Below are 55023 nucleotides of genomic sequence, written 5' to 3'. Positions count from 1 at the left end.
GCCCGTGGTCGGTGGTGGCGAGCATGCCGAAATCCGAAATTCGCGAGGTGACCTGGGCCGTTGGTATTCGCCTGGTGATTGGCAGCGTGTTGGCAATGTTGTTCGCGGTGGGCGCGGCGGTCTGGCTGTTGCGCAGTAAGTTGCAACCCTTGAGTGACCTCGTGCGTCAAGCCGAAGCCCTCGGCGCGGGTGACTTGAGTGCGCGCCTCAATGTGTCCAGTAACGACGAAATCGGCCAATTGGCGCGCAGCTTCAACCAGATGGGTGAAGCGCTGTCGACCATGGTCTCGCATATCCGCAAGGCCGCCGAAGAGGTCAACAGCCGTGCCCAGGCATTGTCCGGTTTGTCGGGTGGCGCCTATGAAGGCATGGAGCAGCAGTCCGGCGAAATCACCAGCATGGCCGGCGCGGTAGAAGAGTTCAGTGCTACCTCGCTGAACATCGCCGACAACATGGGCAACACCGAGCGGTTGGCCCAGGAAAACGCCCAGCAAACGCGCATCGGCCGCACCTCGATGCAGGAGGCATCGTCGTCGCTGGAACATATCGCCACCGCGCTGAACAGTACGGCCACGGTGATCAATACCTTGGGCCAGCGCTCCCAGGAAATCGGCGGGATCGTGGGCGTGATCACCTCGATTGCCGAACAGACCAACCTGCTGGCGCTCAACGCGGCCATCGAAGCCGCCCGCGCCGGTGAGCAAGGCCGTGGTTTTGCCGTGGTCGCCGACGAGGTGCGCAACCTGGCCTCGCGCACCCGCCAGGCTACTGATGAAATCTCCGGGATGATCCAGAGCATTCAGCAGGAAACCGGTAATGCCATCAGCACCATGGAACACGGCAATGCGTTGATGCAGGAAGGCCTGTCGCGCAACGCCGACGTGGCTTCAGCCCTGGCGCGTATCGACGAGCAAAGCCGCTCGGCCGGTCAGCAATTTGCGGCAATTACCACGGCAACCCAAGAGCAGAGCAGCACCGCGACCTTGCTCAGCAGCAACCTGCAAAGCATTGCGCTGGCCAACAGCGAGCAGCGTGAAGTGGTATCGAACCTGGCCGTTACCGCCAAGGAGCTGGAAACCCTGGCGGCGGGTTTGCGGCATGAGGTTGATCGGTTTCGTTGAGGCTTAGCGCTCGCCCAGGCCCGGGTCCACGCGTTTGCCGATGTCTTTGAGGCGCGCCAGTTGATCGACCATACCGGGCGCCTCGTCCAGGCTGCTGACGAAGGTCCACAGGTAGGTCATCACTGCGTACACGTGGCCGGCCTTTACCGCCGGCGACAACGCCAACTGGCTGATGGCGACCACAAACAGCAGGGCTGCCAGCGTGCCGATAAACAGGAACGCGGCGGCCTCGCGGTCTGACAGCCAGATGCGCAGGCGCGACAGCACTTGATAGTGGCGCTGCAAGGTGTGCGCACCGACCTTTTCCACCAGGCCGATTTCCTTCTCCAGGCGGTCATTCAGGCGCTCATGCAACTGCTGATTGCGCCGCGCAAAACGTGGCAGCAAGGTGGTGCACAACAGCAATGCACTCAGGCACGCCAGGCCGATCCACGGCTCGATCACCAGCAACATCACCGCCGCGCCGACGATCGAAACCAGCGCGGTGGAGATGATCGGCACGTGTTTTTCGAAGAAGTCCACAAAGTCCCGCGCCAATACCACCCGCGCCGCCGCGCGCGAGGTGCTGTGGTTTTGCAGGCGCTGGTTGAGAATCACCGGTACCGCGAGGTCGGCGTAGATTCGCGTGAAGGTGCGCGTGTCCAGCGCACGGCGTGCCGCCCCGACCACCCAGAATGCCAAAACCACCGCGGCGTAAAACAGCGCGCTGGCGGCATCGCCACGGATGATCGAATCCACCGCGAACCCGGCAAACAGCGGGTAGGCCAGCAGCAGCGCATTTTCCAACGCGACCAGTGACAGTGTGCAAAAGAGCTTGCCGGGATATGCGCGGGCGATTGCCTTGAGCGTCTGGCTGGCGGACTGTTGGCCGATTTTCTTGCTTTCTTCAATCAGGATTTGTGGGGTGACGGATGACATGGGTGCACCAAAGGAGTGATAGACGCTATTATTGAGCGACTGCTCAAGTATCCTTGAGCGACCGCTCAAAAAGCAAGCGCCACTCATCTTCCGACGCCTGAGGGAAATGCCGAATGTCGCGTATCGACCGTAAAGACCAGATCATCGCCGCCGCCCTGGAGCTGTTTCGCAACAAAGGGTTTGCCGATGTGTCCACCCGCGACCTGGCCGAACATGCCGGCCTGTCGCGCAGCCACGTTTACCACTACTTCAGCGATTGGAATGAACTGCGCCGGGAAGCCTTTGTGCGCTTTGCCAATGAACAGTTGGAGCAAGTGCGTGCGCCGCTGGTGGGCGTGGCACCGCTTGAGGCGCTGGTGGGTTTCTTGCGCGACTGCCTGCCGTGCACGGCCGACGCGGGCTGGGCGCTGTGGCTGGATGCCTGGGACGAAGCGATGCACGACCCGCAGATGGCCCAGGCGTACTTGGTGATCAACGCGCAGTGGCAGGGCATGCTTGCCGAGGTGATCGAGCGCGGCGTCGCTGCCAACGTTTTCCGCTGTGATGCGCCCCAACGCGCAGCCCGGCAGATCTTCGCCATGGCGATGGGGTATGCCGATGACCTGATGCTGAATCCTTCTACCGCGTCGGCAGAAGCGGTGCTGGATGAAGTCATGGAAGTGGCGAAGCTGTTGCTGGATTTCACCGCTTAGGCCTCCGCGCACTTTTGGCGGCCACCACATTCCTGCGTGGCGAGCGGGCGTGTCCCGCGTTGGAGTGCGAAGCGGTCCCAGTCCGGCTGCCATGTTTCAGCTGTTAGACCGCGTCGCCAATTTCTGGGGCTGCTGCGCAGCCCAACGCTGGGCAAGCCAGCTCGCTACAAGAAGCCCGTTCACTGCTAGGGCTGATGCTGGCCTCAGGCTAACCGACCGCCGCAGGCCGATATTGCAGTGCCTCGGCCAAGTGATGCCGAGCGATATTCTCAACCCGCTCAAGGTCTGCCAGCGTGCGCGCCACCTTGAGCAAGCGATGTGCCGCGCGCAGCGACAGCGTCAGCCGCTCGCAGGCGCTTTCCAGCCAGCCTTCATCGGCTTTCGCCAATTGGCAGTGTTTGCGTAACCCTGGCAAATCCAGAAAGGCATTGGCGCAACCCTGGCGCTTGAGTTGGCGCTCGCGGGCGTCGGCCACCTGTGCCGAGGCCTTCGCCGTGTTATCGCCAGGCGGCTGGGTCGGGTTTAGTGCTGTGGTTTCCCGGGCGACGGTAAGGTGCAAGTCGATCCGGTCCAGCAGGGGGCCGGAAAGTTTGTTGCGATAGCGCTGAATCTGCTCCGGCGTACACCGACAGCGCCCACTCGGTTCGCCCATATACCCGCAAGGGCAGGGGTTCATGGCCGCCACCAGTTGAAAGCGTGCCGGGAAACTCACTCGGTCGCGCGCACGGGAAATGACGATGTGTCCCGATTCAAGCGGTTCGCGCAGCACCTCCAGGACCTTGCGATCGAACTCCGGCAACTCATCCAGAAACAATACGCCGTGGTGGGCGAGGGTGATTTCCCCCGGTTGCGGTTTTGACCCGCCGCCCACCAGCGCCGGCCCCGAGGCCGAGTGGTGTGGCTGGCGGAACGGCCGGTGCGGCCAATGGCTCAGTGGTGCGAGGCTGACCACCGACTGGATCGCCGCCACTTCCAGCGCTTCCTGCTCGCTCAACGGCGGCAGCAACCCCGGCAGCCGGCTGGCCAGCAAGGTCTTGCCGGTGCCGGGCGGCCCGCTGAACAGCAGGTTATGCGCGCCTGCCGCAGCGATCAGCAGCGCGCGCTTGGCCGCCAGTTGGCCTTGTACTTCGCTCAGGTCTGGATAGGGTTTGTTCAAGTACTGCAAGCCATCGGACTTATAGGGCTCGATCGGCACCTGCCCATTCAGGTGCGCCACCACTTGCAGCAAGTGATCCACCGCAATCACTTTCAACCCCGAGGCCAGGCACGCCTCCTCGGCATTCGCCCGCGGCACTATCACGGTGCGTCCGGCCTTGCGGGCTGCCAGCGCTGCCGGCAACACGCCTTTGACTGCGCGTACTTCGCCGGACAGTGCCAATTCGCCCAGGCATTCCACGTCATCCAGCATCAACGACGGCACCTGCAGGCTTGCAGCCAGGATGCCCAAGGCAATCGCCAAGTCAAAACGCCCGCCGTCCTTGGGCAGGTCGGCGGGCGCGAGGTTGAGGGTGATGCGCCGGGCTGGGTATTGCAGCGCGCAGTTCAGGATGGCGCTGCGCACGCGGTCCTTGCTTTCCTTGACGGCGGTTTCCGGCAGACCCACCAGTGTCAGGGATGGCAGACCATTGGCCATGTGCACTTCAACCGTGACGGCAGGGGCTTCGACGCCAATCTGGGCGCGGCTGTGGACGATGGCGAGGGACATGCTCGTTCCTTGAGTGGAGGGCCGCTTCCTGCGGGTTTTTCAAGGGTAGACGAGGTGGCGAAGAGCGAGGCGGGGGAGGTTTTACAGAACGTATCCAGAGCGCAACGTAGACCAAATGTGGGAGCTGGCTTGCCTGCGATGGCATCGACTCGGTGTAACTGATACACCAAGGCGCCCGCATCGCAGGTAAGCCAGCTCCCACACTGAGCGTGTTTATTCAGCAGCAGGTGGCGTCAGCCGCGCTTCCAACTCCGCGACTTTCGCCTCGAGGCTCTCCAGCCGTGCACGCGTGCGGGCCAGCACCACCATTTGGCTGTCAAATTCTTCACGGCTCACCAGGTCGAGCTTGCTGAAGCCGCTTTGCAGCAGCGCCTTGAACTGGCTTTCGATTTCGTTGCGAGGCAGTGGGGTTTCGCCGCTGAACAGGCGAGAGGCGTGGCCGCTCAGGGCGTCGAGGAGATCTTTGGGCGCGAGCATGGGAAACATTCCGGAAAAACGGTTGGCGGGCAGTGTATCACGCAGCGTCTATAGTCTTTTTCACCGCCTGGCGCGCACGCTTTTCGCGCAGTGCTCCGGGCGGTCGCGCACTGTTTTTGTGCGCATTGGCGTCGCCAAAACGCCCCGCAGGTGGGCATAAGTGGGCAAAGGACTGATTTCAGTGATTTTTACGGAGCTGGCAAGCTTTCTGCTTAGACGATCATGACCCATGCACTGATGCAGTCGCTGTGACGAATGCAGTGCGCCGACGGATCAGGGGTACAGGTTTCGTCACCAGTGGTTCGCTGGCGTCGCAACGGTAAATGCCGAGGCGACGACGCGTTACAAAGCCAGGCACTGCGCTTAGACTTGAGACGGGTTTGTTTTCCTGGGGCAAGTCCACCAATTCGGGAGAGAGTTTTCATGAAGCTAGTCACTGCCATCATCAAGCCGTTCAAGTTGGACGATGTACGCGAGTCGCTGTCCGAGATCGGCGTGCAGGGCATTACCGTTACTGAGGTCAAAGGCTTCGGTCGGCAGAAGGGTCACACCGAGCTGTATCGCGGCGCGGAATACGTGGTCGATTTTCTGCCAAAGGTGAAGATTGATGTCGCCATTGACGACAAGGATCTTGACCGGGTTATCGAGGCGATAACCAAGGCGGCCAACACCGGCAAGATCGGTGACGGCAAGATCTTCGTGGTCAATCTGGAACAGGCTATTCGCATCCGTACCGGCGAAACCGATACCGACGCAATCTAAGCCGCCAAACCCCCAACGCCCCAGGAGAAAACAATATGACTCTGCGTAAATTCGCAGGGCTAGGAGCCCTGTTGTCCCTCGTAATGCCGGCCCTGGCATTGGCGGCGGACCCAGCCCCCGCTCCAGTCCTCAATTCCGGCGACACGGCGTGGATGCTCACATCCACCGCGCTGGTGCTGTTCATGACCATTCCAGGCCTGGCGCTGTTCTATGGCGGCATGGTTCGCTCCAAAAACATTCTTTCCGTGATGATGCAGTGCTTCGCCATCACCGGCTTGATCACCATTTTGTGGTTCGTTTACGGCTACAGCATGGCGTTCGACACTACCGGTATGGAAGCAGGCGTCGTCAACCTCAACTCGTTCGTGGGCGGCCTGTCCAAACTGTTCCTGTCGGGTGTCACCCCGGCGAGCATCACCGGCCCTGCGGCGCTGTTCCCTGAGGCGGTGTTCGTCACTTTCCAGATGACGTTCGCCATCATTACGCCTGCGCTGATCGTCGGTGCCTTCGCCGAGCGTATGAAGTTCTCCGCGATGCTGATCTTCATGGGCGTCTGGTTCACCCTGGTCTACGCACCGATTGCGCATATGGTGTGGGGCGGTCCGGGTTCGTTGCTGGGCGATTGGGGCGTGCTGGACTTCGCCGGCGGCACCGTGGTGCACATCAACGCCGGTGTGGCTGGCCTGGTGGCGTGCCTGGTACTCGGCAAGCGTAAAGGCTTCCCAACCACGCCGATGGCGCCTCACAACCTGGGTTACACCCTGGTCGGTGCTGCCATGCTGTGGGTCGGTTGGTTTGGCTTCAACGCCGGTTCTGCGGCTGCGGCCAACGGCACTGCCGGTATGGCGATGCTGGTCACTCAGATTGCGACCGCTGCTGCCGCGCTGGGCTGGATGTTTGCCGAGTGGGTCACTCACGGTAAGCCAAGCGCACTGGGCATCGCTTCGGGTGTGGTGGCAGGTTTGGTTGCAATCACCCCGGCTGCGGGCACCGTGGGCCCAATGGGCGCCCTGGTGATTGGTCTGGCGGCGGGCGTGGTGTGCTTCTTCTGCGCCACTACCCTGAAACGCAAACTGGGCTACGACGACTCCCTGGACGCCTTCGGCGTGCACGGTATCGGCGGTATCCTCGGCGCGATCCTCACCGGCGTGTTCGCGGCTCCGTCTCTGGGCGGCTTCAACGCGGCGACCACTGACATCGCAGCGCAAGTCTGGATCCAGTGCAAAGGCGTCGGCTTCACCGTGATCTACACGGCTATCGTGACCTTCATCATCCTCAAGGTGCTGGACATGGTCATGGGCCTGCGGGTTACCGACGAAGAAGAGGCCGTGGGCCTCGATCTGGCACAACACAACGAGCGCGGCTACAACTTGTAAGTACGCGAAAAAAAGATGCCCGGCTTGCCGGGCATTTTTTTGTCTGGGGTTTGTCTGTGGCTAAAGGTGTACGGGTTTATGCCGACTTTGTGATGGGAACCACACGGCACTTTTAAGGGTGTGAATGTCTTACAGGCATGTAGGTGTATTCGGTACTTTGTTTTTTTCCAGAGCGCGCTAGAATGCGCGCCGATAGGCGGAGAACTGTATGTGGCAACAGACCCTGATAACCCTGCGGGCCAAGCCCCGGGGCTTTCACTTGGTGACGGATGAGTTGCTCGCCGGCCTGCCTGAATTGAAAGCGTGCCGTGTGGGCCTGTTGCATTTGTGGTTGCAGCACACCTCGGCTTCGTTGACGGTCAACGAAAATGCCGACCCGGCGGTTCGCCGTGACTTCGAGCGTTTTTTCAACTCGCTGGTGCCGCAAGGGCGTGCAGGGTTCGAACACAACGACGAAGGTCCGGATGATCTGCCGGCGCACTTCAAGGCCAGTCTCCTGGGCTGCCAGCTGAGTTTGCCGGTCAAGGCCGGCCGCTTGGCGATGGGGACCTGGCAAGGTGTTTATCTGGGCGAGCACCGTGATCATGGCGGTGCTCGTAAAGTCCTCGCCACCTTGCACGGTGATGGGGCATAAGCCACTGGTAATCCAGTGGATGTTGATTTTTTTCCGGCGACCTCGACAGAGGGTGAAGCTGGGCTATAACTAATCTGCTTTTCGCAAGTCATGAGGTAGAACATGAGCGACGATGATCTGGAAAACGACGAACTCGAAGTCGGTGACGACGACGAGGCCGAAGAAGGTCTTGAGGCGGCAGCTGAGGACGTTGCTGACGACGACGGTGGCGACGATGCACCTGTCCCGGCAGCCAAAGGCAAAGCCAAGGCCGCTGTTTCGGTAGATGAACTGCCAAGCGTTGAAGCCAAGAACAAAGAGCGCGATGCGCTGGCCCGTGCGATGGAAGAATTCCTCGCCAAAGGCGGCAAAGTGCAGGAAGTCGAGGCCAACGTGGTAGCAGATCCGCCGAAGAAGCCGGATAACAAGTACGGTAGCCGTCCTATCTGAGGTCAGCCGCTCGCTTGCATGAAAAAGCCCGCCGTCGCTGCGGGCTTTTTCATGGATGTAATAAATCCTAAGGGTCACCACCCATCAAATGTAGGAGCGGGCGTGCTCGCGAAAGCGCTTTGTCAGTTGCTGATGTGCTGACTGATACACCGCCTTCGCGAGCAAGCCCGCTCCCACATTTTGGTTTTTAGTGTTGCCGCGATAGCGTTACTGCCAACTGCGAAGCAACGGCGGCAGTTCTTTCAAGCTGCGAATTTCCGCATCCGGGCGTTTATCCGCTTCCCATGCTTTGCCCGTCGGGTTGAACCACACCGCCCGCAGCCCCGCCTGCTGCGCCCCGGCGATGTCATCGCCGGGGTGGTCGCCAATATGCACGGCCTGACTGGCGTCCACGCCGGCGCGTTGCAGCGCTTCCTGAAACAGTCGCGCATCCGGCTTGGCGATGCCGATATCTTCGGCGCGCAGCGCAAAGTGGAAATAATCTGCCAGGCCCACGCGCTGCACGTCGGCGTTGCCGTTGGTGATCACGCCCAGGAGGAAATGCTGGCGCAATGCTTGAAGCATCGGCTCGGCTTCGGGAAATGGCGTGAGCTGGTGCCGGGCATGAATAAACGCCTCATAGCACACGTCTGCCATTTGCGTGGCTTCGGGCTGTGGATAACCCGCCTCTTCAAACGCGTGCATCAGCACGCGGTGGCGCAGGAGGCTGATGCGGTACTTGAGCTCGGGATGGCGCTCCAGCACCTGCTGGCGAAGGCTGGCGAAATGCTCAAGAGGCAAATCGCCGACCTTGGAGGCATGGGTCGCCAGCCATTCGCGCATCGACGCTTCGGCGCCGATGATGACGGGTACGTTGTCCCAGAGTGTGTCGTCCAGGTCGAAGGTGATCAGCTTGATACTCATGAGTCGCCGCCCTTGATGCGTTTGGCCCGTGGATGGGCGCTGTCGTACACCGTAGCCAGGTGCTGGAAGTCGAGGTGGGTGTAGATCTGCGTGGTCTTGATGTCGGCGTGGCCGAGCAGCTCCTGCACCGCGCGCAGGTCCTGGGACGATTCCAGCAGATGGCTGGCAAAAGAATGTCGCAGCATGTGCGGGTGCAGGTTCTGCCCCAGCTCGCGTTCACCGGCGAGCTTGACCCGAACCTGGATCGCCCGTGGCCCCAGGCGTCGGCCTTGCTGGCTGACAAACACCGCGTCGTCCGCGGGGTTGGTCAACAGACGCAGCGGCAACCATAGCTGCAAGGCTTCCCGAGCCTTGCGGCCGACCGGCAGCACGCGGGTCTTGCTGCCTTTGCCGAGCACTTGCACCAGGCCGTCCGCCAGGTCCAGTTGATCGAGGTTCAGGCCGGTCAGCTCTGACAAACGCAGGCCCGAGGAATAGAACAGCTCAAGGATGGCCTGGTCGCGGTGGGCGAGGAAGTCGTCTTCGACGGCACCGTCCAGCAATTGCAGGGCACGATCAGTGTCGAGGGTCTTGGGCAGGCGCCGTTCGCCCTTGGGCGGGGCCAGGCCATTGGCCGGGTCGTGATCGCACAGGCCTTCACGGTTGAGGTAGTGATACAGGCCGCGCACCGCCGAAAGCAGGCGCGACAGGCTGCGTGAAGACTGGCCTTGCTGGTGCAGACGCGCGATGAGGCTGCGCAGGCTCTGGATATCCAGGGCTTTCCAGCTGGCGATCTGTTGTTTTTCGCAGTACGCCAGAACCTTGTTCAAGTCCCGTCGATAGGCTTCCAGGGTATGGGGCGACACCTGGCGCTCGTTGCGCAGGTGAGCGCAATAAGCGTCCAGTTGCCGTTCCATGACTAGCGCACCGCGCGCAGGGCGGTGGTGAAGCGCGGCAGTACCCGGCCCAGCACTTCAGCGATGTAGGTCAAAAACAGCGTGCCTACAGAGCTTTTGTAATGCTGCGGGTCACGGCTGGCGATCGCCAGTACGCCGTGCAGGCCTTGATGGCTGAGGGCGACCACGGCGGTGGAGCCGATCTGTTTGCGCTGTTCGGCGCCAAACAGAAAATCCAGCTCATGCTCACGCAAGGTGCCGCTGATGGTCTTGCCTTCAGAGAGCAAGCCGCCAATCGCGGTTTGCGCTTCACCACCGCTGACCCAGCGACCCACCGGCATCGGGTTGTCGCTGAACAGGATCAGGCTCACAAACGGCACCTGGAAGTCCTGGCGCAGGCTGTCTTCCACGGCAATCACCGTTTCTTCCAGGCTGGTGGCGTCCATCAGGGTAAGAATCAGGCGACGGGTCTTGTCGAAAAGGCGGTCGTTGTCGCGGGCCACGTCCATCAACTGCGAGAGCCGATGGCGCATTTCGATATTGCGCTCGCGCAGGATCTTCATCTGCCGCTCTACCAGCGACACGGTATCGCCGCGCTGGTGGGGGATGCGCAGGGCGGGCAACAGCTCTTCGTGTTCGACGAAGAAGTCCGGATTAGCCTCAAGGTACGCCGCGACAGCAGCGGCCTCCAGACTTTCGCTCGGGGATGCTTGGGCGGGTACTTGAGGCGTGTCGGTCATTAGCTTTGCTCACTCATAGGCGGACCTGTCCTTCGTATACGCGCGAGGCCGGCCCGGTCATCATCACCGGGTGGCCAGGGCCTGCCCATTCGATGGACAAACGTCCGCCGGGCAGGTCGATCAACAGCGGCGAATCCATCCACCCCTGGGTGATCGCGGCCACGGCCGCAGCGCAAGCGCCGGTGCCGCAGGCCTGGGTTTCGCCGGCGCCGCGTTCCCACACACGCAATTGTGCGCGGGAACGGTCGATCACCTGCAGGAAGCCCACATTGACCCGTGCCGGAAAGCGCGGGTGATGTTCGATTTTCGGCCCCAATTCATGCACCGGGGCGTTATTGATGTCGTTGACCCGCAGCACGGCGTGCGGATTGCCCATCGACACTGCGGCGATATCCACGTGCTTGCCATCAACGTCGAGCGCATAGCTGGTCGCCTGCTCGGTGGCCTGAAACGGGATATCCGCCGGCACCAGGCGTGGCGCGCCCATGTTGACGCTGATCTGGCCGTCGCTGCGAACATCCAGTTCGATCACGCCGCTTTTAGTTTCGACGCGAATCTGGCGCTTGGCGGTCAAGCGCTTGTCCAGCACAAAACGCGCAAAGCAACGCGCACCGTTGCCGCACTGTTCCACTTCGGAACCGTCGGAGTTGAAGATCCGGTAACGGAAATCCACTTCCGGGTTGCTCGGCGCCTCGACGATCAGCAATTGATCAAAGCCAATGCCGGTGTGACGGTCGCCCCATTGTTTAGCGTGCTTGGGCAGGATGTGCGCGTGCTGGCTGACCAGGTCGAGGACCATGAAGTCGTTGCCCAGCCCGTGCATCTTGGTAAAACGCAGCAGCATGGCTTACTCCGGCAGCAGGCTTTCGCCAGCATACAACTCGGCTACCGTCTCGCGGCGACGCACTTCAAACGCTTGATCACCGTCCACCAGCACCTCGGCGGCACGGCCGCGCGTGTTGTAGTTGGAACTCATGACAAACCCATAGGCACCGGCCGAATGCACGGCCAGCAGATCGCCTTCTTCCAGGGCCAGCTGACGCTCCTTGGCCAGGAAGTCACCGGTCTCGCAGATCGGGCCGACGATGTCGTAGCTGCGGCCAACGCCTGCGCGTGGCTTGACGGCTGTCACATTCATCCAGGCCTGGTACAGCGCCGGGCGGATCAGGTCGTTCATCGCCGCGTCGACGATGGCGAAATCCTTGTGCTCGGTGTGCTTGAGGTACTCGACTTGCGTCAGCAGCAGGCCGGCGTTGGCGACGATGTAGCGGCCCGGCTCGAACATCAGGGTCAGGCCGCGGCCTTCAGTGCGCTCGCGCACAGCCTGGATGTAGTCGGCGATCTGCGGCGGCTCTTCATCGCGATAACGCACACCCACGCCACCACCCAGATCGATGTGTTGCAGGTAAATGCCGCACTCGCCCAGGCGATCGATCAACGCCAGCAGGCGGTCGAGCGCATCCAGAAACGGTGGCAGGCTGGTCAGTTGCGAGCCGATATGGCAGTCGACACCCAGCACTTCCAGGTTCGGCAACTGCGCGGCGCGGATGTACACGTCCTCGGCGTCGGCAATGGCGATGCCGAACTTGTTCTCTTTAAGACCGGTGGAAATGTAGGGGTGAGTGCCGGCGTCGACATCCGGGTTGACGCGCAGCGAGATCGGCGCACGAACACCCATCTGGGCGGCGACGACTTGCAGGCGCTCCAGCTCGTCGGTGGACTCGACGTTGAAGCAATGCACGCCGACTTCCAGAGCGCGGCGCATGTCTTCGCGGCTTTTGCCGACGCCGGAGAATACGATTTTGTCAGCCTTGCCGCCGGCCGCCAGCACACGTTCCAGCTCGCCACGGGAGACGATGTCGAAACCGGCGCCCAGGCGCGCCAGGACATTGAGTACACCCAGGTTGGAGTTGGCCTTGACCGCGTAGCACACCAGGTGTGGAACGCCGTTCAGTGGGTCGGTAAAGGAGCGGTATTGGGCTTCGATGTGCGCACGCGAGTACACATAGGTCGGGGTGCCAAAGCGCTCGGCAATCGCGGACAACGCCACGCCTTCCGCGAACAGCTCGCCGTCCCGGTAGTTAAAAGCGTCCATGGGTTTCCCTTATTGATAGGTGTCGTGCTTGTGCGCTTTTGACGGCTTTTGTGACGACTGCGCCTGGTCATTTGGGTCTTTGCTGTCATCGGGCAGGTAGAGCGGGCCTTTTTGACCACAGGCACTAACGAGGCAAGCGACCGCGACGAGCGCAGCAAGGGAAGAGATCAGGCGCTTCATGGCGAAATCCTTGAATATGCATTAATTGCGCCCGAGTATACCGACCACCCGCCAGCTTGCCTATGCGCCGAAATACCCGTCCGGCGGGGGTTTGCCGACTTGAGCGCGAAGCAGGCTACGCTGGCCGGGGATATTTGATACCTCCATCGGTAATGAACTCGGTATCCTTTGCAATCAGCGGGGCTCGCCCGTATCGTGCGGCGCTTGAGCAGAACCAGACACTTTTGAGGTTGCCACAATGAGTTTGACCGAAGCCCGTTTTCACGACCTGGTGGATGCGACCCAGCAGGCGCTGGAAGATATTTTCGACGACAGCGGCCTGGACGTGGACCTGGAAAACTCGGCCGGCGTGCTGACCGTCAAGTTTGAAAACGGCACCCAACTGATCTTCAGTCGCCAGGAACCGTTGCGTCAGCTATGGCTGGCGGCCCGTACCGGTGGTTTTCACTTCGACTATGACGAGGAAGAAAACCGTTGGGCGCACGACACCACCGAGGAGCTGCTGAGCGAAATGCTTGCGCGCCTCACGAAGGAACAGTCCGGCGCCGACCTGGACTTCGACGAGATCTGATCGTGACCCAGCCTGCACCCGTACGCCCGCCCAAGCCGCTGTTCAGCAATGTCAGCCCGGCGGTGCCGTCACCTTGTATCAGTTTGTGTCGCCTGGACGAGCAGAAAGTCTGCCTCGGCTGCTTCCGCCATGTGGAAGACATTCGTGAATGGCGCTCCGCTGACGATAACCGGCGCCGGGTGATCTGCGCCGAGGCCGAGCAACGCAGGGAGCGTGCCTGAGGTCGTCTTGTTTATTTGTGTCGCTGTGGTAGTGTCCGGGTACACCTCAACTCATCGAGGTCCGTGAGAACCCCGCCTTTTTCTGGCGGGGTTTTGCTTTTTTGTGCAGAAAAAAGGAGTCTGCCTGAATCATGACCGCACCTTCCATCATACTTACCCGTCTCGACGTGCAGCGTCTTGAGCAATTGATCGACCGTGTAGGCGAGGACTCGCCGGGCGTCGAAGCCCTGCAACACGAACTCGACCGCGCTGAAGAAGTGGTTGGCCACGAGGAAGTGCCTGCAAGTGTCGTGACGATGAACTCCAGCGTGCATTGCCGTGAGCAAGGCAGCGGCAAGGACTATCACCTGACCCTGGTTTACCCAAAGGATGCCAACGCAGACGAGGGCAAGATCTCGATCCTCGCGCCGGTAGGCAGTGCATTACTCGGCCTGAAGGTGGGCCAGCATATCGACTGGCCGGCACCCGGCGGCAAAACCCTCAAGCTTGAGCTGCTCAGCGTTGACGGCCAGCCCAAAGACGGTGGCGCGTTCTCTCTGTAACAAGAGCCGCTTTAAACCTGCTTCAGTGCGTTGTTGAGCGACAGCTCCAGCTCGGCCTTGTAACGCAGGTACAGGTTGCTCGGGCTTTGCACATCACCGAGCAGGCCGGACAGGTCCAGGTCGGTGATGTAGCAGCGGTAACGTTCGGTTTCTCGACGTTGCCCGACGATTTCCTGGGCGACCACGGCAAACAGCTGGTCGCCAAACTCCAGTTCGCAAAACTCCCGCTGGTTGCAGTACAGGGTGATGCCCACTTGGCCGGGCGCCGCCTTGCCGATAATCGCCTGCACGTCATAAAACGGCTTATTGGCCGGGTTCTGCGGCGCGGGGCGCGGCTCGATGCCGCGTGCGCGATTGCTGCCTGATGGCAACAGTTGGTAATACAAGATTTGCACTTCGCCCAACGGCTGCTGCGTATCCAGCGGCGCCAGCGCTTCGCGGCGATAGATGATCGATTGCAGAAAACGCTGCAACGGCGCCAGCAGGCTCTGCTCATCATGAAACGGCAGGCGTTGCTGCCAGAGCGCGTTGAACTCATCCAGCACATACAACTCGGCAACGCCTTCATTGACCCGGTAGAACACCTGCACGCAATCGGCCAAGCCCATTGGCAACAGCAGCGCCAGGTCGTGGTCTTCCAGGGCCATGGCGTCCAGGTGCAACGGGCTGTAGCTGGCCAGTTCTTCGCTGAGGTAGGCAATCAGTGCGTCTTGGGTCGGCAGCGACACATGGGTGGCCTGGCCCGGCATCAGCTCCATCACGTGGTAGTGCTGCTGCACCTGCAACAGGTAGCGGTGATTGGACTGGCTAAGCAGCAGGTTTTGCGCGGTGTCAAAAATCTCTTCTACACGCTGGGCAATGAACTGCGCACGGTTGTGACAGAAGCAGCGCACTCGCAGGCGTGGCAAGTGATCCGACGGCAGTTGATTGAGGTAGTCACGCAGGCAGTCGAGCAGTGCGTGGGGGCCGTCGTAGCGGCTGACCATGACCTCGTTCCAGCTATTGAGCGTGACCTGATCCAGGGTCAGCACCAGGTTGTCGCGTACGCCGGCATAGCTCAGGGAGTCGGTGCGCTCGGTGGTCATCAGGATGTTCAAGTCGCGATGATGTTTGAGCGGGTCGACACCGACGTTGATCAACAACAGCACTTCTTCCGGTACCGCCGAGCGCAACAGGCGATCCTCATCGACGCTGGCCAGGGGCAGGGCGATGGTGTGTTGCAGGCTGCCCAGCAGGTTGAACAGCTCGAATTCGGTCATGTCACTGACGCCCGGGTGCAGCGCCAGGCGGGTGCTGCTGTCGATCACGCCGTTGCGATGGCACCAGGTGAGCATTTCCAAGAGGTCGCGGCTGCGCTTGATCGGCGCGAAGTGCTCCCATTCCAGCGCCGTGAGGTTACCGTTGTACAGGCCCCAGTGATGCTGGCCCGGCTCCTTGCGATTGGGGGACTGCACCAGCGTGAGCGTGTCTTCGGCCAAGTCGGGCGCGATGCCGGGGTTGATGAACTCGACCTTGCCGGCCTTGCGTTCGAACGCTGCATACAAGCGCCGGCCCAGCACGTTCAAATCACGCTTGTTGATCAGGCTGGCGGTTTGCTCGGTGCGGGCGAACTGGGTGAGGAAGCGGTAGCTGTAATTCAGTTCGTTGACCAGCGCGCGGCGCTCGGAGGCGACCTGGCGCACTTTCCACTGGCTGCGGCTGTCCAGCAGCGCCAGTTGGCGCTGGTCCCAACCCCACTCATTGGCCAGGCGCTCCAGCAGGCGTCGTTGCCAGCCAGTGCTGCGTTGGCCGACGCTGAGCTTGCGATTGACCTTCAGGTAGAGCGCGCGCCGCACCAGTTCAAGGCGCTCCGGCTCATTGCGCGCCTTGAGGTATTCCTCGATGCGGCGGTAAACCACGATGTACGGGTCTAGCTCGTCCAGGTCCATCTGATTGGCGAACACGGCGCGCTTGAAGCGCAGGCTCAGGCAGTGCACGTTCGGGTGCTCGCTGGCGTAGACCTCGGTCAGCAGCAGCTTGAGCACTGATTTGTAGGGCGACTCGATGCCCTTGAACAACTGCCACAGCCCGGCGCCGATGAATTCGCCCGGAGGGATGTGGGCCAGGTGCCCAAGGTCCAGGGTTTCGTCGGCGCGGATGAAGCGCTTGGAGATCAGCGCATGGGTGAACTCGGCGTAGCGGCTTTCCTCGTACACCGGCACCAGCCACCAGATCGGCGTACGCCCTGCCAGCCAGATGGCGGTGCGATAGAACTCATCCAGCAGCAGGTAATGCTGGGTGGTGCCGCAGTCGTCGGAGCTCAGTTGCGTGTCGCGCTCACCCAATCCAAAGCGCGTCGGTTCGATCAGAAAAAAATGCGCCTCGGCGCCCATGGTCAGGGCCCAGGCTTCCAGCAACTGGCATTTTTTGCGCAGCTCGGCCAGTTCGGCTTCGCCAAGTTCGGGCGAGTGGCAGACCCACACGTCCATATCGCTCTGGTCCGCTTGAGCCAGGGTGCCAAGGCTGCCCATCAGGTACAGGCCAAGGATAGGCCGTGGCGGATTGCCATGGCGTGGCTTGTAGGAGAACGAACGGGTCAGGCGCTGAGCTTCAGTAAGCGCCTGGGCGTCCGGTTCGAAATTGGACAGCCCGGCCGGCGTGCTGCCCGAGACATAACCGGGCAGCAGGGGGTGGTTGACGTGGAAAAACAGCGGCAACAGCATCAACACGCTTTGCTGGCGCGGGGTCAGACCTTCGACGGCCCGGGCGATGCGCCCTTCATTGAGGGCCATGAAACGCGCGCGCAATTGGGCCAGCACCTTGCGGTCGATGCCTTCGTCCAGGTCGGGGCGGATTTCGTGGGTGCGGGTCATGTCGAACTCGTTGGCTCGCAGGGCCCGACGTGGGCGGCCGTGTAGGAGTTTACAGACAGAAGCGTAGGAGGTTTAGAGGGAAATGGTTTCTGGCGTCAGAATTTTGTGCCATCCACAGCAGTGCCCTCGGAATCCGCAGAAAGCGGACTCCATGGGCGGTATCAGGGATCAGGCAGCTTCTTTGGTGGTAGCGGTCGTCAGGATGGTCAGCAGGGTTTGGGCCTGCTCTGCAGCGTCCCGGCCAAGGCTGGTCAGGTAGCCCCCGTCTGGCTGGTCGATAAGGCCTTTCGCATGGAGGCGCTTGGCCGCGGCGATGGCAGCGGGAGCAGCGGTCTGGTGGACTTTCAGACCTTCCTTGGTGCTGTCCAAGGGGAAGAGTACAAGGATTTCCAGTTCGGCAACCAACTCAGGGGTATACGACATAAGGACTCCAGACTTTCTAAAATTTATTAGAGGCTAGCAGGGCATAAGGTGAACGCACTTTGCCGGGCTGTCCAGTGTGAAAGTCATGGGTCTTGATATGGCGCAGGTTTGTGGCGAGGAAGCAGGCTTCCCGGCCACGAAAGTGCTCGATTCAGTCGTTTTCCGGGGGTAGTTCCGGCAATGCGCGCAGCGCGGTTTCATACCATTGGGTATCGAAGGCGCGGTCTTCTTCAAGCATCTTGTCGATTTCAACAGCCAGCACGTGGGCCATGAGATTCAGAATGTCTTCGCGCTCGTAGCCCACCAGGGTCAGCTTGTTGAAGGTGGCCTTGGCGGCAGGCGGGTTGTCGCTTTCGATCTGGTTTTCGATGGCCTGGGTCAGCGTGCTTTCGGTGAATTCTTCTTCGTCGTTGTCGATATCGGTCGGCTCGCTCATGGCGGGGCTCCTCAAGGAAAGGGCGCCAGTCTACCCCCATTCAGGCAGGTGATGCTGCTGGTCAGGTCGGGCCGCACGCTCTATAACTTCTGCAGCCAACCCCACACCCGGCCTGGAGGCATTCGCGATGCTCAAGCTTTACGGATTTTCGGTCAGCAACTACTACAACATGGTCAAAATGGCGCTGCTGGAGAAAGGCCTACCGTTTGAAGAAGTGCCATTTTATGCAGGCCAGACGCCTGAAGCGCTTGCGGTAAGCCCGCGAGGCAAAGTGCCGGTGCTGGGCGTCAAGCAAGGCTTTATCAATGAAACCAGCGTGATTCTGGAGTACATCGAACACACTCAGGAAGGCCCTTCCTTGCTGCCGGCCGAGCCTTTTCAGCGGGCTCAGGTGCTGGCGCTGTGCAGGGAAATCGAGCTGTACATCGAGTTGCCCGCCCGCGCGTGTTTCGCCGAGGCGTTCTTCGGTATGCCGGTGCCGGAGGCGATCAAGGAAAAATCCAGGGCTGAGTTGCTGTTGGGGATCAGTGCTTTAGGTCGACACGGCAAGTTTGCGCCGTACGTGGCGGGGGAGAGCTTCACGCTTGCCGATCTGTATTTCATGTACAGCGTGAACCTCGCCTGTGCCGTGGGCGAGAAGCTGTTTGGCCTGGATTTGCTGGCTGAGTTGCCGACGGCGAAAGCGCTGCTGGAGCGACTGCACGCGATGCCCAACGCGCAGAAAGTGGCGGCGGACAGGGAAGCGGCGATGCCGGCGTTTATGGCGATGGTTGCGGCCAAGAAGTAATCAGCCGTGCACACATCAAATGTGGGAGCGGGCTTGCTCGCGAAAGCGGTGTGTCAGTCAACATATAGCGACTGGTCTACCGTATTCGCGAGCAAGCCCGCTCCCGCATGTTGAGTGGTGAACCCATTCAAAGGTGGGAGCTGGCTTGGCTGCGATGCTTTTAGCGGCTGGCGAGCAGTTCCTGGCCGCGTACGACGGCGGCCTTGACCTGCGCCGGTGCAGTCCCGCCCACGTGATTACGCGCATTCACCGAGCCTTCCAGGGTCAGCACGGCAAACACGTCCTGCTCGATCTGGTCGCTGAATTGGCGCAACTCTTCCAGGCTCATTTCCGCCAGGTCCTTGCCGGTGTCCACGCCGTATTTCACGGCATGGCCGACGATTTCGTGGCAGTCGCGGAATGGCAGGCCACGGCGCACCAGGTAGTCCGCCAGGTCGGTTGCCGTGGAGAACCCGCGCAAGGCCGCTTCACGCATGATCGCGTGCTTGGGCTTGATCGCCGGGATCATGTCGGCAAATGCACGCAGCGAATCGCGCAGCGTGTCGGCGGCGTCGAACAGCGGCTCTTTGTCTTCCTGGTTGTCTTTGTTGTAGGCCAATGGCTGGCCCTTCATCAAGGTCAGCAAGCCCATCAGCGCGCCGAATACACGGCCGCTTTTGCCACGCACCAGCTCAGGCACGTCGGGGTTTTTCTTTTGCGGCATGATCGAGCTGCCGGTGCAGAAGCGGTCCGGCAGGTCGATGAACTGGAATTGCGCACTGGTCCACAGCACCAGTTCTTCGGAGAAGCGCGACAAGTGCATCATCGCGATGCTGGCGGCAGCGCAGAATTCGATGGCGAAGTCACGGTCCGACACGCCGTCCAGGGAGTTGCCGCCAACCGCGTCAAAACCCAGCAGTTGTGCGGTGTATTCGCGGTCGATCGGGTAAGTGGTGCCGGCCAGTGCGGCGCTGCCCAACGGCATGCGGTTGGCGCGCCTGCGGCAATCCACCAGGCGCTCGTAGTCGCGGCTGAGCATTTCGAACCAGGCCAGCAAGTGGTGGCCGAAGGTCACCGGTTGCGCAGTTTGCAGGTGGGTGAAGCCGGGCATGATAGTGCCGGACTCACGCTCGGCCTGCTCGAGCAAACCTTTTTGCAGGCGGGTGATTTCGCCCAGGATCAGGTCGATTTCGTCACGCAGCCACAGGCGAATATCGGTAGCCACCTGGTCGTTACGGCTGCGACCGGTGTGCAGTTTCTTGCCGGTCACACCGATGCGATCGGTGAGACGGGCTTCGATGTTCATGTGCACGTCTTCCAGGTCGACGCGCCAGTCGAACGTGCCGGCCTCGATTTCACCGCGAATGGTGGTCAGGCCATCGATGATGCTGTCGCGCTCGGCGTCGGTCAGCACGCCGACCTTGGCCAGCATCGTGGCGTGGGCGATCGAGCCCATGATGTCGTGGCGGTACAGGCGCTGGTCGAAAGTGACGGAGGCGGTGAAGCGCGCGACGAAGGCGTCGACGGGTTCACTGAAGCGGCCGCCCCAGGACTGGTTGGTCTTGTCGGTGCTCATGGATTCGCTCGTGATCTGCTTAAAAGAGGCGTTGAGGTGTGCCGCCGATAATAACAGGGTTGCACTTGGAGGCGGTGCTGCGGGTGGTCGGCATTTTTATTTGTGCCAAGGATGGCTAAGTGCCTTGCCGCCGAACGCTTCCGGGAAGAGACTGGAGCAGGCCTTTATTGAAACGATATTTGACGATTGAGCAATATCGTCTCAGCGAGCGTCTACAGTTGCACTGATAGAGCGTGAATGCACCAAAGTCGGGTGATGCGGTCATAGCCTGACTATCCATTAAAAAAGGGGGGTATTCGGATTGTGTATCAGCAAACCCTACGACGATGCCCGAAGGCAGCAGGTCTTGGGCGCAATTGAACAGGTCCGGGTAAATATGGGTGCCGCTGCCGGGGCACTTTTTGCCGCTCGCGCTAGTCTTAGCGTGGATCGCTGTGACGCAAGTCACCGCACCTGTCTACGCTATCCTTGTGCGAGACTCACGCAGGAATCCAGCGCAATATGAATGTCCTGATCGTTGATGACGAACCCCAAGCCCGCGAGCGACTGAGCCGTTTGGTCAGTGAACTCGAGGGTTATACAGTGCTTGAACCGAGCGCCACCAACGGCGAAGAGGCGTTGACGCTGATCGACAGTCTCAAGCCGGATGTGGTGTTGCTCGATATTCGCCTGCCGGGTCTTGATGGCTTGCAAGTGGCCGCCCGCTTGAGTGAGCGAGAATCGCCGCCTGCCGTGGTGTTGTGTGCAGCTCAAGAAGAGTTTTCTGCGCAAACCCTGGAAGACAGCGGTGTCAGCTTTCTTGCCAAGCCGGTGACCGCTGAGGCGCTGCTCAAGGCCCTGAAAAAGGCCGAGCGTCCCAACCGCGTCCAGCTCGCCGCTTTGACCCAGCCAGCAGCTCAGAGTGGTAACGGGCCACGCAGCCATATCAGTGCACGGACCCGTAAAGGTATCGAGCTGATTCCGCTGAACCAGGTGGTCTACTTTATCGCCGACCACAAGTACGTGACCTTGCGTCACGAGACGGGTGAAGTGTTGCTCGATGAGCCACTCAAGGCCCTTGAGGACGAATTCGGCGACCGCTTTGTGCGCATCCACCGCAACGCGCTGGTGGCCCGTGAGCGAATAGAGCGCCTGCAGCGCACGCCTCTGGGGCACTTTCAGTTGTTCCTCAAAGGGCTTAACGGCGATGCCCTGATCGTCAGCCGACGCCACGTCGCCGGTGTGCGCAAGATGATGCAGCAGCTTTAGCCAGGGGCTTTGGCGAGGTCTGCATTCTGTATCCCGGTGCGACGCGGCCAGGGAGGCCCCGCACTTGCTGATTCAAATCAAAGCGTGTTTGCCTGAGCTGTTATTATCTGCCGTATCTATTCAGTACGGATTGATCCATGTCCTCTCGCGAAATCCGCATCGCCACCCGTAAAAGTGCCCTGGCCTTGTGGCAGGCCGAATACGTCAAAGCACGCCTTGAGCAAGCCCATCCAGGGCTGAAAGTGTCTCTGGTGCCCATGGTCAGTCGCGGCGACAAGCTGCTCGACTCGCCATTGTCGAAGATTGGCGGCAAGGGCTTGTTCGTCAAGGAACTGGAAACCGCACTGCTGGAAAACGAAGCTGACATCGCCGTGCATTCGATGAAAGACGTGCCGATGGACTTCCCTGAAGGTCTTGGCCTGTATTGCATCTGCGAGCGCGAAGACCCGCGTGACGCGTTTGTATCCAACACTTACGCGTCGCTGGATGAGCTGCCCTTGGGCAGTGTCGTCGGCACCTCAAGCCTGCGTCGCCAGGCGCAGTTGCTGACTCGCCGGCCGGACCTGCAAATTCGTTTTCTGCGCGGCAACGTCAACACCCGTCTGGCCAAGTTGGATGCGGGCGAATATGACGCGATTATTCTTGCAGCGGCTGGCCTGATTCGCCTGGGCTTCGAAGACCGCGTCACCTCGGCCATCAGCGTAGAAGACAGCTTGCCCGCGGGCGGACAAGGCGCTGTGGGTATCGAATGCCGCACCGCAGACAGTGAAATTCACGCCCTGCTCAAACCCCTTGATCATCAAGACACCGAAGTGCGTGTCACGGCCGAGCGCGCGCTGAACAAACGCCTCAACGGCGGCTGCCAGGTACCGATCGCCTGTTACGCCGTGCTCGAGGGTGAAAACCTGTGGCTGCGTGGTTTGGTAGGCGACCCCGCAGGCGGCACGCTGCTCACCGCCGAGGTTCGCGGGCCGCAGCGTGATGCTACCGCGCTGGGAATTCAGGTGGCAGAAGAGCTGCTGGAAAAAGGCGCCGGTGTCATTCTGCAAAAAATCTATGGCGAGGCTGGTCCGCAGTGACCGACTGGCGTCTGTTGCTGACGCGGCCTGTCGAGGAAGCCATGGCCCTGGCCGCGACGTTGTCCGAGGCCGGCATTTTCAGCAGCAGTCTGCCATTGTTGGCGATCCAGGCCTTGCCGGTGACGGCTGAGCAACAAGCGGTCTTTTGTGATCTGGGCCGTTATAGCGCGGTCATCGTGGTCAGCAAGCCTGCCGCGCGCCTGGCCTTGCAACAGCTGGATCGGCATTGGCCGCAACTGCCCTGGTTCAGCGTCGGCGCGGCCACCGCGCAAGTACTGGCCGATCACGACCTCACTGTTCATTACCCGCAAACCGGCGATGACAGCGAGGCCTTGCTTGCACTGCCCGCCTTGCGCGAGGCTATCGCACACCCCGATGCGCAGGTGTTGATCCTGCGTGGCGAAGGCGGGCGGGAGCTGCTGGCTGAGCGTTTACGCGAGCAAGGTGCTAGTGTCGATTATCTGGAGTTGTATCGTCGCTCCCTTCCGGCGTACGACGCCGGGGAGCTGATGCAACGCATACAGTTGGAACGCTTGAACGGCGTGGTGGTCAGCAGTGGGCAGGGTTTTTTGCACCTGCAAGCGTTGGCTGGCCCCGATTGGCCGCAGGTGGCACGGCTGCCATTGTTCGTGCCCAGCCCTCGCGTCTATGAAATGGCGCGGGCCGCTGGCGCAGAAAAAGTTGTGGATTGTCGCGGTGCGAGTGCCGCGGCTTTGTTAGTGGCGTTGCGCAGCGCTGCCTTGTGAGGCAAGCCGCGCCCACTCTCTGATACGCAAAGGACGGATACGTGAGCGAAACAGCCTTGCCTAAAGATGAAACCCAGCCCGCACTCGATGCGCCGGTTGAGTCACCGGTCGCCGCGCCACGCCGTGGCAATGGCCTGGCAATCGTGGCCTTGTTGCTCGGCGCCGCAGGTGTCGCCGCTGGCGGATGGGGCATTTGGCAGGTCCGCGCCCTGCAAGCCGGCAGTCAACAACAGTCGAGCCAGGTGCAAGCACTCGACGAGCAATCCCAATCCCTCAAGCAGAGCCAGCAACAGCTGACTACCCGACTGGCGCAATTGCCCGGTGCAGATGAGCTGGAAGAACGCCGCCGTCTGGTAGCCCAGTTGCAGGGCGATCAGCAGCGTTTGAGCCAGCGCCTGGAAACCGTGCTGGGTGCCAGTCGCCAGGACTGGCGCCTGGCTGAAGCCGAGCATTTGATCCGTCTGGCCAGCTTGCGTTTGTCTGCCCTGCAGGACATCAACAGCGCGCAGTCACTGGTCCAGGGGGCTGACGAAATTCTGCGCGAGCAAAGTGATCCGGGCTCCTACGCCGCACGCGAGCAACTGGCCAAGAGCCTTGCCGCGTTGCGCAGTACCGAGCAGCCGGACCGCACCGGGCTTTATCTGCAACTCGCCGCGCTGCGCGATCAGGTTGTACAACTGGCGGCTATTGCCCCGGAATATCAGCTCGGCGAGCCGGGCTCTCAAGGTCGTCCGACCAGCGATACGCAAGGTCGCTTGAGCCAATGGTGGGAGGATATTTCCCGCTACTTCCGCATCGACTTCAACCCGGACGACAACATTCGACCGTTGCTCGCCGGTCAAGGCCTGAATCAGGTACGCCTGGCGTTGAGCCTGGCTCTTGAGCAGGCGCAATGGGCTGCGCTCAATGGTGAAACGGCGGTGTACAGCCGTTCCCTGGGCGAGGCGCGCAGTGTCCTGCAAGATAACTTCAACCAGGACAACCCGCAGAGCAAGGCGATGCTTGCGCGTATCGCCGAGCTTGAGCCCAAGGCCGTTTCCGTGGTCACGCCTGACCTGGCGGCCAGCCTGGCCGCCGTGCAGGCCTACCTCGAACGTCGTCATCTGTCTGCCGATGAAGCCAAGGCGTCGGCGGGCACGCCAGCGACCCAGGAGTAGAGCCGATGAAGCGTTTCTATGTGATCCTGGTCCTGGCGATTGCAATCGCCCTGGCGCTGGGCGTGGGCATTTCCAAGCACACCGGCTACGTGCTGATTACCTATCCCCATCTGCTGCATTACGAGTCGAGCCTGTGGGCGACGCTGGTGGCCGTGTTTGCCGTCGGCCTGGCGATCTATCTGATCCGTGTGTTGCTGAGCCTGCTCAGCACCTCCGGTGGAGTGGTCAACCCATGGTCGCGACGTAACCGCAGTCGCCGGGTACAAATTGCGATTGAGCAGGGCCAGCTGGACCTCGCCGAAGGTCGCTGGGCCAGTGCCGAACGCCACCTGCACCGCGCCGCCGAAGCGGAGCGCCAGCCACTGCTGTACTACCTTGGCGCGGCACGCGCGGCCAATGAGCAGGGCCGTTATGAAGAATCCGACGGTTTGCTGGAGCGCGCGCTGGAGCGCCAGCCCCAGGCTGAGCTGGCGGTTGCCTTGAGCCATGCGCAATTGCAGATGGACCGTGGCGATACAGAAGGCGCCTTGGTGACCTTGCAGGCGATGCACGAGCGTCATCCGCACAATCCGCAGGTGCTGCGACAGTTGCAGCGTCTGCATCAGCAGCGGGGCGATTGGTCATCAGTGATTCGCTTGTTGCCGGAACTGCGAAAAGACAAAGTCCTTCCCGCCAGCGAGCTGGCCGAGCTGGAGCGTCGCGCCTGGGGTGAAAACCTCGGGCTGGCGGCCCAGCGTGAAGAGCAGGGTGAAGCAGGCTTGCAGTCTCTTGATCGGGCGTGGGAGCAACTCACATCCGCCCAGCGCCAGGAGCCGCAGCTGGTTCTGGCATACGCCGAGCAACTGCGCCGGCTGGGGGCCGACGCCAAGGCTGAGGACGTGCTGCGCAGCGCCATCAAGCGCGGCTATGACAGCCACTTGATCCGGCTTTATGGTTTGTTGCGGGGCGCTGATTCGGCCCGGCAATTGAAGTTTGCCGAAGGCTGGCTCAAGGATCACCCGCGTGACGCCAGCTTGCTGCTGACCCTGAGTCGCTTGTGCCTGCAAAACAGCTTGTGGGGCAAGGCGCGGGATTACCTTGAAAGCAGCCTGCAGGTTCAACGCAACCCTGAGGCCTGCGCTGAGCTGGCACGGCTGTTGGCCCAATTGGGTGACACCGAGCGCAGCAATCAGCTGTTCCAGGAGGGGCTGGGGCTGCTGGACAGTCGCTTGCTGGCATCACCGTTGCCCATGCCCGCGCGGGTTTGAAGTAGGAAAGTTGGCGAAGGTTGGCTCGGACGTTTCTGAGAGCCAACCCTTCGTTAGCCAGTAAATACTGGGTCTAAAGCGCTACGTAGTAAATTCCTACTGATAGCTGCTTAAAGTCATCCAGGGTCTGACGAGATATCCCTATGCTCTCGCGGAATTGTCTGCTCTAACGAGTATTGAAAGGGGTCAGGCCTTTCCTCTACCGTGACGGCCTATCTCTTGCGGTACGGATAACAATGTCTTTGGCCCCTTCACGCTCCTTGTTTTTCCTGGCGTTCATGGCTGGTGTGCTGACGTTGGGCGCGTCGTTTTATCTTGAGTACGGCGCGTTGCTACGCCCGTGTTTCCTTTGCCAGCTGCAACGTATCTTTCTGGCAGCCTTCACGCTGATCAATCTGGTCGCGGCAATTCATAATCCAAAGCGCTCTGCGGTTTACCTCTACGGGTTTGCCAGCATGGGCTGCGCATTGCTCGGCGCCATCACTGCCGTACGCCAGGTGCTGCTACAAAATGCCGCACCGGGGCAGACCACCGATTGCTGGCCAAGCCTGCACTACATGATTGAAAACCTGTCGCTGTGGCAAGCACTGCAGTTGACCGTCAAAGGCACTGTCGATTGCGTTGAGATCAACTGGACACTGTTCGATCTCAGCGTGCCCGAATGGAGCTTGCTGTTCTTCCTGGCCATGCTGATGCTGGGCATCCTGCAGTTTTCGCGGTTGTTTTTAAGTCGCCGATGGGGTCTCGCAAGGCCTTGAAAGTGTGTCGCGGGTCGTAGGACGGGATTAAACACTTGTATGAACTTTCTCTCCTGCGTACCTTGAAGCCATAGTCATGCGGGCATAATCTGGCCCGCACGCATTATCGAAACCGTTTGCCAAATGCGGCCTTGTCCGGCTGCTGCTTTTATCCTTGAGTGTTGCGCGGGCACAGGCGGCAGCGCCCCCTATAGGGAAGAGAGATCATCATGCTGGAAAGTTGTCAGAATGCTCAGGAACGCTGGGGTGGGGTGCACAAGCTGATCGACAGCTGGTTGAAGGCACGTCACGAACTGGTTCGGGCCTTTGATGCTCTTGGCGCCAAGCCCGAAGCATTGGGTGAGAATCGCGAGCCGCTGCAAGACTTTTGCGCTGTGTTGGTGGACTACGTGTCTGCCGGACATTTCGGCGTCTACGAACAACTGACCAAAGAGGCGGAAGCCTTTGATGATCAGCGTGGTCTGGACTTGGCCGAGACCATCTACCCGCGCATCGATGTCATCACGGAAAAACTGCTGGTGTTCACCGAATTGTGCGATGCCGGCAAATGTGTTGCCGAAAAATTCAAAGAGCTTGGCGGGTTACTGCACGAACGTTTCGAGCTGGAAGATTGCCTGATCGAAGTGTTGCACAACGCTCACAAAGAAGAGGCCGCCACCCAGGCCTGAGCCTTGGCGGCGAGACAAAAAACGGTGCGCATGGCGCACCGTTTTTTATTGGGTCAATGGCGAGTGCCGAGCAGTTCGATCTCGAACACCAGCGGCGTATAAGCAGGGATCAACTCGCCAGCACCGTCGGCGCCATAGGCTTGGGCGGAAGGGATCACCAGACGCCATTTCGCGCCTACCGGCATCTGTTGCAGCGCGCTGCTCCAACCGCTGATCACACTGTCCAGGCGAAACCATTGCGGTTGTGTGCTCTGATCGAAGACAGTCCCATCGGGCAACCGCCCTACGTATTTCACTTGCACCTCATCACTGGCCAACGGCTTGCTGCCGGTACCCGGCGTCAGCTCCGTCAGCAGGATGCCATTCGATAACTCACGCACGCCGGCTGTTGCTTTTTCCTTGGATAAAAATTGCTGTTCGGCAGCGAGTGCTTTTTCGCTTTGCGGTGCCTCAGCCTCGGCCGCGCTCTGTGCTTCGTGCTCGGCGAGGATCTGCTCGATCCGTGCATTGTCCAGCGCCAGTGGTTTGCCTTGATAGGCTTGTTTAAGGCCATCGATCAACGCCTGGATCTGCAGGTCGGGCACTTCCTGGCGCAGTCGTTCGCCGAGGCTGGCGCCCAGGCTGTAAGCAAGGTCGTGCGGGTCTTGGGCTGTAGTTTTTGACGGCGATTGTTCTGCCGCATGGGTCATGGAAACCACCAAGCCAAGCATTAAAAAAAGGTAACGCGACATGGTTATTCTCCCGCCGAAAGTGCGACGGATTATGCCAGTGTGAGTGCGTAAAAAGTGCCGTGGTTTTTCGTTATATCGATAAGAATTTTCCTACGGTGCAACGCAAGGCAAACGATACTGTCAACATGCCCTAGCGGCGGTAAGAGCAGAGGGCTAGTATGAGCCGCACCCACGTCAGCCAGGAGGTAAACCATGTCGGCCAAACAGAAGCCTGTAAATACCCCGTTGCATTTACTCCAACAACTTTCGGGCAGCTTGCTCGAACATCTGGAAAGCGCCTGTTCCCAAGCCTTGGCTGATGCAGAAAAACTGCTCGCCAAATTGGAAAAACAACGCGGTAAAGCGCAAGAAAAGCTGCACAAATCCCGTACCAAACTGCAAGACGCCGCCACCGCCGGCAAGGCCAAGGCACAAGCCAAAGCCAAAGACGCTGTCAAGGAACTTGAGGATCTGCTGGACGCCCTCAAGGATCGCCAAGCTGAAACCCGCACCTACATTTCCCAACTCAAACGCGATGCTCAGGAAAGCCTGAAGCTGGCCCAGGGCGTTGGTCGTGTGAAAGAAGCCGTGGCTAAAGCACTGGGTGCTCGCACGCCAGCAAAAGCCGTTGCGTCGAAGGCTTCGACTAAAGCAGCGTCCAAATCCGCGGGCAAAACTGCTGCTGCAAAACCAGCTGCTAAAACTGCTGCTGTAAAATCAGCCGCCAAGCCAGCCGCTAAAACTGCAGCTGCAAAACCAGCCGCCAAACCAGCTGCCAAAACTGCTGCTGCAAAACCGGCCGCCAAGCCAGCCGCTAAAACTGCTGCTGCAAAACCGGCCGCCAAGCCAGCCGCTAAAACTGCTGCTGCAAAACCAGCCGCCAAGCCAGCCGCTAAAACTGCAGCTGCAAAACCGGCCGCCAAGCCAGCCGCTAAAACTGCTGCTGCAAAACCAGCCGCCAAGCCAGCCGCTAAAACTGCCGCTGCAAAACCAGCCGCCAAGCCAGCCGCTAAAACTGCCGCTGCAAAACCAGCCGCCAAGCCAGCTGCCAAAACTGCTGCTGCAAAACCAGCCGCCAAGCCAGCCGCTAAAACTACTGCTGCAAAACCAGCCGCCAAGCCAGCTGCCAAAACTGCTGCTGCAAAACCAGCTGCCAAGCCGGCCGCTAAAACTGCTGCTGTAAAACCAGCCGTCAAGCCAGCCGCTAAACCCGCTGCTGCAAAACCAGCGGCCAAGCCAGCTGCCAAACCGGCTGCTGCAAAACCAGCTGCCAAGCCAGCCGCAAAACCCGCTGCTGCAAAGCCAGCCGCCAAGCCTGCACCGGCCAAGCCAGCAACCCCTGCAGCTCCGACTGCTACCCCGGCACCGTCCACCACTCCAACTGCGTCGGCCAGCAGCACGCCTGCACCGGTAGCGCCAAGCACCACCCCAACCAGCGCTTCCTAAGTGCCGGTGGCCTCGACGCGCAGCGACTGCAGCGCGTCGTGGTCAAGGTTGGCGGCTTCGGTCGCCAAGCCTTCAAGCCATCTCGATTGACCCCCTTTCTCGCCCGTCGGCCATGTTTGCGCCAGTGCTTGCAGGCGCGTCAGCAACTGCCGTTCAGCTTCCAACTCCAGGGCCTTGACCCTTTCGCGTAGCGTCGCCAATTGCGCATCCTGCTGCGCCATGGCTCGCCATTGCACGCGTATCTGCCGCAATGGTTCGACCACGTCTTGCTGCCACGGCTGCGCAATCTGGCGCAACGCCTGCATGCGTTCGGCGGTCGGTGCAACACCGCGCTGCTCCAGCCAGGCGCCGCAGAGCAACAGGCACACATCCGCGCCTTGTGCCTGCAAGCGCAGGCAAGCGGCTTCGACGCCCGAGTGGGCATACGTCGAGAGGGCAAAGCTCCACAGGTCAGCGCACATATTCACACCCAAGCCAGCGGCCAACGAAGCTGGTAGACTCCGCCGCCATTATGATCCGACTTCAAAGCCTAACATTACAGCGTGGCCCGCAACGTCTTCTTGAAGACGCCGAGCTGACCCTGCACGCCGGTCACAAAGCCGGCCTGATCGGTGCCAACGGCGCCGGCAAATCCACGTTGTTCGCCCTGTTGCTCGGTGAGCTGACCCCGGATTCCGGGAACTGCCTGCTGCCGGCCGACTGGCGCATCGCCCATATGCGCCAGGAGATCGACACCCTGGACCGCATCGCGATCGACTACGTGCTCGATGGCGACCTGCGCCTGCGCCAGGTACAACACGACCTGGCCGAGGCCGAGAAAGCCCAGGACGGCGCCGCCCAGGCCCGCCTGCACTCGGAACTCGACAGTGCCGACGGCTACACGGCCGACGCTCGCGCCCGCAAGATGCTGGCCGGCCTTGGTTTTACCAATGAACAGATGGACCGTCCGGTCGCCGACTTCTCCGGCGGTTGGCGCATGCGGCTGAACCTGGCCCAGGCGCTGATGTGCCCATCCGACCTGCTGCTGCTCGACGAACCGACCAACCACTTGGACCTCGATGCGATCCTGTGGCTGGAGGATTTCCTCAAGAGCTACCCGGGCACCTTGCTGCTGATTTCCCACGACCGGGATTTCCTCGACGCTGTGGTCGACAATATCGCCCACGTCGAACAGAAGAAAATCACGCTCTACCGTGGCGGCTACACCGCGTTCGAACGCGCCCGCGCCGAACGCCTGGCTCAGCAGCAGCAAGCCTTCGAGAAGCAGCAAGCGCAACGTGCGCACATGGAAAGCTACATCGCCCGGTTCAAGGCCCAGGCCACCAAGGCCCGTCAGGCCCAGAGCCGGATCAAGGCGTTGGAGCGCATGGAAGAGCTGTCGGCGGCCCACGTCGATTCGCCGTTCGACTTCGTGTTCCGCGAGTCGGTAAAGATCTCCAGCCCGTTGCTGGACCTTTCGGATGCACGCCTGGGTTATGGCGACAAAACCATCCTGGAGAAGGTCAAGCTGCAGCTCACGCCGGGTGCGCGTATCGGTTTGCTCGGCCCCAACGGCGCAGGCAAGTCGACGCTGATCAAGAACCTGTCGGGTGAGCTGCAACCCCTGGCCGGCCGCCTGACGCGCGGCGAGAACCTGGTGGTGGGCTACTTCGCGCAGCATCAGCTGGATTCCCTCGATTCCAAGGCCAGCCCGTTGCTGCACCTGCAGCGCCTGGCGCCGACCGAGCGTGAGCAAACGTTGCGTGACTTCCTCGGTGGCTTCGACTTTCGTGGCGCACGCATCGATGAGCCGGTGTTGAACTTCTCCGGCGGCGAAAAAGCCCGCCTGGCCTTGGCCCTGATCGCCTGGGACCGGCCAAACCTGCTGCTGCTCGACGAACCGACCAACCACCTGGACCTGGAAATGCGCCTGGCGCTGACCATGGCCTTGCAGGAATTCAGTGGTGCGGTACTGGTGGTGTCTCACGATCGCCACTTGCTCAAGAGCACCACCGACAACTTCCTGCTGGTGGCTGACGGCAAAGTTGAAGAGTTCGACGGCGACCTGGACGACTACGCACGGTGGCTGACTGACTATCGTCTGCGCAACGCGCCAGCCAGCAACACGCCGGTCAACCCGGACAAAACTGACAAGAAGGCCCAGCGCCAGGCCGCCGCCGCACTGCGCCAGCAGTTGGCGCCGCACAAGCGCGAAGCCGACAAGCTGGAAGCCGAGCTGGGCAAGGTGCACGAGCGCCTGGCCAGGATCGAAACCAGCCTGGGCGACAGCGCCGTGTACGAGGCGGCGCGCAAGGACGAGTTGCGCGACCTGTTGGCCGAACAAGCCAAGCTCAAGGTGCGTGAAGGTCAGTTGGAGGAAACCTGGATGGAAGCCCTCGAACTGCTGGAAACCCTGCAAGCGGAGCTGGAGGCGCTGTCCTGATGGAAGCGCTGCAATTGCCATTGCCGACGCAGTGGGTCGAACCGGTCTGGATCGCTGTGCAAATCCTGCTGATCCTGCTGGCGGGTTATCTCGCCCAGCGCTTCGTCGCCAAGGGCCTGAATCGTCTGGGGGAGCGCTACCCGTTCCCGCCACAACTGCTGATGCCCCTGCGTGGCGGCCTGCGCTGGCTGATCATGGGCAGCGCGTTGATCTTTGTGCTGGGCCGTCTTGGTGTGTCAGCCACGGTGCTGTGGACGGCGCTGTCGGGGTTTGTCGCAGTGGCCGCCGTGGCGTTTTTCGCGATGTGGTCGGTGCTGTCCAACCTGCTGTGCGCGATCTTGATTTTCACCGTCGGGCCGTTCCGCCTGGGTGACATCGTCGAGTTGGTGGATACCGTCGACAAACCGGGCGTCAAAGGCCGGGTCGTGGCGATCAACCTGCTCTACACCACATTGATTGAAGTGCAGGACGCCGGTACCGACAGTGCGATGGTGCAAGTGCCTAACAGCCTGTTCTTCCAGCGCTCGGTGCGGCGTTGGCCCGGCACCCATGTGTTTCCGGGCGACCGCTAGTATTTACATCCTGTAAAAATATCTAGCCAGCCTTTGCTCGGCGGAGTTAGCTTTAGGCTCAACCGCTAACTCTCCCTCTGAGGTGTGTAATGGCACTCGACACATGGCTGGCCTTTTTTGTGGCCAGTTGGATCATCTCCCTGTCCCCCGGCGCTGGCGCCATCGCGTCGATGTCCAGCGGCCTGCAATACGGTTTCCTGCGCGGCTATTGGAATGCCATTGGCCTGCAACTGGGCCTGGCGATGCAGATTGCCGTGGTCGCGGGTGGCCTGGGTGCCATTCTGGCGGCGTCCTCGAACGCGTTTTATGCGATCAAATGGTTTGGCGTGGCGTACCTGGTGTACCTCGCGGTCAAGCAATGGCGCGCGCTGCCCATGGACATGAGCGAAGATTCAGCCATACGCCCGATCGGCAAGCCGCTGGCGATGATGTTCCGTGGTTTTCTGGTCAATGCCAGCAACCCCAAGGCGCTGGTGTTCATGCTGGCGGTGCTGCCGCAGTTCGTGAACCCGCAGGCGCCACTGCTGATTCAGTACCTGATCCTGGGCGCGACCATGATCTGCGTCGATATGATCGTGATGGCGGGCTATACGGGGCTGGCGTCGAAGGTCTTGCGCCTGCTGCGCACGCCGAAGCAGCAAAAGCGCATGAACCGCACCTTTGCCGGGTTATTTGTGGGGGCTGCGGGTTTCCTGGCCAGTCTGCATCGCGCAACGGCTTGATTGACGAAACCGGATCAAAAATGTGGGAGCTGGCTTGCCTGCGATAGCATCACCGAGGTGTAACTGACGCACCGCAGTGTCTGTATCGCAGGCAAGCCAGCTCCCACATTTGTTATGTGTTGGCTCTGAGATGAGTGCTCAGCGCAGAATCTTCGGCGCTTCGTCCCTTGGCAGGTTATTGCGCAGCGCAGGCTTGCCGGGTTCTTGATACCCGCCGCCCAGCTGCTCTGCCAATTGTCGGGCCACATCCTCACCCAAGGCTTTGGACACGTCCCTTACCACTCGCGGCCGGTTCAGACTCACGCGTAGATCGCGGCTGTTCACCAGCTTGGTGTCCTGGCCTTCACCCATCGCGGTAAATGCCGAGGTGATCTCGAAGGTGCGCGTGTTGATCAGGCTGAAATCCGCCACCAGCGTCAGGCCCAGCACGGCCGAGTAGCTGTTGGTGTGGTCCAGGGCGTTGATGTCCTGGGTGAAGTCGATGTCTGACAAGGTGCCGAACAGCACGTAGTCGGCGCCCTTGAAGTTGCCGGCCTTGATGCGCTTGATCACGTCATACACATCGCCCTTGGCGTCGGCGGTGTAAGGCGTGCCCTGTACCAGCTGGAAGTGGTGCGACTTGAGAATCTCGCCCTTGATATCACCACTGAATTTACGCAGCTCAGCCTGTTCGATGTAGCTGGTGCGGCTCTCATACTCGCTGTAGCTCGACGCACCGCTGGCCTGATAGGCGCTGGCCTGGAAGTTGTTGCTGGCCGAGACCGCGTGGATGTACTCCTCAACCCGCGCCTCGTAGGCAAGGTCAGTCACCGCGATCTTCGGGGCGGCCGAGGCGCCAAAGGCGCACAGCAGGCCGATCATGCCGATCCATGCACGCATTGCTCAGCGCTCCGTGGTTTTGCGGATTTCTTTCTCGTCCATCCATTCGGCCAGGCCGCTCTCGACGTCGATCAGTTGCAGGCTGAATTTGTAGAAGACGTCTTTGTAGTCCGAGCTGCGCTTGACGATGGAGCTGATGGAGCCTTCCAGGCGGTACTTGGCGGCGACCATATTGCCGGTCTTGCTGACCGTGGCTTTTTTGTACAGGCCGCTCTGGTTTTGCAGCTTGAGCTGATCAACCTGGCTCTGCATATCGGTGTTGTCGCTGGCGAAGCGCGCAGTGCCGGTCTTCATCAGCTGGGTCTTGATCGACGTGGTGATCTCACGAGTGTCGATGTACTCGCTGGTCTTGTTCTTCACGTCATACACCTGCACGACCGGGCGGCCCTGCAAGATGCCGGACTGGGCCAGGGAGCGGGTCATGCTTTCGGCGATCATCTGCAGGTCGGTCGAGCCGAACTCGTTGGTGACCAATTCCACGGCCTTAGAGTCGCCGTAGCTGATGTTCTTGCCGCCAAGGACCGGCGAGGTGTTGGAGCAACCGCTGGCCAACAGGGCAACCACGGCGAGAATCGAGACGCGTGCAAACATGGGGAAATCTCTCTGAAAACTGATAGGTGAAGGCTTCAAGGCGTTTTCACTTCAAGACGAAAGTCCGCCGCCTGAGGCAGGTTGGCGATGGCCGGCAGGAAAGTGGCCTGGTTGGCGTACAGGTTCAGCACTTTCCAGGTTTCTTCATCGCCCACCGGGAAGCCGTCGGCGCCCAGCCAGGCAAAGCGGTAATACATCATCTGGTTGCTGCTGGTGATGTTGCTCAGCTGCACCTTGGCGGTGAGAAAGCCATTTTCGCGGGCCACACGAATGGCACCGACGGCGATGCCCTTGAACGTGCCCATCACCACGATTTTGCTGGCGGCGCTGCCAGGCTCCGGCGGCGGCGGGGTGGCGCAGCCGGCGAGCAGGACCAGCGCCAGGGCGCCGAGAATGAAATGACGCATAGCGTGCTCCTTAAGGTTGTTTGAGGGCGATGGCCTGGTTGGCAGCACTCGGTACCACGTGGGCCGCGAGGCCACCCGCGAATACCTGGTTGCCGACCACGCGCAGGGTGATCACTTGATAGCGCTGGTCGGCCTTGACCGTCACCAGCGTGCCGCCCAGGGCGTTGGGCAGGCTGACCTGGTGGTCGCCGTGCTTGAGGCGCAGTCGCGTCACTTGGGTCAGGTCCGGCAGCGTGCGCCAGGTGCGAGTGTCGGCGCCTTCGGTCACGGCCGAGGCGATGCCCAGCACCAGGCCCGCCATGGGGTTGGTCTTGTTCAGGTTGTTCTGCGTCACGCCACGGCTGACCGCACGCACGGTGGTACGCAGGATGATCCCCGGCATGTCGTCACGCAGGGCGCGGCGCGACATGGCCGTGGTGCTGTTGAGTGCGGTGAGGTTCTGTTGCCTGCCGTCCACGCCGATCTGGGCAAAGGTCGCCGTGGAGTTATCGGCCTTGATCACCGGGAACGACAGCGGGGTGATCACCAGGTTGCCATTGATCGGGATTGGCAATGGCAGGCGGATCGAATCACGTGCCGGTGCCAGGCCGCTCTGGACCACGATCAGCACGTCGGTCTCATCGGCGCCGACCTTGGACTTGTCCAGCTCGAGCAACGCCTGCTCCAGCAGCGGCGTGTTGGGGCGCAGCTCGGCGGCTTTGCGGTAGCCGGGCGCAGCCAGGTCTTTTTCGCCGAGGGCTTCGTAGACGAAGCCTGCCAGGTAATGGCTGAACGCACTCTGGTAGCTGTTTTTCAGGCCGACCACATCCGGCGCGTCCAGCGCTTCCACCGGGTAACCGCGCAGGTCTTTGATCTGAGTGGTGACGCCTTGGCGCTCGGCTTCGTTTTCGCGCTTGAGGTATTCCTTGTCGCGCAGGTCGGCGATCACCGCTTCACGTTCGTGGGTCTTCTTGATCTCGGTGCGGGCACCGTCGAAGTCATTCACGGCCAGCAGGTTCAAGGCCATCTGGGTGGTGAGCATGACTTTTTCGTAGTCATAACCTTCGTAGCGACGCACTTTGTCGTTGACCAGGAAGCTGCCGAACTGGGCGAGGTACTTTTCGCTGTCGAACTTGACCGACTCTTCCCATTTGTAGACTTGCAGGTCGGCGCTGCGCCAGGCGGTCTGGCTGCCGGTGAGGTCGCCCTTGGCGCGCAACAGCTCGCCCTTTTCGAAGAAATAGAGCAGGTCTTTGTCGTCGCCGGTATTGTTTTTTTCCAGCAGGGTCAGGGCACCGTCGACGTTGCCGGTGGCCAACTGTTGGTTGGTGGCTTGCAGCTCCGTGTCGTAGCTGCGAAACATCGAACAACCGGACAGCAAGGTCACCGCCGCGAGCGCGAGCGGGGTTAAGGCGCGAAATGCCATACAAACTTCTTCCCTGAAAATAATCAGCCGATGTGCCTATTCCTCATAAAAACGAGGAAATAAATTCCCTTTCGCAATAACAGGGCGCGGCATTATAGGCGCCATTACTGGCAAAACAATGGCTTTTTGCTTCGTTTATTTGTGCGATTGCCATCATGTCGACCGCGATATTTCCATCGCCTTGTCACTGACGTCTTGAGTCAAACCCCTTAACGTTAAACAATGTGTTACTTCGCATTTCCCTTTGAGATTCATTCATGACTGCCCTTTACCGTTTTCTCGCCTGGCTGATGCTGCCGGCGCTGATGTCGTGCAGCTTTAATCTGTTGGCGGCCACTGCCGAGGGCGCGCCTCAAGCCTTGCATCTGCTCGATTACATCGGGGCCGACTACCCGCCGACGGTGGACGCGGGCACGGTCGTGGATGAATCCGAATACCGCGAGCAGGTGGAGTTTCTTGGGGTATTGCAGGGCCTGGTAGCGGATTTACCCGAGAAGCCCGAACGCGCCGATTTGATAAAGGGCGTCAATGAATTGCTGGCGGCGGTGACCGCGCGTGAAGAGGGCACGACCGTCGCCCACCAGGCCCGTCAGTTGGGTGCCAAGTTGGCAGTGGCGTACGAAGTCAGCCAGGCTCCGGCGATCACACCAGACCCCACGCGCGGCGCACCGCTCTATGCCCAGCACTGCTCGGTGTGCCACGGCATTGCGGGCGCCGGTGATGGCCCGGCCAGCACCGGCATGACGCCGCCGCCCGCGAACCTGCGTGACGCCGCGCGCCTGGACCGCCTGAGCCTTTACGCGATCTACAACACACTCGGCCTGGGCGTCGAGGGCACTGACATGCCGTCTTTCGCCGACCAGCTCGATGACCGTCAACGCTGGGACCTGGCGACCTACATCGCCGGTTTCACCGCTGACCCGGCTGCGGCAAACAGCGAACAACCCTTCAACCTTGCCGACCTGGCCCGCCAGACCCCCAATGAAGTGCTGGCCGCAAACGGCCCGGCCGCCGCCGCGACGTTCCGCGCCCAGCGTGCGCAGCCGCCGCAGGTCAAGCGTGGCCCGGCACAGTTGCTCGATTACACCGCGACCACGCTGGACAAGAGCCTCGCCGCGTTCCGCAACGGTGATCACGAACAGGCCTACGACTTGTCGGTAGCCGCCTACCTGGAAGGGTTTGAGCTGGTAGAAAGCTCGTTGGACAACGTCGATGCCAACGTGCGCAAGGACACCGAGAAAGCCCTGATGGCCTACCGGCAGTCATTGCAGGACGGCCTGCCGATCGAGCAGGTGCAACAGCGTCTGGACGTGGCCAAGGGCAAACTCACTGAATCTGCCGGCCTGCTGGGCAGCGATGGCTTGAGCTGGTCGTTGAGCTACATCTCCGGCCTCCTGATTCTGTTGCGTGAAGGTCTGGAAGCGATCCTGGTGCTGGCGGCAATTCTGGCTTTCCTGCGTAACACCGGCCAGCAATCGGCGGTGCGCAGCGTCAACGTCGGTTGGGGCCTGGCGCTGTTGGCCGGGCTGGCGACGTGGGCATTGGCGGCGTATGTGATTGACGTCAGCGGCGCCCAGCGCGAATTGCTTGAGGGCTGCACGGCACTGTTCGCCAGCGTGATGGTGCTGTGGTTGGGCGTGTGGATGCACGACCGACGCCACGCGGCGGCCTGGCAGGATTACATCAAGAGCAGCCTGGTGGGCGGCGGCGGGCGCTTCGGCTTTGCCATGCTGGCGTTCTTCTCGGTGTACCGCGAGCTGTTCGAAGTGATCCTGTTCTACGAAACCCTGTGGCTGCAAGCCGGCCCTGCCGGGCACAACGCGGTGCTGGCCGGTGGCGCCACGGCGCTGGTGCTGCTGGTGGGCCTGGCGTGGGTGATCCTGCGCGGCTCGGCGAAGTTGCCCTTGGCGTTGTTCTTCGGCATCAACGCAGCGCTGCTGTGCGCGCTGTCGGTGGTGTTCGCCGGCCATGGCGTGAAGGCCTTGCAGGAGGCCGGCATCTTCGGCACACGGCCGGTGGCGTTCTTTGACTTCGACTGGCTGGGCATCCACGCCGACGCGTATTCGTTGAGTGCGCAGGCCGTGGCGATCCTGGCGATTGTGGTGCTGTACGGCCGCAGCCGCCTGGCAGAAAAACGCCGCGTGGCAGCCTGACCATGCGCGTGTGGATCGATGCGGATGCTTGCCCACGGGCGGCCAAGGACCAGGTGGTGAAATTCGCCCTCAAGCGCCAGTTCGAGGTGGTATTGGTGGCGGGGCAAAGCCAGATCAAACCGAGCTTTGCGTGTGTGAAGTTGATCGTGGTACCCAGCGGCCCGGATGCGGCGGATGACTACCTGGTGGAACACGCCGTGCCCGGTGAGCTGGTGATTTGCAGCGACGTGCCCTTGGCCGACCGGCTGGTGAAGAAGGGCGTCACGGCCCTTGACCCACGCGGTAAGGAGTTCAGCCCGGCAAACATGAGCGAACGGCTGGCAGTGCGTAACCTGTTTACTGATCTGCGCGAGCAGGGCCAGATGGGCGGAGGGCCGCCGCCCCATGGCGAAAAGGATAAGCAGGCGTTTGCCAATGCGCTGGACAGGATATTGACCAAGCTAATGCGCGAGGCCTGACGTTGGCGAGCGGTGTTCCTGTAGCGAGCGGGCTTGCCCCGCGTTGGGGGGCGAAGCCGCCCCAACACTTCGCGCCGCAGATTAACTGACTGACCGCGTCGCCTGAATTGGGGCTGCTGCGCAGCCCAACGCGGGGCAAGCCCGCTCGCCACAATTAGCCCTGCTCGCCACTAAGAGCTTGCTAGCCACAACGGGTGGACTGACCACCCTTAAGTGTTCGGGAGGCGATCAATCATCCTCGTGAGTCAATTCCAATACCCGATCCACGAGTTTGTTGATACCTGAGGCCACCTCGCTGATGTTCTTGCCAAGCATGTAGGCCGGGGTGCTCACCAGTTTGCGCGGGGTGTCCTCGACGATGTCTTCCACTGTGCAGTCGCGGTGGGTGGCGCCCATCTTGTCGAGGGCAGCGGCGGTGTCGGCATCGTTGCCGATGGTGCAGGTCACGCCGGGGCCGTAGATTTTCGCGGCCAGTGCCGGCGAAATGCAGATCAGCCCCACCGGCTTGCTCGCTTCGGCGAAGGCTTCCGCCAGCGCCAGCACCTGCGGATTGACGCTGCAACCTGCGCCTTCCACGGCAAAGTTCGACAGGTTCTTCGCCGCGCCAAACCCGCCGGGCACGATCAGCGCATCAAAGTCTTCGGCGCGGGCCTCTCGAATATCTTTCACGTCACCCCGGGCAATCCGCGCCGACTCCACCAGCACGTTACGCGACTCGGGCATCTCTTCGCCCGTGAGGTGGTTGATCACGTGATGTTGCGCGATATCCGGCGCAAAACATTGGACCTGGGCGCCCCGCTGGTCCAGGCGCAACAAGGTGATCACGCTTTCGTGGATCTCTGCGCCGTCGTACACGCCACAGCCGGAAAGGATCACTGCAATCTTTCTGCTCATGAGTATTTCTCCCTATTTCATGGCGTTAAATGTCTACTAATTTGTCACCTGTTGCCAATGGGATCTCGCGCCGCTACACCTAATCTTGATGTAACAAAAACAGACCGGACTAGCCCATGGACTTCGTGCCTTACGCGGTACCGTTTTTCATCGCCTTGATCGTGGTTGAGCTGCTGGCCGACCGCTGGCGCGGCGAGCGCAACTATCGGGTGGCCGACGCCATCAACAGCCTCAGCACGGGCGTGCTGTCCACCACCACGGGCTTGCTGACAAAAGGCGTCGGGCTGCTGACCTACGCCTTCGCCCTCAAGCACCTGGCCTTGATCGAACTCTCGGCCCAGAGCGTGTGGACCTGGGTATTCGCCTTTGTGTTCTATGACTTCTGCTACTACTGGCTGCATCGCTGCGGGCATGAGCGCAACATCCTGTGGGCCGCGCACTCGGTGCATCACCAGAGCGAGGACTACAACCTCACCACCGCCCTGCGCCAGACCAGTACCGGCTTCTTGCTGAGCTGGATTTTCTACCTGCCCCTGGCCGTGGTGGGCGTGCCGCTGGTGGTGTTTATCAGCGTGGCCTCGCTCAATCTTCTGTATCAGTTCTGGGTGCACACCCGCCACGTGCCCAAGCTTGGCTGGTTCGAATGGTTCTTCGTCACACCGTCCAATCATCGGGCTCACCATGCACAGAACGCTCTTTACATGGATCGCAACTATGGCGGCGTGTTCATTATTTGGGACCGGCTGTTCGGCAGCTTCCAGGAAGAAGACGACAACGAGCCGGTGATCTTTGGCGTGACCACGCCCTTGGCCAGTTGGAACCCGCTGTGGGCCAACCTGCAGTTTTATGCGCAGTTGTGGAGTGATGCGCGGCGTACCGAGAGCTGGTGGGACAAGCTGCGCATCTGGTTCATGCGCACCGGGTGGCGCCCGGCGGATGTCAAAGCCAAATACCCACTGGCCAAGCCCGATTTGAGCCAGTTCCGCAAATTCGAAGTGCCGCTGGACGCACGCCAGCAAATCTACGTTGCCCTGCAATTTGCGGCATATGTGGGGTTTGGCAGCTATCTGATGAATGCCGGCGAAGGGCTGCCCACGGCGGCGTTGATCCTGGGCTGGAGCGCGATGGCGTCAGGGTTGTTCACGCTGGGCGTGGCGTTGGAAAATCGCCCCTGGGCCCTGAAAGCTGAGCTGGTACGCCTGGGGCTGAATGTACCGTTGGTATGGCTGGCGCCGGTGGTGGGGCTGTGGCCGGCCAGCAATTTGGGCTGGCTGGGCCTGGTGAGTTACAGCTTGCTCAGCGTGATGGGTCTCTACTGCTGCAGAGACCGGCTTACTCGATTGGCGTCTTAGGCGCGTCGACCTTGGCGGGCTCGACGAGTTGCTCTGCGGCCAGCCGGGCCTTGGCATCTTCGCAGGCCTGGCGGGCAATGCGCGCGTTCTTGAAGCGGCGGCGCAGCCACAGGCCCAAGCCCAGCAACAGCAGCGCGCCCAGCACCCACAGCTCATATTTCTTGATGCTGCCGAGCATGCCTTCCAGCACCGCGCCAAAATGATAAGCCGCAGCGCCCAGCGCCGCCGCCCACACCGCCGCGCCAATACCGTTGAGCAGCAGGTAGCGCAAAGGCGGGTAGCCGGACAAGCCAATCGCCACCGGCATCACGGTGCGCAGCCCGTAGACGAACCGAAAGCTCAACACCCAGATATCCGGATGCTTGCGGATGTGTTCCAGCGCTTTGTCGCCCATCAGTTGCCAACGCGGCTTGCGCGCCAACAGTTTGCGGCCATGCTTGCGCCCCAGGAAGTACCACAGCTGGTCACCGGCATAGCTGCCAAAGAAGGCAACGACCACCACCAGGTTGATATCCATGTATCCACGGAACGCCAGGAAGCCTGCGAGAACCAGAATGGTTTCGCCTTCGAAGAACGTGCCCAGGAAGAGCGCAAAGTAGCCGAAGTCATGCAGAAATTGTTGAAGCATGGTCTGGGGTGCTGGCGAAATGAACGCGCAGCCTACGCCTTCGTGAACATTCATGAAAGTATCGAGATGTGTCACGAAGTGAACAATTCCTACATATGCGACGAATGCGACTGCAGGTCGCATCGATAAGCACAACTGTCATTCCTTCGTCATAATGGCCGCTTATAACTGCAACGCTCGCCCGTAAACACGGGCTCAGGAGTCTGTCGTGAGCTTTACCCCTGCCAATCGCCTGTTCCCTGCTACCCGCCTGCGCCGCAATCGCCGTGATGATTTTTCTCGCCGCCTGGTGCGTGAAAACGTGCTGACGACGAACGATCTGATCTTGCCGGTGTTTGTGCTGGACGGTGAAAACCGTCGGGAAGCCGTGGCATCGATGCCGGGTGTGGAGCGCTTGACCATTGATCAGCTGCTGATCGAGGCGGCGAACTGGGTGGAACTCGGGATTCCGGCGCTGGCGCTGTTTCCAGTGACGCCGTCTGAACTCAAGTCTCTTGATGCTGCGCAAGCCTGGAACCCGCAAGGCATTGCCCAGCGTGCCACCCGCGCGTTGCGCGAGCGTTTCCCGCAGCTGGGGGTGATCACCGACGTGGCGCTGGACCCGTTCACCACCCACGGCCAGGATGGCATTCTTGACGAAGACGGCTATGTTCAAAACGACATTACCGTCGATGCGCTGGTCAAACAGGCGTTGTCCCACGCAGCCGCTGGCGCCCAGGTCGTCGCGCCGTCGGACATGATGGACGGTCGCATCCAGGCGATTCGCGAAGCCCTGGAGCTGGCCGGTCACGTCAATGTGCGGATCATGGCCTACTCGGCCAAGTACGCCAGCGCCTATTACGGGCCTTTCCGCGATGCGGTGGGCTCGGCACTGAACCTGGGCAAGGCCAACAAGGCTTCGTACCAGATGGACCCGGCCAACAGCCAGGAAGCCCTGCACGAAGTCGCGGCGGATCTGGCTGAGGGCGCCGACATGGTGATGGTCAAGCCAGGGATGCCGTACCTGGACATCCTTTATCGGGTCAAAGAGGAATTCAAGGTGCCGACCTTTGTCTATCAGGTCAGCGGTGAATACGCGATGCACATGGCCGCGATCCAGAATGGTTGGTTGAGTGAAGCGGTGATCCTCGAATCCCTGACTGCCTTTAAACGTGCCGGCGCTGATGGCATTCTGACCTACTTCGCCGCCCGCGCCGCCCAATTGCTTAGAGAGCAACAATAGCCCTCACAGGAACACTCAATGAATACCGAAGGACTCTCAGAAGTTGCCGTAAAAGACGCTCACCCGGTGGTGGAACAAGTCACCGAAACGCCGCCGGAGCTGGAGCCCGCACCGCCTGCCGTGGTGGCCGAGGCCCCCGCGCCGGCGCCAGTGGTCGCGGTGACCAACCTGGATGACAGCAGCCTGTACATCCACCGCGAGCTGTCACAACTGCAATTCAACATCCGCGTGCTCGAGCAGGCGCTGGATGAGTCCTATCCGCTGCTGGAACGGCTGAAATTCCTGCTGATTTTCTCCAGCAACCTGGACGAGTTCTTCGAGATCCGCGTCGCCGGCCTCAAGAAGCAAATCACCTTCGCCCGCGAACAAGCGGGCGCCGACGGCCTGCAGCCGCACCAGGCCCTGGCGCGCATCAGCGAGCTGGTGCACGGCCACGTGGACCGCCAATACGCGATCCTCAACGACATCCTGTTGCCGGAGCTGGAAAAACATCAGGTCCGCTTCATTCGTCGCCGGCACTGGACCACCAAGATCAAGACTTGGGTGCGCCGTTACTTCCGAGACGAAATTTCGCCGATCATCACCCCGATTGGTCTGGACCCGACGCACCCGTTCCCGCTGCTGGTGAACAAGAGCCTGAACTTCATCGTCGAACTGGAAGGCATCGACGCCTTCGGCCGCGATTCGGGCCTGGCGATCATCCCGGCGCCGCGTCTGTTGCCACGAATCATCAAGGTACCGGAAGAGGTGGGGGGCGCTGGCGACAACTATGTATTCCTGTCGTCGATGATCCACGCGCACGCAGATGACCTGTTCCAGGGCATGAAGGTAAAGGGCTGCTACCAGTTCCGCCTGACCCGTAACGCCGACCTGGCGCTGGATTCCGAAGACGTCGAAGACTTGGCCCGCGCCCTGCGCGGTGAGCTGTTCTCGCGCCGCTACGGCGACGCGGTGCGTCTGGAAGTGGCAGACACCTGCCCTAAACACCTGTCGGACTACCTGCTCAAGCAGTTCAACCTGGCCGAGTCCGAGTTGTACCAGGTCAATGGCCCGGTCAACCTGACGCGCCTGTTCAGCATCACCGGTCTGGACAGCCACCCCGAGCTGCAATACACGCCGTTCACGCCGCAGATCCCGAAATTGCTGCAAAACAGCGAGAACATCTTCAGCGTGGTGAGCAAGCAGGACATTCTGCTGCTGCACCCGTTCGAGTCGTTCACCCCGGTGGTCGACCTGCTGCGCCAGGCCGCCAAGGACCCGCATGTTCTGGCTGTGCGCCAGACGCTGTACCGTTCCGGCGCCAACTCGGAAATCGTCGACGCACTGGTAGACGCCGCGCGAAACGGCAAGGAAGTCACCGCGGTGATCGAGTTGCGTGCGCGTTTTGACGAAGAGTCCAACCTGCAACTGGCCAGCCGCCTGCAAGCGGCCGGTGCCGTGGTGATCTACGGCGTGGTCGGTTTCAAGACCCACGCCAAGATGATGCTGATCCTGCGCCGCGAAGCCGGCGAGATTGTGCGTTACGCGCACTTGGGCACTGGCAACTACCACGCCGGCAACGCCAAGCTCTACACCGACTACAGCCTGCTGACCTCAGACGACGCGTTGTGTGAAGACGTCGGCAAGTTGTTCAGCCAGTTGATCGGCATGGGCAAGACCTTGCGCATGAAGAAGCTGCTGCACGCGCCGTTCACGCTCAAAAAGGGCATGCTCGACATGATTGCCCGCGAGACTCAGTTCGCCCTCGACGGCAAACCGGCGCACATCATCGCCAAGTTCAACTCGCTGACCGATCCGAAGATCATCCGCGCGCTGTACAAGGCCAGCCAGTCCGGTGTGCGCATCGACCTGGTGGTGCGTGGCATGTGCTGCCTGCGTCCGGGCATCGCCGGGGTTTCGCATAACATCCACGTGCGATCGATCATCGGGCGCTTCCTGGAGCACACGCGGGTGTTCTACTTCCTCAACGGCGGCGAAGAGCAGATGTTCCTCTCCAGTGCCGACTGGATGGAGCGAAACCTCGATAAGCGTGTAGAGACCTGCTTCCCGGTGGAAGGCAAGAAGTTGATCATGCGCGTCAAGAAAGAGCTGGAAAGCTACCTCACTGACAACACCCACAGCTGGAGCCTGCAGTCGGACGGCCGCTACGTGCGCAACACGCCGACCGGCAACCAGAACCCGCGCAGTGCGCAGGCGACGTTGCTGGAAAAGCTGGGTAGCCCGATTCTTGCGGTGAACTAAAGCCAACGCGCTCTGAAAATGTGGGAGGGGGCTTGCCCCCGATGAAGGAGTGTCAGTCAACAGATTCATTGACTGGTCCTCCGCCATCGGGGGCAAGCCCCCTCCCACATGTGTTTGTGCAGTGTTCTTTAGATCGGCTCAGCGCAGGTTCAGGCTGAACCCCACCCGCGTCAGCCATTCCGCTTCCTGGGCAAAATCCGCCTGGGTCAGCTGGTTTTCATCCAGCCAGCCTTTGGGGAACACCACATCCAGGCTGTCGCCGTGGGCGCGCAGGGTGACCTGGGGCATTTCCTGGGTGCCGCGAATGTGGTGGAACAGGATTGCAAAGCGCAGCAGCACGCACAGGCGAATCAGCTTGCTGCCTTCGCTGCCGAAGTCGGCAAACTTGTCCTTGGGAATGTTGCGGCGATGGCCACGCACCAGCAGGGCGAGCATCTGTTGGTCTTCGCGCGAGAAACCGGCGAGGTCCGAGTGCTCGATCAGGTAGGCGCCATGCTTGTGGTAATGGTAGTGGGCGATGTCCAGGCCCACTTCATGCACCTTGGCAGCCCAGCCGAGCAGCTCGCGCCACACGCCGTCTGCCAGGTCCCAGTCCTCGGCCACCTGGTCGAAGGCATGCAGGGCCTTGCGCTCCACGCGCGCGGCTTGTTCCAGGTCGACGTGATAACGCTCCATCAACGAGCTGAGGGTGCGCTCACGCACGTCTTCATGGTGATGGCGGCCCAGCAGGTCATAGAGCACGCCTTCGCGCAGCGCGCCGTCGCAGTGGTCCATGCGTTGCAGTTCGAGGGCGTCGAAAATCGCCTCGAGAATCGCCAGGCCGGCCGGGAAAATGGTGCGCCGATCAGGCTTGATGCCGTCAAAGTCGATTTTCTCTGCGTCGCCCAGCTTGAACAGTTTGCGCTTGAGCCAGGCCAGGCCTTCGGCGTTGACCTCACCGGTGCCATGGCCGCCGGCTTTGAGGGCCAGGCCGATCGCGCGGATGGTGCCGGACGAGCCGATGGCTTCATCCCAGGTCAAGCGATGCAGGGCGTGTTCGATGCTCATGATTTCCAGACGCGCCGCGGTGTAGGCCTGGGCATAGCGCGCCGGGGTGATCTTGCCGTCCTTGAAATAACGCTGGGTATAACTGACGCAACCCATCTGCAGGCTTTCGCGCAGCAGCGGTTCGAAACGCTGGCCGATGATGAATTCGGTACTGCCGCCGCCGATGTCCGCCACCAGGCGTTTGCCCGGGGTGTCGGCCAGGGTGTGGGAGACGCCGAGGTAGATCAGGCGCGCTTCTTCGCGGCCCGAAATGACCTCTACCGGATGCCCGAGGATTGCTTCGGCGCGGCGGATGAACTCGCCGCGGTTGCGGGCTTCACGCAAGGCGTTGGTGCCAACGATTCGCACAGCGCCCAGGGGCATGCCGTTGATCAGTTGGGCAAAGCGCTTGAGGCAATCGAGCCCGCGCTGCATGGATTCTTCATTGAGCTGGCGCTCGTCGTCGATCCCGGCAGCCAGTTGCACTTTTTCGCCGAGCCGCTCAAGGATGCGGATTTCGCCGTTCTGGGCCTTGGCCACGACCATGTGAAAGCTGTTGGAGCCCAGGTCGATAGCGGCGATCAAGGACAGATTCTTGGCTTGGGATTGCGGCATGGTTTGGGGGTCTCGGTCGATAACCTGACCATCGTGCCACGATCGAACGCTGGCGCCAACGCGTTGTGCTTCAGTAATTTGCGTGATGCTGTCTGTGGGGAATTCATGTGGGAAATGTAGGCCGGTTTCGTAAGCATGCGACGAATAAGCCATTCAATGATGTAGGCATTTTGACGTTCGTGGTTTTCAAGGCGGATTCTGAATTTGCCTACAATGATTGAGTCGCTGTTCTCTTAGTTTGTTTTGTTATGGACTACCTTGTTATTAACTGTGAGCCACTATTTATTTTCATCACTCCGACAATAACTGATGTGTTGTCCGATTTTTTAATGAGGTACCAAAGCAGCAGACTGTCACTCGGCAATGTTGCCTGGGTGTTATTTATTTATCGTTATGTATGTCCGGGAAGATAAGTGGTTGGGCGATGGATTCGCCAGGACGCGAATAAACAATGCCTGTTAACTTCGTAGTGACAGGACAAAAATGAAAACAATTGTTGGTTTGACTCTCGGTATGGCCTGCCTGGCTGCAACCCTCAACGCTCAGGCGACCACCAGTGCCCAATTGGTCGTCAGGGGCACGATTACTCCCGCTGCCTGTAACCTCAGCCTCGCCGGCAGCGGCATCATCGACTACGGCACGATTCGCTCCGGCGAATTATCCCAGACCGCGTTCAACACCCGCGAAGAGAAGACCACTTCCCTGGTGGTCAATTGCGGCACAACGCCGGCGAGGTTCGGAATCTCCTTCACCGACCTGCAGGCGGGCAGCAAAGTGCCGGGTGTCCTGGGTCCAGGCTTTACCGAGGCGCAGAATTTTGGTTTGGGTTCTGTAGGGACTCGGCGAACCGGTGGCTATTCGGTCACGCTCAGGGACCTACGTTCTGCCGGCGTGGCGCTGTACCCCATCCTGCGTAATGGCACCGGCGTTTGGCTCACCAGCGATGGCAAAGTTGCTCAGTCACCTGCCCAGTATTCGTGGCGCAATAGCACCACCTTTACGCCGGCCTCTATCAACCAGTTGACCGGCACTCTTGCGGTGAAGGCGGTCATCAACCGGGCGCAGGATCTGGACTTGAGTCGCGATGTCTCCCTTGATGGGCGCGCCACACTGGTATTGAGTTACATCTAAACAGCGCAAAACAGCCAATCAAGAAACTGACACTTTCTGGTTGGCTGTTTTTTTGTGGGCGTTTAACTGCCCAAGGTCAACTTTGTCGGTTGCGGGGGACGTCGAGTGCGTGGGTTTTCAATAATAAGTTTTATGTTGTTTTGGAGTGCAGGTGCCTGTGGTTTTTTTACCGGTGTTGCCCTGGCGGACGGCATGCTGCCGGAAACAACGGTCGTGGTGCTTTATGAGGAAGAGGGCGAGGCCACAATAAACATCAAGAACACCGATGCCGGGCCGGCGTTGCTTCACTCGGTGGTGGAGAACGTGCCCGAGGACCCGCAACTGCTGTTGATCGTTACACCGCCCATCACACGAGTGGAGGCGGGCGACACGCAGTTGGTGCGTTTTATCAGCACTCAGGGTGAGCCGCTCAAGACCCAACGCCTCAAGCGTGTGTCGTTCGAGGGCATCCCCCAGGCGCGCACGGCGGGCGGTGCGACCATCGGTATCACCCTTCGGCAGAATTTGCCGCTGATCCTGCACCCCAAAGGTTTGCCTCGGCACTCAACCCCCTGGGAGTTGCTGACGTGGAAGCGGACCGGGCAGGGCCTCACGGCCCATAACGACAGTGCCTATGTGGTGCGCCTGGCGCCGGAGGTGCGCCTGCTTCCACAAGGCGCCCCGGCCACGTTGCCGCGCGCTTACCTTTTGCCGGGTGAAGCATTGACCGCAGAGGTCGATGGCCCACTGGACGGTGTGGCCGAGGTCGAGATCCAGCCCGCCACGGTCTATGGGTTTTCGGTAGAAAACTACCGCGCCCCGATCCTTACCGATGAGGGTTGATCGGCCGATGATTAACCCTTCGAGTCACCGCATTGCGGCATTTTTTAGGCCCGGCAGGCCCACCTTGATCATGGGTTTTGCAGCCCTTTGGAGCTTGCCCGGCGTTGTTTCTGCGCTGGAGCTGGGAGAGGGGTTTGACCTCGCGGCACTGACAACCCACGGTATTGACCCCAAGGTCTCCGACTACTTTCGCAGTGCAGCGCGCTTTCGTGAAGGCGTGCACGTGGTGGGCCTGCGGGTCAATGGAAACCCGCTTGGGCTGGTAGATGCACGTTTCGATCACGAGGGTCGATTGTGTTTTACGCCTGGGCTGCTGGAAAAAGCCGGGCTGGTAAAGCCGCGCGACATCCTCCACGAAGGCGCTACACCGGACGCGGCCTGTCATGACTTTCTCGCTGCGTTCCCGACCACAATGCTGAGGTTGCGCCCCGGTACCGAGGAAGTGACGCTGGTTGTGCCGACCCAGTCATTGCGTGCGCCGCAGTGGGAGGCCGGGCCCTTTTCCACGGGCGGCGCAGCCGCGCTGTTCAACTATGACGTGCTGGGTTTGGACAGTCATTCGCGCAGTGGGCCCAGCCGGTTCATCTCGGCCTACACCGAGGCAGGCTTCAACCTTGACGATTGGGTGGTCCGCAGCCGCCAGTTCTATGTGTCCGACAACGGCAAGACCCGTACCGAACACCTTTACGCGTTTGCCCAGCGGGATATTGCTGCGTTGCAGTCGACGTTCCAGGTCGGCCAGATCTCCAGCCATAACCCGTTGTTTGGCGGGGTCCAGTTGTCCGGGCTGCAGTTTTACCCCGATGGCCAATCGCGTGCCGCTGCGGGCGGCAACCATGCGGTGGTTGAAGGGCTCGCCCAGAGCCAGTCGCGGGTTGAAGTGCGCCAGTCCGGTGCGTTGATCTACAGCACGTTGGTGCCTGAAGGCCCGTTCAGGCTTGCGGGGTTGCCGCTGCTCAATGACACCAGTGACCTGGACGTCAGCGTGATCGATGTGCGCGGTGTCAGGCGCAGCTTCGTGGTGCCGGCGGCTTCGTTCGCGGGGGCTGGTCCGGCGGCGCCTGGTTATTATTTCTCGGTTGGCAAGTTGCGCAAAAACACCCTCGAAGAGGGGCCATCACCGCGGGTCGCCATGGCCAGCGGCACATGGGGGCTGGGGCGCGACTCGTCGGCGGGCTTTGGCTTGTTGAGCGCCGATGACTATGGGTCGGCGGGCGTCACCCTGAACAGCGTGTTTGTGCAGCGGGTTTCCGTGGGGGCACGTCACAACTTGTCGCGAGACAGCAAAAACGCAGTGTCCGGGTCGCGCAGCAGCGTCTCCGTGAGCAGCCCGGTGCTGCCCAATGTTGACGTCAACCTCAGTGCGACCACCCAGACCCAGGGTTATCGTGAGGTCACTGAAGCCGGCCGCGTCTCCCGGCCCGACGAATTGGGTTCGCGCTTCAAGAACCAGTACACGGCAGGCATGAGCTGGGCCGACCCCACGCTGGGGGTGTTCTCGCTGGGCTATACCCGCAGTGCCCAATTTGACGGGCGAACGAGCGAGCATGTGTTCACCTCGTGGAACAAGTCATTCAGCCGCGCCGATGTCGCGTTGATTGCCGACTCGCAAGTGGGCGGCACTCGGTCTGATCGTGACGTCACGCGTGCCGGCAACCGGCGCGAACGGGCGCTGGACAACGATTTGTCCGTGCGGTTGCAGGTCAGCGTGCCATTGGGTGGGGAGCGTCGTGTGCACAGTTACACCAGTCGTCGCAGTGATCAGTTCACCGCCGGCACGTCGCTCAGCGAACGGGTCAACGAGTATGTGAATTACGAAGTGGGCGTCGAGCGCGACCTCAAGGCCCGGCAGGCATCGGTGCGCGGGCAGGTGGACCTGCTGCCTCGTTATACCCGGGTCGGCCTGGGTGTCAGCCGCGACCCGCAGGGCACCAGTTACACCGGGCAGTTGCAAGGCGGCGTGGTGGCTCACGCAGGCGGGCTGACCTTTTCGCCTTACCCCGTGCAGGACACCTTCGGCATCGTCTCTGTCGGGGATATCGGCGCGGCAAAAGTCCAGACCCCCCAAGGCCCGGTGTGGACCGATTTCAGCGGGCAAGCCGTGATCGCAGGCCTGCCGGCTTATACCAACAGCCGGGTTGAGGTGCAGACCCCGTCCTTGCCCAGGCGCGTCGACCTGAAAAACGGCACACAGGTGCTCACGGCGGGCCGTGGATCCTTCAATGCCGTGGATTTCGATGTGGTGAAAGTGCGCCGTATTTTGCTCACCGCAAAGGATCAGCATGGCCGGCCATTGCCTCAAGGCGCCTCGGTGTTCGGCACGGGCGATCGCTTCGTGACCAGCGTGGTGGGCGAGGGCATGGTGTTCCTCAATGACGTCAATGAGGCGCAAAGCCTGCGTGTTTCATTGCCGGACGCTTCTACCTGCCTGCTACGCATTGACCTCAAGAGCCAACCCGACAATGACAAGTTCTATGAAACCACCTCGGCGGTGTGCCATGGCCGTTAAGCTTAAAAGCGTGCCTTTGCTAATGCTCTGCGCACTGCTCGCGACGCCTGATGCCCGGGCGGAAAATTGCCGGTTATCGGTGAGCCAGCCGCGCATAGACTACGGCGCTATTCGCAGAGAGGCGCTTGTTGAAAGCACGTCCATGGCGCTCGGCACTCGCTCGTTGAGCGTGAATGTACTGTGTGCTGAGCCCGCGGCAATCGCGTTGCGTTTTGTCGGCGTGGCGGCCGATGGCGAGAGCTTTCGTTTCGGGCGCCAGGGGCATTTCCGCCTGAACCTCAAACACGCGCGTTTAGATGGACAAGCCGTCGGCTGGGCGCCCGCGCACTCAGCCGGCGAGACGGTCAGCGGGCACCTGTTGCCCGGCCAGACGTTGATAGCGCGAGTGGCCGGGGGGCCGAGGGCAGGGCGTCAATTCACGGCCCAGGTCGATATCGACACCGACCTGGCTGCCGACGCCTTCCAGGTGCGTAGCGAGACGCACCTTGAAGGGCAGGGCAGTTTCGAACTGGTCAGCCCGGTTGTTCCACTGAGCCAATGAAGTTGGCGAATTCCGGCGTTTTTGGGTTGGCGAACAGTGTCTTGGGGTCGCCCACCTCATGCACTTTGCCTTGGTGCATGAACACCAGTTTGTCGCCGACTTCCCGGGCGAAGCGCATTTCGTGGGTCACCATGATCAGGGTCATGCCGTCGTTGGCCAGTTGACGCACCACGCTGAGCACTTCATTGACCAGTTCAGGGTCCAGGGCCGAGGTGATTTCGTCGCACAGCAGCACCTTGGGTGACATGGCCAGTGCACGCGCAATCGCGACGCGCTGTTGCTGGCCACCGGACAGGCGATCCGGGAAGGCGTCGAACTTCTCGCCCAGCCCGACGCGCTCCAGCATCTGCCTGGCAAGCTGTGCGGCTTTGGCCTTGGGCACTTTCTGCACCACTTGCGGCGCGAGCATGACGTTTTCGCCCACCGTCAGGTGCGGGAACAGGTTGAACTGCTGGAACACCATGCCGACTTTCTGCCGCAGGCTGCGCAGGTCGGCGCGCGCGGCATCGAGGTATTCGCCATCGACTTCGATCACACCGTCGTTGATCGATTCCAGGCCATTGAGGGTGCGCAGCAAGGTGGACTTGCCCGAGCCACTGCGGCCGATGATCGCCACCACCTGGCCCTCTTCCACGGTCAGGTCGATGCCTTTGAGTACGTGGTGATCGCCGTAATACTTATGCAGGGCGGAAATTCTAAGCAGAGGCATGCAGTCTCCTTTCCAGGTAGCGGGCACTGAGGGACAAGGGGTAGCAGAGCAGGAAGTAACCGAGGGCCACCAGGCCGTAGACCATAAAGGGTTCGAAGGTGGCGTTGGCGAGCATGCCGCCGGTCTTGGTCAGTTCGGTAAAGCCGATGATCGACGTCACGGCGGTGCCTTTGACCACCTGCACCGAGAAACCCACCGTGGGCGCCACGGCAATCCGCAGCGCTTGGGGCAGGATCACGTAGCGCAGTTGTTCAAGCGGGTTGAGCGCCAGGCTGGCCGACGCTTCCCATTGCCCATGGGCGATGGATTCGACGCAGCCGCGCCAGATCTCGGCCAGGTAGGCGCTGGTAAACAGGGTCAAGGCGATTGCCGCTGCCAGCCAGGGCGAAATATCCACACCCAGCAGGGCAATGCCGAAAAACACCAGGAACAGTTGCATCAACAGCGGCGTGCCCTGGAACAGTTCGATATAGGTGCGCGCAACATTGCGCGCGAAGGCTTTGCGGCTGATGCGCATGGTCATCACCAGCAAACCGATCAGGCCGCCGCCGACAAACGCCACCAGCGACAGCAACAGGGTCCATTGCAGGCCAACAGCCAGGTTGCGCACGATGTCCCAGAACGAAAAATCACTCATCGGCTGTTCCTCATCACAAACCGCCGGCCAATCCAGTTGAGCAACTGGCGAATCATCAACGCCATGCACAGGTACACCAGCGTGGTCAGTGCGTAGGTCTCAAAGGCGCGGAAGTTGCGCGACTGAATAAAGTTGGCGGCAAAGCTCAGCTCTTCGGTGGCGATCTGCGAACACACGGCCGAGCCGAGCATCACGATGATGATCTGGCTGCTCAGGGCCGGCCACACCTTGCCCAGCGCCGGCAGCAGCACCACGTGGCGGAACGCTTCGAAACGCGTCATTGCCAGTGCGGCGGCGGCTTCCAGCTGGCCGCGAGGGATGGCCTGGATGCCGGCGCGAATGATCTCGGTCGAGTAGGCCCCCAGGTTGATCACCATCGCCAGCACGGCGGCTTGCCATTCGGTGATTTTCAACCCCAGCGAGGGCAGGCCAAAGAAGATGAAGAACAGCTGCACCAGAAACGGCGTGTTGCGGATCAACTCGACATACACACCGAAGAACCACGCAAACGGCTGGATCTTCCACGCCCGCACCACGGCGCCGACGGTGCCCAGGGCCACCCCGAGGATCGCGCCGATGGCCGTCAGCTCAAGCGTGAACAGCGCACCGCGCAACAGCAGGTCGGTGTTGGCGAGCACAGGCATAAAGTCAAATTGATACGCCATGAATCAGCTCCGTCGCTTTAAAGGTCGGCGGGCAGCGGCTCTTTAAGCCACTGCATCGCATTTTTCTCCAGGCTGCCATCGGCTTTGGCCGCTACCAGGATCTGGTTGACCTTCTCCAGCAGCGCCGGCTCGTTCTTGTTCACGCCCACGTAGACCGGCGAGTCCTTGAGTTTCACTTTCAGCGCCGGCACGCGTTTCGGGTTGCGCTCGCTGATTGCCACCATCACCACGTTGCCACTGGCGATCAGGTCGACCTGGCCGGCCAGGTAGGCGGCGATGGTCGAGTTGTTGTCTTCGAAGCGCTTGATCGTGGCTTCCTTGGGCGCTACGGCGGTCAACTCGATGTCTTCGATGGCGCCGCGGGTCACGCTGATGGTCTTGCCCTTGAGGTCGTCAGTGGTGCTGATCGGCGCATCAGGCGGACCAAACACCGCCAGGTAGAAGGGCGCATAGGCCTTGGAGAAATCGATGACTTTTTCCCGCTCGGCGTTTTTGCCCAGGCTGGAAATCACCAGGTCGACCTTGCCGGTGGTGAGGAATGGAATGCGGTTGGTGCTGTTGACCGGCGTCAGCTCCAGCTTGACCTTGAGCTGGTCAGCCAGCAGCTTGGCGGTGTCGATGTCCAGGCCGCGGGGCTTCATGTCCGGACCGACCGAGCCGAACGGCGGGAAGTCTTGAGGCACGGCGACCTTGAGGGTGCCACGGGCGACAATGTCGTCCAGACCATTGGCCTGGGCGGGTGCCTGGCTCAGCATCAGGCTGGCAAACAGGGCAGTGAGCAGGGCGCTGTAGCGCTTGGTCATGGCGACTCTCCGAAAAGGGCGAAGGGATTTTCTGATTTTGCTCAGTGCACAGCCCATGCCATCACTGCTGGTATTGCCTGCAAGGCCGGGATTTGTTGAGGTGCGGTGGTCTTACTGGTCTGAACAGTGCGTGCGCATTTCGCACCTTTTTCGAGCGCCGGTAAAAGCCCGCGAGCCCCTTTGGGGCGTGGCTTGCCGCCGGCTGCGAATAGCTTTACAACTAGCCGCTCAGTTGTCTGGAACTATGAGTTTTATATGAATTCCAT

General features: G+C 61.0%; 57 protein-coding genes and 1 pseudogene (2 of these 58 running past the window's edge). 32 read left to right on the top strand and 26 right to left on the bottom strand.

The window, feature by feature from the left end; all coding sequences use genetic code 11:
- Positions 1–1121: the 3' portion of a methyl-accepting chemotaxis protein gene (locus C4J83_RS29440; RefSeq protein ID WP_106575838.1), read on the top strand. 856 nt of this gene lie to the left of the window's left edge; only the last 1121 of its 1977 coding nucleotides appear in the window; the start codon falls outside the window, past its left edge; its stop codon occupies positions 1119–1121.
- Between the two features lie 3 nt (positions 1122–1124).
- On the opposite strand, the gene C4J83_RS29435 is transcribed toward C4J83_RS29440, so the two are convergent.
- Positions 1125–2039: an ABC transporter six-transmembrane domain-containing protein gene (locus C4J83_RS29435; RefSeq protein WP_177416163.1), complete on the bottom strand. Its 915-nt coding sequence runs from the start codon at positions 2037–2039 to the stop codon at positions 1125–1127.
- 113 nt (positions 2040–2152) lie between these two features.
- On the opposite strand from C4J83_RS29435, the gene C4J83_RS29430 reads away from it, so the two are divergent.
- Positions 2153–2731: a TetR/AcrR family transcriptional regulator gene (locus tag C4J83_RS29430; protein ID WP_124418741.1), complete on the top strand. Its 579-nt coding sequence runs from the start codon at positions 2153–2155 to the stop codon at positions 2729–2731.
- A 208-nt stretch (positions 2732–2939) separates the two neighbouring features.
- Here C4J83_RS29430 and C4J83_RS29425 read toward each other — a convergent pair whose 3' ends face one another.
- The gene (locus C4J83_RS29425) at positions 2940–4436 is read right to left on the bottom strand and encodes a YifB family Mg chelatase-like AAA ATPase (protein WP_106575835.1); all 1497 of its coding nucleotides are present in this window, start codon (positions 4434–4436) and stop codon (positions 2940–2942) included.
- 213 nt (positions 4437–4649) lie between these two features.
- Complete coding sequence (locus C4J83_RS29420) at positions 4650–4913, bottom strand: accessory factor UbiK family protein (RefSeq protein WP_058421153.1); 264 nt, start codon at positions 4911–4913, stop codon at positions 4650–4652.
- A gap of 423 nt (positions 4914–5336) precedes the next feature.
- Here C4J83_RS29420 and glnK point away from each other — a divergent pair, with 423 nt between their 5' ends.
- The 4 genes from glnK to sutA all read left to right on the top strand — a co-directional run bounded on the left by glnK (position 5337) and on the right by sutA (position 8114).
- Positions 5337–5675 (top strand): P-II family nitrogen regulator, encoded by a 339-nt coding sequence (gene glnK, locus C4J83_RS29415; RefSeq protein WP_002555808.1) that lies wholly within the window; start codon positions 5337–5339, stop codon positions 5673–5675.
- A 35-nt stretch (positions 5676–5710) separates the two neighbouring features.
- Positions 5711–7051 carry an ammonium transporter gene (locus C4J83_RS29410; RefSeq protein ID WP_017135897.1) on the top strand — a complete coding sequence of 447 codons (1341 nt, stop codon included), beginning with the start codon at positions 5711–5713 and terminating at the stop codon, positions 7049–7051.
- Between the two features lie 208 nt (positions 7052–7259).
- A complete protein-coding gene (locus C4J83_RS29405; RefSeq protein WP_071485166.1) occupies positions 7260–7685 on the top strand; it encodes a secondary thiamine-phosphate synthase enzyme YjbQ in 426 nt (141 codons plus the stop codon).
- 102 nt (positions 7686–7787) lie between these two features.
- Positions 7788–8114, top strand: coding sequence for a dormancy-specific transcriptional regulator SutA (gene sutA / locus C4J83_RS29400; protein ID WP_106575834.1), 327 nt, complete (start codon positions 7788–7790; stop codon positions 8112–8114).
- A gap of 207 nt (positions 8115–8321) precedes the next feature.
- Here the strand turns inward: sutA and C4J83_RS29395 are convergent, their stop codons facing one another.
- From C4J83_RS29395 to lptM, 6 genes are read right to left on the bottom strand one after another with little or no spacing between them, the layout of a single operon-like run.
- Positions 8322–9017 carry an HAD family hydrolase gene (locus tag C4J83_RS29395; protein WP_119737255.1) on the bottom strand — a complete coding sequence of 232 codons (696 nt, stop codon included), beginning with the start codon at positions 9015–9017 and terminating at the stop codon, positions 8322–8324.
- Positions 9014–9913 (bottom strand): tyrosine recombinase XerC, encoded by a 900-nt coding sequence (gene xerC / locus C4J83_RS29390; protein ID WP_124418740.1) that lies wholly within the window; start codon positions 9911–9913, stop codon positions 9014–9016. The genes C4J83_RS29395 and xerC overlap by 4 nt, the downstream gene beginning before the upstream one ends.
- A gap of 2 nt (positions 9914–9915) precedes the next feature.
- A complete protein-coding gene (locus C4J83_RS29385; RefSeq protein WP_106575831.1) occupies positions 9916–10632 on the bottom strand; it encodes a DUF484 family protein in 717 nt (238 codons plus the stop codon).
- 13 nt (positions 10633–10645) lie between these two features.
- Entirely contained in the window at positions 10646–11476 is an 831-nt protein-coding gene (dapF, locus tag C4J83_RS29380) for a diaminopimelate epimerase (RefSeq protein ID WP_124418739.1), read from the bottom strand.
- Between the two features lie 3 nt (positions 11477–11479).
- Positions 11480–12727, bottom strand: coding sequence for a diaminopimelate decarboxylase (gene lysA / locus C4J83_RS29375; RefSeq protein ID WP_124418738.1), 1248 nt, complete (start codon positions 12725–12727; stop codon positions 11480–11482).
- Positions 12728–12736: 9 nt separating this feature from the next.
- A complete protein-coding gene (gene lptM / locus C4J83_RS29370) occupies positions 12737–12907 on the bottom strand; it encodes an LPS translocon maturation chaperone LptM (RefSeq protein ID WP_106575828.1) in 171 nt (56 codons plus the stop codon).
- A gap of 238 nt (positions 12908–13145) precedes the next feature.
- On the opposite strand from lptM, the gene cyaY reads away from it, so the two are divergent.
- The 3 genes from cyaY to rnk all read left to right on the top strand — a co-directional run bounded on the left by cyaY (position 13146) and on the right by rnk (position 14241).
- Positions 13146–13478, top strand: a complete 333-nt coding sequence (cyaY, locus tag C4J83_RS29365) for an iron donor protein CyaY (protein WP_094948747.1) — start codon at positions 13146–13148, stop codon at positions 13476–13478.
- Positions 13479–13480: 2 nt separating this feature from the next.
- Positions 13481–13699 carry a DUF1289 domain-containing protein gene (locus C4J83_RS29360; protein ID WP_106575827.1) on the top strand — a complete coding sequence of 73 codons (219 nt, stop codon included), beginning with the start codon at positions 13481–13483 and terminating at the stop codon, positions 13697–13699.
- A 131-nt stretch (positions 13700–13830) separates the two neighbouring features.
- Positions 13831–14241: a nucleoside diphosphate kinase regulator gene (gene rnk, locus C4J83_RS29355; RefSeq protein WP_106575826.1), complete on the top strand. Its 411-nt coding sequence runs from the start codon at positions 13831–13833 to the stop codon at positions 14239–14241.
- An 11-nt stretch (positions 14242–14252) separates the two neighbouring features.
- Here rnk and C4J83_RS29350 read toward each other — a convergent pair whose 3' ends face one another.
- From C4J83_RS29350 to C4J83_RS29340, 3 genes are all read right to left on the bottom strand, one after another.
- Positions 14253–17093 (bottom strand): class I adenylate cyclase, encoded by a 2841-nt coding sequence (locus tag C4J83_RS29350; protein WP_124418737.1) that lies wholly within the window; start codon positions 17091–17093, stop codon positions 14253–14255.
- Positions 17094–17261: 168 nt separating this feature from the next.
- Positions 17262–17516: a TIGR02647 family protein gene (locus tag C4J83_RS29345; protein WP_106575824.1), complete on the bottom strand. Its 255-nt coding sequence runs from the start codon at positions 17514–17516 to the stop codon at positions 17262–17264.
- 151 nt (positions 17517–17667) lie between these two features.
- Entirely contained in the window at positions 17668–17952 is a 285-nt protein-coding gene (locus C4J83_RS29340) for a hypothetical protein (protein WP_106575823.1), read from the bottom strand.
- 127 nt (positions 17953–18079) lie between these two features.
- Here C4J83_RS29340 and C4J83_RS29335 point away from each other — a divergent pair, with 127 nt between their 5' ends.
- Entirely contained in the window at positions 18080–18739 is a 660-nt protein-coding gene (locus tag C4J83_RS29335; RefSeq protein WP_124418736.1) for a glutathione S-transferase family protein, read from the top strand.
- A gap of 160 nt (positions 18740–18899) precedes the next feature.
- Here C4J83_RS29335 and argH read toward each other — a convergent pair whose 3' ends face one another.
- Positions 18900–20294, bottom strand: a complete 1395-nt coding sequence (gene argH, locus C4J83_RS29330; RefSeq protein ID WP_124418735.1) for an argininosuccinate lyase — start codon at positions 20292–20294, stop codon at positions 18900–18902.
- 388 nt (positions 20295–20682) lie between these two features.
- Between argH and C4J83_RS31235 the strand changes: the two are divergent.
- From C4J83_RS31235 to rsd, 8 genes and pseudogenes are all read left to right on the top strand, one after another.
- Positions 20683–20799: pseudogene (locus tag C4J83_RS31235) on the top strand (sensor histidine kinase); the annotation flags it as partial.
- On the top strand, positions 20796–21542 hold the full coding sequence (locus C4J83_RS29325; protein ID WP_119737269.1) for a LytR/AlgR family response regulator transcription factor: 747 nt from the start codon (positions 20796–20798) through the stop codon (positions 21540–21542). The pseudogene C4J83_RS31235 and the gene C4J83_RS29325, both read left to right, overlap by 4 nt.
- Positions 21543–21679: 137 nt before the next feature.
- Complete coding sequence (hemC, locus tag C4J83_RS29320) at positions 21680–22621, top strand: hydroxymethylbilane synthase (RefSeq protein WP_124418734.1); 942 nt, start codon at positions 21680–21682, stop codon at positions 22619–22621.
- Positions 22618–23367 carry a uroporphyrinogen-III synthase gene (locus tag C4J83_RS29315; RefSeq protein WP_124418733.1) on the top strand — a complete coding sequence of 250 codons (750 nt, stop codon included), beginning with the start codon at positions 22618–22620 and terminating at the stop codon, positions 23365–23367. Before hemC ends, C4J83_RS29315 begins: the two co-directional genes overlap by 4 nt.
- Before the next feature lie 41 nt (positions 23368–23408).
- On the top strand, positions 23409–24524 hold the full coding sequence (locus C4J83_RS29310) for a uroporphyrinogen-III C-methyltransferase (RefSeq protein WP_124418732.1): 1116 nt from the start codon (positions 23409–23411) through the stop codon (positions 24522–24524).
- Between the two features lie 5 nt (positions 24525–24529).
- On the top strand, positions 24530–25771 hold the full coding sequence (locus tag C4J83_RS29305; protein ID WP_124418731.1) for a heme biosynthesis protein HemY: 1242 nt from the start codon (positions 24530–24532) through the stop codon (positions 25769–25771).
- 236 nt (positions 25772–26007) lie between these two features.
- Complete coding sequence (locus C4J83_RS29300) at positions 26008–26529, top strand: disulfide bond formation protein B (RefSeq protein ID WP_106575815.1); 522 nt, start codon at positions 26008–26010, stop codon at positions 26527–26529.
- Between the two features lie 209 nt (positions 26530–26738).
- The gene (rsd, locus tag C4J83_RS29295) at positions 26739–27197 is read left to right on the top strand and encodes a sigma D regulator (RefSeq protein WP_106575814.1); all 459 of its coding nucleotides are present in this window, start codon (positions 26739–26741) and stop codon (positions 27195–27197) included.
- Between the two features lie 53 nt (positions 27198–27250).
- Here rsd and C4J83_RS29290 read toward each other — a convergent pair whose 3' ends face one another.
- The gene (locus C4J83_RS29290) at positions 27251–27928 is read right to left on the bottom strand and encodes an FKBP-type peptidyl-prolyl cis-trans isomerase (protein WP_119737275.1); all 678 of its coding nucleotides are present in this window, start codon (positions 27926–27928) and stop codon (positions 27251–27253) included.
- Positions 27929–28120: 192 nt separating this feature from the next.
- Between C4J83_RS29290 and C4J83_RS29285 the strand changes: the two genes are divergently transcribed.
- A complete protein-coding gene (locus tag C4J83_RS29285; protein WP_124418730.1) occupies positions 28121–29353 on the top strand; it encodes an AlgP family protein in 1233 nt (410 codons plus the stop codon).
- Here the strand turns inward: C4J83_RS29285 and C4J83_RS29280 are convergent.
- Positions 29350–29814 carry a TIGR02444 family protein gene (locus C4J83_RS29280; protein ID WP_119737277.1) on the bottom strand — a complete coding sequence of 155 codons (465 nt, stop codon included), beginning with the start codon at positions 29812–29814 and terminating at the stop codon, positions 29350–29352. The two genes, C4J83_RS29285 and C4J83_RS29280, sit on opposite strands and share 4 nt — an antisense overlap.
- Positions 29815–29864: 50 nt before the next feature.
- On the opposite strand from C4J83_RS29280, the gene C4J83_RS29275 reads away from it, so the two are divergent.
- The 3 genes from C4J83_RS29275 to C4J83_RS29265 all read left to right on the top strand — a co-directional run bounded on the left by C4J83_RS29275 (position 29865) and on the right by C4J83_RS29265 (position 33069).
- Positions 29865–31775 (top strand): ATP-binding cassette domain-containing protein, encoded by a 1911-nt coding sequence (locus C4J83_RS29275; protein WP_119737279.1) that lies wholly within the window; start codon positions 29865–29867, stop codon positions 31773–31775.
- On the top strand, positions 31775–32347 hold the full coding sequence (locus C4J83_RS29270) for a mechanosensitive ion channel family protein (RefSeq protein WP_106575809.1): 573 nt from the start codon (positions 31775–31777) through the stop codon (positions 32345–32347). The genes C4J83_RS29275 and C4J83_RS29270 overlap by 1 nt, the downstream gene beginning before the upstream one ends.
- A gap of 89 nt (positions 32348–32436) precedes the next feature.
- Positions 32437–33069: a LysE family transporter gene (locus C4J83_RS29265; protein ID WP_106575808.1), complete on the top strand. Its 633-nt coding sequence runs from the start codon at positions 32437–32439 to the stop codon at positions 33067–33069.
- Between the two features lie 138 nt (positions 33070–33207).
- On the opposite strand, the gene C4J83_RS29255 is transcribed toward C4J83_RS29265, so the two are convergent.
- Genes C4J83_RS29255 through C4J83_RS29240 form a run of 4 tightly spaced genes read right to left on the bottom strand, consistent with a single transcriptional unit; the run spans position 33208 to position 36351 of the window.
- Entirely contained in the window at positions 33208–33948 is a 741-nt protein-coding gene (locus tag C4J83_RS29255; RefSeq protein WP_124418728.1) for a penicillin-binding protein activator LpoB, read from the bottom strand.
- Positions 33949–33951: 3 nt separating this feature from the next.
- Positions 33952–34539, bottom strand: coding sequence for a penicillin-binding protein activator LpoB (gene lpoB / locus C4J83_RS29250; RefSeq protein WP_106575805.1), 588 nt, complete (start codon positions 34537–34539; stop codon positions 33952–33954).
- A 35-nt stretch (positions 34540–34574) separates the two neighbouring features.
- Positions 34575–34946: a YcfL family putative periplasmic lipoprotein gene (locus C4J83_RS29245; protein WP_106575804.1), complete on the bottom strand. Its 372-nt coding sequence runs from the start codon at positions 34944–34946 to the stop codon at positions 34575–34577.
- Positions 34947–34956: 10 nt separating this feature from the next.
- A complete protein-coding gene (locus C4J83_RS29240; RefSeq protein ID WP_124418727.1) occupies positions 34957–36351 on the bottom strand; it encodes a COG3014 family protein in 1395 nt (464 codons plus the stop codon).
- Positions 36352–36608: 257 nt separating this feature from the next.
- Between C4J83_RS29240 and C4J83_RS29235 the strand changes: the two genes are divergently transcribed.
- Together C4J83_RS29235 and C4J83_RS29230 are read left to right on the top strand one after the other, a co-directional pair.
- Positions 36609–38504 (top strand): cytochrome c/FTR1 family iron permease, encoded by a 1896-nt coding sequence (locus C4J83_RS29235; RefSeq protein WP_124418726.1) that lies wholly within the window; start codon positions 36609–36611, stop codon positions 38502–38504.
- 2 nt (positions 38505–38506) lie between these two features.
- Positions 38507–38962 (top strand): YaiI/YqxD family protein, encoded by a 456-nt coding sequence (locus C4J83_RS29230; protein ID WP_101273534.1) that lies wholly within the window; start codon positions 38507–38509, stop codon positions 38960–38962.
- A 228-nt stretch (positions 38963–39190) separates the two neighbouring features.
- Here C4J83_RS29230 and elbB read toward each other — a convergent pair whose 3' ends face one another.
- Positions 39191–39856, bottom strand: coding sequence for an isoprenoid biosynthesis glyoxalase ElbB (gene elbB, locus C4J83_RS29225; RefSeq protein WP_124418725.1), 666 nt, complete (start codon positions 39854–39856; stop codon positions 39191–39193).
- A gap of 116 nt (positions 39857–39972) precedes the next feature.
- On the opposite strand from elbB, the gene C4J83_RS29220 reads away from it, so the two are divergent.
- The gene (locus C4J83_RS29220) at positions 39973–41208 is read left to right on the top strand and encodes a sterol desaturase family protein (protein WP_106575800.1); all 1236 of its coding nucleotides are present in this window, start codon (positions 39973–39975) and stop codon (positions 41206–41208) included.
- On the opposite strand, the gene C4J83_RS29215 is transcribed toward C4J83_RS29220, so the two are convergent.
- Positions 41189–41836 carry a DedA family protein gene (locus C4J83_RS29215; RefSeq protein ID WP_124418923.1) on the bottom strand — a complete coding sequence of 216 codons (648 nt, stop codon included), beginning with the start codon at positions 41834–41836 and terminating at the stop codon, positions 41189–41191. The two genes, C4J83_RS29220 and C4J83_RS29215, sit on opposite strands and share 20 nt — an antisense overlap.
- Positions 41837–42044: 208 nt before the next feature.
- Here C4J83_RS29215 and hemB point away from each other — a divergent pair, with 208 nt between their 5' ends.
- Both hemB and ppk1 read left to right on the top strand, forming a co-directional pair.
- Positions 42045–43058, top strand: coding sequence for a porphobilinogen synthase (gene hemB, locus C4J83_RS29210; protein WP_119737289.1), 1014 nt, complete (start codon positions 42045–42047; stop codon positions 43056–43058).
- An 18-nt stretch (positions 43059–43076) separates the two neighbouring features.
- Positions 43077–45299 (top strand): polyphosphate kinase 1, encoded by a 2223-nt coding sequence (gene ppk1 / locus C4J83_RS29205; RefSeq protein WP_106575798.1) that lies wholly within the window; start codon positions 43077–43079, stop codon positions 45297–45299.
- A 138-nt stretch (positions 45300–45437) separates the two neighbouring features.
- On the opposite strand, the gene ppx is transcribed toward ppk1, so the two are convergent.
- Positions 45438–46940 carry an exopolyphosphatase gene (gene ppx, locus C4J83_RS29200; RefSeq protein ID WP_106576072.1) on the bottom strand — a complete coding sequence of 501 codons (1503 nt, stop codon included), beginning with the start codon at positions 46938–46940 and terminating at the stop codon, positions 45438–45440.
- A 483-nt stretch (positions 46941–47423) separates the two neighbouring features.
- Here ppx and C4J83_RS29195 point away from each other — a divergent pair, with 483 nt between their 5' ends.
- From C4J83_RS29195 to C4J83_RS29180, 4 genes are all read left to right on the top strand, one after another.
- A complete protein-coding gene (locus tag C4J83_RS29195) occupies positions 47424–48071 on the top strand; it encodes a DUF1120 domain-containing protein (protein WP_124418724.1) in 648 nt (215 codons plus the stop codon).
- Positions 48072–48203: 132 nt separating this feature from the next.
- Complete coding sequence (locus C4J83_RS29190; protein ID WP_124418723.1) at positions 48204–48893, top strand: fimbria/pilus chaperone family protein; 690 nt, start codon at positions 48204–48206, stop codon at positions 48891–48893.
- A 70-nt stretch (positions 48894–48963) separates the two neighbouring features.
- The gene (locus C4J83_RS29185) at positions 48964–51402 is read left to right on the top strand and encodes a fimbria/pilus outer membrane usher protein (protein WP_256660636.1); all 2439 of its coding nucleotides are present in this window, start codon (positions 48964–48966) and stop codon (positions 51400–51402) included.
- A 142-nt stretch (positions 51403–51544) separates the two neighbouring features.
- The gene (locus tag C4J83_RS29180; protein ID WP_305955564.1) at positions 51545–51943 is read left to right on the top strand and encodes a DUF1120 domain-containing protein; all 399 of its coding nucleotides are present in this window, start codon (positions 51545–51547) and stop codon (positions 51941–51943) included.
- On the opposite strand, the gene C4J83_RS29175 is transcribed toward C4J83_RS29180, so the two are convergent.
- Genes C4J83_RS29175 through C4J83_RS29160 form a run of 4 tightly spaced genes read right to left on the bottom strand, consistent with a single transcriptional unit; the run spans position 51915 to position 54757 of the window.
- A complete protein-coding gene (locus C4J83_RS29175; RefSeq protein WP_106575793.1) occupies positions 51915–52652 on the bottom strand; it encodes an amino acid ABC transporter ATP-binding protein in 738 nt (245 codons plus the stop codon). The two genes, C4J83_RS29180 and C4J83_RS29175, sit on opposite strands and share 29 nt — an antisense overlap.
- The gene (locus tag C4J83_RS29170) at positions 52639–53289 is read right to left on the bottom strand and encodes an amino acid ABC transporter permease (protein ID WP_106575792.1); all 651 of its coding nucleotides are present in this window, start codon (positions 53287–53289) and stop codon (positions 52639–52641) included. The genes C4J83_RS29175 and C4J83_RS29170 overlap by 14 nt, the downstream gene beginning before the upstream one ends.
- On the bottom strand, positions 53286–53954 hold the full coding sequence (locus C4J83_RS29165; protein WP_064454658.1) for an amino acid ABC transporter permease: 669 nt from the start codon (positions 53952–53954) through the stop codon (positions 53286–53288). Before C4J83_RS29165 ends, C4J83_RS29170 begins: the two co-directional genes overlap by 4 nt.
- Before the next feature lie 17 nt (positions 53955–53971).
- Positions 53972–54757 (bottom strand): transporter substrate-binding domain-containing protein, encoded by a 786-nt coding sequence (locus C4J83_RS29160; protein ID WP_106575791.1) that lies wholly within the window; start codon positions 54755–54757, stop codon positions 53972–53974.
- 255 nt (positions 54758–55012) lie between these two features.
- Here C4J83_RS29160 and C4J83_RS29155 point away from each other — a divergent pair, with 255 nt between their 5' ends.
- Positions 55013–55023 carry the beginning of a FadR/GntR family transcriptional regulator gene (locus C4J83_RS29155; protein WP_124418720.1) on the top strand. The gene runs 685 nt beyond the window's last position, so the window shows 11 of its 696 coding nt (coding positions 1–11); the start codon lies at positions 55013–55015; its stop codon lies off the right edge, out of view.

It is taken from the genome of Pseudomonas sp. LBUM920 (assembly GCF_003852315.1).
In the GTDB taxonomy this organism is placed as follows: Bacteria; Pseudomonadota; Gammaproteobacteria; order Pseudomonadales; family Pseudomonadaceae; genus Aquipseudomonas.
This window is presented reverse-complemented; position numbering and strand designations above follow the sequence as displayed.

Coding starts and splice junctions, on each gene's coding strand:
- C4J83_RS29385 (WP_106575831.1), bottom strand. CDS start 10,632: ATGACCGACACGCCTCAAGTACCCGCCCAAGCATCCCCGAGCGAAAGT.
- hemC (WP_124418734.1), top strand. CDS start 21,680: ATGTCCTCTCGCGAAATCCGCATCGCCACCCGTAAAAGTGCCCTGGCC.
- C4J83_RS29170 (WP_106575792.1), bottom strand. CDS start 53,289: ATGAGTGATTTTTCGTTCTGGGACATCGTGCGCAACCTGGCTGTTGGC.
- C4J83_RS29180 (WP_305955564.1), top strand. CDS start 51,545: ATGGCGCTCGGCACTCGCTCGTTGAGCGTGAATGTACTGTGTGCTGAG.
- ppk1 (WP_106575798.1), top strand. CDS start 43,077: ATGAATACCGAAGGACTCTCAGAAGTTGCCGTAAAAGACGCTCACCCG.
- C4J83_RS29405 (WP_071485166.1), top strand. CDS start 7,260: ATGTGGCAACAGACCCTGATAACCCTGCGGGCCAAGCCCCGGGGCTTT.
- ppx (WP_106576072.1), bottom strand. CDS start 46,940: ATGCCGCAATCCCAAGCCAAGAATCTGTCCTTGATCGCCGCTATCGAC.
- dapF (WP_124418739.1), bottom strand. CDS start 11,476: ATGCTGCTGCGTTTTACCAAGATGCACGGGCTGGGCAACGACTTCATG.
- C4J83_RS29240 (WP_124418727.1), bottom strand. CDS start 36,351: ATGGCATTTCGCGCCTTAACCCCGCTCGCGCTCGCGGCGGTGACCTTG.
- C4J83_RS29335 (WP_124418736.1), top strand. CDS start 18,080: ATGCTCAAGCTTTACGGATTTTCGGTCAGCAACTACTACAACATGGTC.
- elbB (WP_124418725.1), bottom strand. CDS start 39,856: ATGAGCAGAAAGATTGCAGTGATCCTTTCCGGCTGTGGCGTGTACGAC.
- C4J83_RS29265 (WP_106575808.1), top strand. CDS start 32,437: ATGGCACTCGACACATGGCTGGCCTTTTTTGTGGCCAGTTGGATCATC.
- C4J83_RS29410 (WP_017135897.1), top strand. CDS start 5,711: ATGACTCTGCGTAAATTCGCAGGGCTAGGAGCCCTGTTGTCCCTCGTA.
- glnK (WP_002555808.1), top strand. CDS start 5,337: ATGAAGCTAGTCACTGCCATCATCAAGCCGTTCAAGTTGGACGATGTA.
- C4J83_RS29305 (WP_124418731.1), top strand. CDS start 24,530: ATGAAGCGTTTCTATGTGATCCTGGTCCTGGCGATTGCAATCGCCCTG.
- C4J83_RS29270 (WP_106575809.1), top strand. CDS start 31,775: ATGGAAGCGCTGCAATTGCCATTGCCGACGCAGTGGGTCGAACCGGTC.
- C4J83_RS29435 (WP_177416163.1), bottom strand. CDS start 2,039: ATGTCATCCGTCACCCCACAAATCCTGATTGAAGAAAGCAAGAAAATC.
- C4J83_RS29220 (WP_106575800.1), top strand. CDS start 39,973: ATGGACTTCGTGCCTTACGCGGTACCGTTTTTCATCGCCTTGATCGTG.
- lpoB (WP_106575805.1), bottom strand. CDS start 34,539: ATGTTTGCACGCGTCTCGATTCTCGCCGTGGTTGCCCTGTTGGCCAGC.
- lysA (WP_124418738.1), bottom strand. CDS start 12,727: ATGGACGCTTTTAACTACCGGGACGGCGAGCTGTTCGCGGAAGGCGTG.
- C4J83_RS29425 (WP_106575835.1), bottom strand. CDS start 4,436: ATGTCCCTCGCCATCGTCCACAGCCGCGCCCAGATTGGCGTCGAAGCC.
- sutA (WP_106575834.1), top strand. CDS start 7,788: ATGAGCGACGATGATCTGGAAAACGACGAACTCGAAGTCGGTGACGAC.
- C4J83_RS29350 (WP_124418737.1), bottom strand. CDS start 17,093: ATGACCCGCACCCACGAAATCCGCCCCGACCTGGACGAAGGCATCGAC.
- C4J83_RS29235 (WP_124418726.1), top strand. CDS start 36,609: ATGACTGCCCTTTACCGTTTTCTCGCCTGGCTGATGCTGCCGGCGCTG.
- cyaY (WP_094948747.1), top strand. CDS start 13,146: ATGAGTTTGACCGAAGCCCGTTTTCACGACCTGGTGGATGCGACCCAG.
- C4J83_RS29195 (WP_124418724.1), top strand. CDS start 47,424: ATGAAAACAATTGTTGGTTTGACTCTCGGTATGGCCTGCCTGGCTGCA.
- C4J83_RS29285 (WP_124418730.1), top strand. CDS start 28,121: ATGTCGGCCAAACAGAAGCCTGTAAATACCCCGTTGCATTTACTCCAA.
- argH (WP_124418735.1), bottom strand. CDS start 20,294: ATGAGCACCGACAAGACCAACCAGTCCTGGGGCGGCCGCTTCAGTGAA.
- lptM (WP_106575828.1), bottom strand. CDS start 12,907: ATGAAGCGCCTGATCTCTTCCCTTGCTGCGCTCGTCGCGGTCGCTTGC.
- C4J83_RS29280 (WP_119737277.1), bottom strand. CDS start 29,814: ATGTGCGCTGACCTGTGGAGCTTTGCCCTCTCGACGTATGCCCACTCG.
- C4J83_RS29420 (WP_058421153.1), bottom strand. CDS start 4,913: ATGCTCGCGCCCAAAGATCTCCTCGACGCCCTGAGCGGCCACGCCTCT.
- C4J83_RS29175 (WP_106575793.1), bottom strand. CDS start 52,652: ATGCCTCTGCTTAGAATTTCCGCCCTGCATAAGTATTACGGCGATCAC.
- C4J83_RS29430 (WP_124418741.1), top strand. CDS start 2,153: ATGTCGCGTATCGACCGTAAAGACCAGATCATCGCCGCCGCCCTGGAG.
- C4J83_RS29255 (WP_124418728.1), bottom strand. CDS start 33,948: ATGCGTGCATGGATCGGCATGATCGGCCTGCTGTGCGCCTTTGGCGCC.
- xerC (WP_124418740.1), bottom strand. CDS start 9,913: ATGGAACGGCAACTGGACGCTTATTGCGCTCACCTGCGCAACGAGCGC.
- C4J83_RS29290 (WP_119737275.1), bottom strand. CDS start 27,928: ATGTCGCGTTACCTTTTTTTAATGCTTGGCTTGGTGGTTTCCATGACC.
- C4J83_RS29230 (WP_101273534.1), top strand. CDS start 38,507: ATGCGCGTGTGGATCGATGCGGATGCTTGCCCACGGGCGGCCAAGGAC.
- C4J83_RS29185 (WP_256660636.1), top strand. CDS start 48,964: ATGGGTTTTGCAGCCCTTTGGAGCTTGCCCGGCGTTGTTTCTGCGCTG.
- rnk (WP_106575826.1), top strand. CDS start 13,831: ATGACCGCACCTTCCATCATACTTACCCGTCTCGACGTGCAGCGTCTT.
- C4J83_RS29300 (WP_106575815.1), top strand. CDS start 26,008: ATGTCTTTGGCCCCTTCACGCTCCTTGTTTTTCCTGGCGTTCATGGCT.
- C4J83_RS29165 (WP_064454658.1), bottom strand. CDS start 53,954: ATGGCGTATCAATTTGACTTTATGCCTGTGCTCGCCAACACCGACCTG.
- rsd (WP_106575814.1), top strand. CDS start 26,739: ATGCTGGAAAGTTGTCAGAATGCTCAGGAACGCTGGGGTGGGGTGCAC.
- C4J83_RS29190 (WP_124418723.1), top strand. CDS start 48,204: ATGTTGTTTTGGAGTGCAGGTGCCTGTGGTTTTTTTACCGGTGTTGCC.
- C4J83_RS29160 (WP_106575791.1), bottom strand. CDS start 54,757: ATGACCAAGCGCTACAGCGCCCTGCTCACTGCCCTGTTTGCCAGCCTG.
- C4J83_RS29245 (WP_106575804.1), bottom strand. CDS start 34,946: ATGCGTCATTTCATTCTCGGCGCCCTGGCGCTGGTCCTGCTCGCCGGC.
- C4J83_RS29215 (WP_124418923.1), bottom strand. CDS start 41,836: ATGCTTCAACAATTTCTGCATGACTTCGGCTACTTTGCGCTCTTCCTG.
- C4J83_RS29340 (WP_106575823.1), bottom strand. CDS start 17,952: ATGAGCGAGCCGACCGATATCGACAACGACGAAGAAGAATTCACCGAA.
- C4J83_RS29395 (WP_119737255.1), bottom strand. CDS start 9,017: ATGAGTATCAAGCTGATCACCTTCGACCTGGACGACACACTCTGGGAC.
- C4J83_RS29345 (WP_106575824.1), bottom strand. CDS start 17,516: ATGTCGTATACCCCTGAGTTGGTTGCCGAACTGGAAATCCTTGTACTC.
- C4J83_RS29325 (WP_119737269.1), top strand. CDS start 20,796: ATGAATGTCCTGATCGTTGATGACGAACCCCAAGCCCGCGAGCGACTG.
- C4J83_RS29275 (WP_119737279.1), top strand. CDS start 29,865: ATGATCCGACTTCAAAGCCTAACATTACAGCGTGGCCCGCAACGTCTT.